The organism is Sphingobacterium sp. UME9 (genome assembly GCF_014170215.1).
GTDB lineage: Bacteria > Bacteroidota > Bacteroidia > Sphingobacteriales > Sphingobacteriaceae > Sphingobacterium > Sphingobacterium paramultivorum.
On record NZ_LZZP01000014.1, the window covers coordinates 1 to 57,671 of the forward strand.

At 39.3% G+C, this 57,671-nt stretch carries 50 protein-coding genes and 2 rRNA genes (1 of these 52 running past the window's edge); 31 read left to right on the forward strand and 21 right to left on the reverse strand.

From position 1 onward, the window contains the following. The 4 genes from A9970_RS26755 to A9970_RS26770 form a co-directional block, all read left to right on the forward strand. Positions 1-1,012 (forward strand): 23S ribosomal RNA (locus A9970_RS26755); the annotation flags it as partial. A 121-nt stretch (positions 1,013-1,133) separates the two neighbouring features. Then, positions 1,134-1,245: ribosomal RNA gene (gene rrf / locus A9970_RS26760) — 5S ribosomal RNA — on the forward strand. Positions 1,246-1,427: 182 nt separating this feature from the next. After that, entirely contained in the window at positions 1,428-2,177 is a 750-nt protein-coding gene (locus A9970_RS26765; protein WP_182984349.1) for a hypothetical protein, read from the forward strand. Positions 2,178-2,193: 16 nt separating this feature from the next. Beyond that, positions 2,194-3,135 carry a TIGR01212 family radical SAM protein gene (locus A9970_RS26770; RefSeq protein WP_120333202.1) on the forward strand — a complete coding sequence of 314 codons (942 nt, stop codon included), beginning with the start codon at positions 2,194-2,196 and terminating at the stop codon, positions 3,133-3,135. 150 nt (positions 3,136-3,285) lie between these two features. Here A9970_RS26770 and A9970_RS26775 read toward each other — a convergent pair whose 3' ends face one another. Both A9970_RS26775 and A9970_RS26780 read right to left on the reverse strand, forming a co-directional pair. After that, positions 3,286-3,753, reverse strand: a complete 468-nt coding sequence (locus tag A9970_RS26775; RefSeq protein ID WP_046671593.1) for a nucleoside triphosphate pyrophosphohydrolase family protein — start codon at positions 3,751-3,753, stop codon at positions 3,286-3,288. Between the two features lie 94 nt (positions 3,754-3,847). Then, on the reverse strand, positions 3,848-5,614 hold the full coding sequence (locus tag A9970_RS26780; protein WP_182984350.1) for a pseudouridine synthase: 1,767 nt from the start codon (positions 5,612-5,614) through the stop codon (positions 3,848-3,850). 242 nt (positions 5,615-5,856) lie between these two features. Between A9970_RS26780 and A9970_RS26785 the strand changes: the two genes are divergently transcribed. Then, positions 5,857-6,669 carry a lytic transglycosylase domain-containing protein gene (locus A9970_RS26785; protein WP_075994195.1) on the forward strand — a complete coding sequence of 271 codons (813 nt, stop codon included), beginning with the start codon at positions 5,857-5,859 and terminating at the stop codon, positions 6,667-6,669. 110 nt (positions 6,670-6,779) lie between these two features. Here the strand turns inward: A9970_RS26785 and A9970_RS26790 are convergent, their stop codons facing one another. Then, positions 6,780-7,433, reverse strand: coding sequence for an outer membrane lipoprotein carrier protein LolA (locus A9970_RS26790; RefSeq protein ID WP_182984351.1), 654 nt, complete (start codon positions 7,431-7,433; stop codon positions 6,780-6,782). A 1-nt stretch (position 7,434) separates the two neighbouring features. Beyond that, positions 7,435-10,170 carry a DNA translocase FtsK gene (locus tag A9970_RS26795; protein WP_153847291.1) on the reverse strand — a complete coding sequence of 912 codons (2,736 nt, stop codon included), beginning with the start codon at positions 10,168-10,170 and terminating at the stop codon, positions 7,435-7,437. A 272-nt stretch (positions 10,171-10,442) separates the two neighbouring features. Between A9970_RS26795 and A9970_RS26800 the strand changes: the two genes are divergently transcribed. Then, positions 10,443-10,952 carry a GNAT family N-acetyltransferase gene (locus tag A9970_RS26800; protein WP_182984352.1) on the forward strand — a complete coding sequence of 170 codons (510 nt, stop codon included), beginning with the start codon at positions 10,443-10,445 and terminating at the stop codon, positions 10,950-10,952. 121 nt (positions 10,953-11,073) lie between these two features. Here the strand turns inward: A9970_RS26800 and tyrS are convergent, their stop codons facing one another. Beyond that, on the reverse strand, positions 11,074-12,357 hold the full coding sequence (tyrS, locus tag A9970_RS26805; protein WP_153847290.1) for a tyrosine--tRNA ligase: 1,284 nt from the start codon (positions 12,355-12,357) through the stop codon (positions 11,074-11,076). 103 nt (positions 12,358-12,460) lie between these two features. On the opposite strand from tyrS, the gene A9970_RS26810 reads away from it, so the two are divergent. After that, on the forward strand, positions 12,461-13,144 hold the full coding sequence (locus A9970_RS26810; RefSeq protein ID WP_153847289.1) for a hypothetical protein: 684 nt from the start codon (positions 12,461-12,463) through the stop codon (positions 13,142-13,144). 80 nt (positions 13,145-13,224) lie between these two features. Then, on the forward strand, positions 13,225-14,919 hold the full coding sequence (locus tag A9970_RS26815; RefSeq protein ID WP_153847288.1) for an amino acid permease: 1,695 nt from the start codon (positions 13,225-13,227) through the stop codon (positions 14,917-14,919). Between the two features lie 88 nt (positions 14,920-15,007). Here A9970_RS26815 and rlmF read toward each other — a convergent pair whose 3' ends face one another. Next, positions 15,008-15,919 (reverse strand): 23S rRNA (adenine(1618)-N(6))-methyltransferase RlmF, encoded by a 912-nt coding sequence (rlmF, locus tag A9970_RS26820; RefSeq protein WP_182984353.1) that lies wholly within the window; start codon positions 15,917-15,919, stop codon positions 15,008-15,010. A 77-nt stretch (positions 15,920-15,996) separates the two neighbouring features. Then, complete coding sequence (locus tag A9970_RS26825; protein WP_153847286.1) at positions 15,997-17,943, reverse strand: KUP/HAK/KT family potassium transporter; 1,947 nt, start codon at positions 17,941-17,943, stop codon at positions 15,997-15,999. A gap of 259 nt (positions 17,944-18,202) precedes the next feature. Between A9970_RS26825 and A9970_RS26830 the strand changes: the two genes are divergently transcribed. Then, positions 18,203-18,637 (forward strand): T9SS type A sorting domain-containing protein, encoded by a 435-nt coding sequence (locus A9970_RS26830; protein WP_182984354.1) that lies wholly within the window; start codon positions 18,203-18,205, stop codon positions 18,635-18,637. Positions 18,638-18,770: 133 nt separating this feature from the next. Here A9970_RS26830 and ispG read toward each other — a convergent pair whose 3' ends face one another. Together ispG and A9970_RS26840 are read right to left on the reverse strand one after the other, a co-directional pair. Then, positions 18,771-20,780: a (E)-4-hydroxy-3-methylbut-2-enyl-diphosphate synthase gene (gene ispG / locus A9970_RS26835; RefSeq protein WP_182984355.1), complete on the reverse strand. Its 2,010-nt coding sequence runs from the start codon at positions 20,778-20,780 to the stop codon at positions 18,771-18,773. 45 nt (positions 20,781-20,825) lie between these two features. Next, positions 20,826-21,773 carry a LiaI-LiaF-like domain-containing protein gene (locus tag A9970_RS26840; RefSeq protein WP_182984356.1) on the reverse strand — a complete coding sequence of 316 codons (948 nt, stop codon included), beginning with the start codon at positions 21,771-21,773 and terminating at the stop codon, positions 20,826-20,828. Positions 21,774-22,019: 246 nt separating this feature from the next. Between A9970_RS26840 and A9970_RS26845 the strand changes: the two genes are divergently transcribed. The 3 genes from A9970_RS26845 to A9970_RS26855 all read left to right on the forward strand — a co-directional run bounded on the left by A9970_RS26845 (position 22,020) and on the right by A9970_RS26855 (position 24,535). After that, positions 22,020-22,754: an ABC transporter permease gene (locus A9970_RS26845; protein WP_046671950.1), complete on the forward strand. Its 735-nt coding sequence runs from the start codon at positions 22,020-22,022 to the stop codon at positions 22,752-22,754. Positions 22,755-22,763: 9 nt separating this feature from the next. Beyond that, entirely contained in the window at positions 22,764-23,522 is a 759-nt protein-coding gene (locus A9970_RS26850) for an ABC transporter ATP-binding protein (RefSeq protein WP_088162946.1), read from the forward strand. A 107-nt stretch (positions 23,523-23,629) separates the two neighbouring features. Continuing rightward, the gene (locus A9970_RS26855) at positions 23,630-24,535 is read left to right on the forward strand and encodes a class I SAM-dependent methyltransferase (RefSeq protein ID WP_182984357.1); all 906 of its coding nucleotides are present in this window, start codon (positions 23,630-23,632) and stop codon (positions 24,533-24,535) included. 79 nt (positions 24,536-24,614) lie between these two features. Here the strand turns inward: A9970_RS26855 and A9970_RS26860 are convergent, their stop codons facing one another. From A9970_RS26860 to A9970_RS26870, 3 genes are all read right to left on the reverse strand, one after another. Next, positions 24,615-26,393 carry a hypothetical protein gene (locus A9970_RS26860; RefSeq protein WP_182984358.1) on the reverse strand — a complete coding sequence of 593 codons (1,779 nt, stop codon included), beginning with the start codon at positions 26,391-26,393 and terminating at the stop codon, positions 24,615-24,617. An 83-nt stretch (positions 26,394-26,476) separates the two neighbouring features. Beyond that, positions 26,477-27,319: a formyltetrahydrofolate deformylase gene (gene purU / locus A9970_RS26865; protein ID WP_153847280.1), complete on the reverse strand. Its 843-nt coding sequence runs from the start codon at positions 27,317-27,319 to the stop codon at positions 26,477-26,479. A 37-nt stretch (positions 27,320-27,356) separates the two neighbouring features. Then, positions 27,357-29,210: a DNA topoisomerase IV subunit B gene (locus A9970_RS26870; RefSeq protein ID WP_120333218.1), complete on the reverse strand. Its 1,854-nt coding sequence runs from the start codon at positions 29,208-29,210 to the stop codon at positions 27,357-27,359. Positions 29,211-29,377: 167 nt separating this feature from the next. Between A9970_RS26870 and A9970_RS26875 the strand changes: the two genes are divergently transcribed. Further along, entirely contained in the window at positions 29,378-30,532 is a 1,155-nt protein-coding gene (locus A9970_RS26875) for an SPFH domain-containing protein (RefSeq protein ID WP_182984359.1), read from the forward strand. Positions 30,533-30,555: 23 nt separating this feature from the next. Further along, positions 30,556-31,665, forward strand: coding sequence for a zinc finger domain-containing protein (locus tag A9970_RS26880; RefSeq protein ID WP_153847278.1), 1,110 nt, complete (start codon positions 30,556-30,558; stop codon positions 31,663-31,665). Between the two features lie 72 nt (positions 31,666-31,737). On the opposite strand, the gene A9970_RS26885 is transcribed toward A9970_RS26880, so the two are convergent. From A9970_RS26885 to A9970_RS26900, 4 genes are all read right to left on the reverse strand, one after another. Continuing rightward, a complete protein-coding gene (locus A9970_RS26885) occupies positions 31,738-32,733 on the reverse strand; it encodes a hypothetical protein (protein ID WP_182984360.1) in 996 nt (331 codons plus the stop codon). Positions 32,734-32,767: 34 nt separating this feature from the next. After that, on the reverse strand, positions 32,768-33,877 hold the full coding sequence (locus A9970_RS26890) for a hypothetical protein (protein ID WP_088162938.1): 1,110 nt from the start codon (positions 33,875-33,877) through the stop codon (positions 32,768-32,770). A 10-nt stretch (positions 33,878-33,887) separates the two neighbouring features. Continuing rightward, positions 33,888-34,634 carry a hypothetical protein gene (locus A9970_RS26895; RefSeq protein ID WP_182984361.1) on the reverse strand — a complete coding sequence of 249 codons (747 nt, stop codon included), beginning with the start codon at positions 34,632-34,634 and terminating at the stop codon, positions 33,888-33,890. 237 nt (positions 34,635-34,871) lie between these two features. Beyond that, entirely contained in the window at positions 34,872-35,369 is a 498-nt protein-coding gene (locus tag A9970_RS26900; RefSeq protein ID WP_046671961.1) for a cupin domain-containing protein, read from the reverse strand. 196 nt (positions 35,370-35,565) lie between these two features. Between A9970_RS26900 and A9970_RS26905 the strand changes: the two genes are divergently transcribed. From A9970_RS26905 to atpG, 8 genes are all read left to right on the forward strand, one after another. Then, entirely contained in the window at positions 35,566-37,791 is a 2,226-nt protein-coding gene (locus A9970_RS26905; RefSeq protein WP_182984362.1) for a helix-turn-helix domain-containing protein, read from the forward strand. 83 nt (positions 37,792-37,874) lie between these two features. After that, a complete protein-coding gene (locus A9970_RS29105; protein ID WP_075994172.1) occupies positions 37,875-38,090 on the forward strand; it encodes an AtpZ/AtpI family protein in 216 nt (71 codons plus the stop codon). A 488-nt stretch (positions 38,091-38,578) separates the two neighbouring features. Beyond that, positions 38,579-39,775, forward strand: a complete 1,197-nt coding sequence (atpB, locus tag A9970_RS28825) for a F0F1 ATP synthase subunit A (RefSeq protein WP_227550270.1) — start codon at positions 38,579-38,581, stop codon at positions 39,773-39,775. A 34-nt stretch (positions 39,776-39,809) separates the two neighbouring features. Further along, positions 39,810-39,998, forward strand: coding sequence for an ATP synthase F0 subunit C (atpE, locus tag A9970_RS26920; RefSeq protein WP_021188666.1), 189 nt, complete (start codon positions 39,810-39,812; stop codon positions 39,996-39,998). A 96-nt stretch (positions 39,999-40,094) separates the two neighbouring features. Then, positions 40,095-40,595: a F0F1 ATP synthase subunit B gene (locus A9970_RS26925; protein ID WP_182984363.1), complete on the forward strand. Its 501-nt coding sequence runs from the start codon at positions 40,095-40,097 to the stop codon at positions 40,593-40,595. A gap of 29 nt (positions 40,596-40,624) precedes the next feature. Further along, positions 40,625-41,167, forward strand: coding sequence for an ATP synthase F1 subunit delta (gene atpH, locus A9970_RS26930; RefSeq protein WP_075994169.1), 543 nt, complete (start codon positions 40,625-40,627; stop codon positions 41,165-41,167). 54 nt (positions 41,168-41,221) lie between these two features. Further along, the gene (gene atpA / locus A9970_RS26935) at positions 41,222-42,796 is read left to right on the forward strand and encodes a F0F1 ATP synthase subunit alpha (protein ID WP_153847274.1); all 1,575 of its coding nucleotides are present in this window, start codon (positions 41,222-41,224) and stop codon (positions 42,794-42,796) included. A 77-nt stretch (positions 42,797-42,873) separates the two neighbouring features. After that, a complete protein-coding gene (gene atpG / locus A9970_RS26940; RefSeq protein ID WP_153847273.1) occupies positions 42,874-43,773 on the forward strand; it encodes an ATP synthase F1 subunit gamma in 900 nt (299 codons plus the stop codon). Between the two features lie 73 nt (positions 43,774-43,846). Here the strand turns inward: atpG and A9970_RS26945 are convergent, their stop codons facing one another. After that, a complete protein-coding gene (locus tag A9970_RS26945) occupies positions 43,847-44,893 on the reverse strand; it encodes a 3-oxoacyl-ACP synthase III family protein (protein WP_182984364.1) in 1,047 nt (348 codons plus the stop codon). A 78-nt stretch (positions 44,894-44,971) separates the two neighbouring features. Here A9970_RS26945 and A9970_RS26950 point away from each other — a divergent pair, with 78 nt between their 5' ends. The 3 genes from A9970_RS26950 (at position 44,972) to A9970_RS26960 (ending at position 48,670) form a co-directional block, all read left to right on the forward strand. After that, the gene (locus A9970_RS26950; protein ID WP_046671971.1) at positions 44,972-45,253 is read left to right on the forward strand and encodes an ATP-dependent Clp protease adaptor ClpS; all 282 of its coding nucleotides are present in this window, start codon (positions 44,972-44,974) and stop codon (positions 45,251-45,253) included. Positions 45,254-45,351: 98 nt separating this feature from the next. After that, entirely contained in the window at positions 45,352-47,793 is a 2,442-nt protein-coding gene (locus A9970_RS26955; protein ID WP_182984365.1) for a TonB-dependent receptor domain-containing protein, read from the forward strand. 67 nt (positions 47,794-47,860) lie between these two features. Beyond that, positions 47,861-48,670, forward strand: a complete 810-nt coding sequence (locus A9970_RS26960) for a DUF1080 domain-containing protein (RefSeq protein ID WP_083663849.1) — start codon at positions 47,861-47,863, stop codon at positions 48,668-48,670. 32 nt (positions 48,671-48,702) lie between these two features. Here the strand turns inward: A9970_RS26960 and A9970_RS26965 are convergent, their stop codons facing one another. Then, entirely contained in the window at positions 48,703-49,407 is a 705-nt protein-coding gene (locus A9970_RS26965; protein WP_153847270.1) for a YjjG family noncanonical pyrimidine nucleotidase, read from the reverse strand. 211 nt (positions 49,408-49,618) lie between these two features. On the opposite strand from A9970_RS26965, the gene A9970_RS26970 reads away from it, so the two are divergent. From A9970_RS26970 to A9970_RS26995, 6 genes are all read left to right on the forward strand, one after another. Next, positions 49,619-50,494, forward strand: a complete 876-nt coding sequence (locus A9970_RS26970; RefSeq protein ID WP_088162930.1) for a sensor histidine kinase KdpD — start codon at positions 49,619-49,621, stop codon at positions 50,492-50,494. Continuing rightward, positions 50,484-51,191 (forward strand): response regulator transcription factor, encoded by a 708-nt coding sequence (locus A9970_RS26975; protein ID WP_070563139.1) that lies wholly within the window; start codon positions 50,484-50,486, stop codon positions 51,189-51,191. Before A9970_RS26970 ends, A9970_RS26975 begins: the two co-directional genes overlap by 11 nt. 10 nt (positions 51,192-51,201) lie before the next feature. Then, a complete protein-coding gene (locus A9970_RS26980; RefSeq protein WP_227550269.1) occupies positions 51,202-51,720 on the forward strand; it encodes a hypothetical protein in 519 nt (172 codons plus the stop codon). Continuing rightward, the gene (hemE, locus tag A9970_RS26985) at positions 51,720-52,757 is read left to right on the forward strand and encodes a uroporphyrinogen decarboxylase (protein ID WP_153847269.1); all 1,038 of its coding nucleotides are present in this window, start codon (positions 51,720-51,722) and stop codon (positions 52,755-52,757) included. Before A9970_RS26980 ends, hemE begins: the two co-directional genes overlap by 1 nt. Positions 52,758-52,928: 171 nt before the next feature. Beyond that, positions 52,929-53,468 carry a CopD family protein gene (locus A9970_RS26990; protein ID WP_153847268.1) on the forward strand — a complete coding sequence of 180 codons (540 nt, stop codon included), beginning with the start codon at positions 52,929-52,931 and terminating at the stop codon, positions 53,466-53,468. Positions 53,469-53,543: 75 nt separating this feature from the next. Further along, positions 53,544-54,431, forward strand: a complete 888-nt coding sequence (locus A9970_RS26995) for a DUF4476 domain-containing protein (RefSeq protein ID WP_182984366.1) — start codon at positions 53,544-53,546, stop codon at positions 54,429-54,431. Between the two features lie 22 nt (positions 54,432-54,453). On the opposite strand, the gene A9970_RS27000 is transcribed toward A9970_RS26995, so the two are convergent. From A9970_RS27000 to A9970_RS27010, 3 genes are all read right to left on the reverse strand, one after another. After that, the gene (locus A9970_RS27000; RefSeq protein ID WP_182984367.1) at positions 54,454-55,887 is read right to left on the reverse strand and encodes an NAD-dependent succinate-semialdehyde dehydrogenase; all 1,434 of its coding nucleotides are present in this window, start codon (positions 55,885-55,887) and stop codon (positions 54,454-54,456) included. A gap of 77 nt (positions 55,888-55,964) precedes the next feature. Further along, the gene (locus A9970_RS29110) at positions 55,965-56,360 is read right to left on the reverse strand and encodes a DCC1-like thiol-disulfide oxidoreductase family protein (protein WP_182984368.1); all 396 of its coding nucleotides are present in this window, start codon (positions 56,358-56,360) and stop codon (positions 55,965-55,967) included. A 141-nt stretch (positions 56,361-56,501) separates the two neighbouring features. Further along, a protein-coding gene (locus tag A9970_RS27010) for a bifunctional 3,4-dihydroxy-2-butanone-4-phosphate synthase/GTP cyclohydrolase II (RefSeq protein WP_075994158.1) crosses the window boundary here: on the reverse strand, positions 56,502-57,671 show its 3' portion. It continues 45 nt past the right edge of the window; only the last 1,170 of its 1,215 coding nucleotides appear in the window; its start codon lies beyond the right edge, outside the window; the stop codon is at positions 56,502-56,504.

The window sequence follows — 57,671 nt, forward strand, 5'->3', positions numbered from 1 at the left end:
CATCGTAAGAGAAGCATTGAATCGAAGCCCCAGTAAACGGCGGCCGTAACTATAACGGTCCTAAGGTAGCGAAATTCCTTGTCGGGTAAGTTCCGACCTGCACGAATGGTGTAACGATCTGGGCGCTGTCTCAGCCATGAGCTCGGTGAAATTGTGGTATCGGTGAAGACGCCGATTACCCGCAACGGGACGGAAAGACCCCATGCACCTTCACTATAGCTTAACATTGAGATTGGGTACAGGATGTGTAGGATAGGCGGGAGATGTTGAAGTGGCTTCGCCAGGAGTCATGGAATCAACCTTGAAATACCGCCCTTTCTGTATTCGGTTTCTAACTCCCTTATGGGGAGGACATTGTTTGGTGGGTAGTTTGACTGGGGTGGTCGCCTCCAAAAAGGTAACGGAGGCTTTCAAAGGTAAGCTCAGTACGCTTGGTAACCGTACGTGGAGTGCAATGGCATAAGCTTGCTTGACTGTGAGACCGACAAGTCGAACAGGGTCGAAAGACGGACATAGTGATCCGGTGGTTCTGTATGGAAGGGCCATCGCTCAAAGGATAAAAGGTACGCTGGGGATAACAGGCTGATCTCCCCCAAGAGCTCATATCGACGGGGAGGTTTGGCACCTCGATGTCGGCTCGTCACATCCTGGGGCTGGAGAAGGTCCCAAGGGTTGGGCTGTTCGCCCATTAAAGTGGCACGCGAGCTGGGTTCAGAACGTCGCGAGACAGTTCGGTCCCTATCTGTTGTGGGCGTTGGAAGTTTGAGTGGATCTGACCTTAGTACGAGAGGACCGGGTTGGACAGACCTCTGGTGAACCTGTTATGCCGCCAGGTGTACGGCAGGGTAGCTACGTCTGGAATAGATAAGCGCTGAAAGCATCTAAGTGCGAAACTAGCCACGAGATGAGACTTCCTTATAGGGTCGTAGAAGATGACTACGTTGATAGGCCATAGGTGTAAAGGTTGAGAGACCAAAGCCAAGTGGTACTAATAGCCCGAAGCTTTCTCAAGCAGACAGACACTGTTGTCTTCCTCTTTAATTTTTGAAACAAACAGAAACGAAGCTCTTTCAATAGCTATGTCAGTTGGCATGAACGTGATATGAATATCATAGATCAACCAATAAAGATTTTTAGGTGCCTATATCGGCGGTGTCTACCTCTTCCCATTCCGAACAGAGCAGTCAAGCCCGCCAGAGCCGATGGTATTGCCGTAACAGGTGGGAGAGTAGGTCGGTGCCTTTTTTTACACGGAAGCCCTTGCTGGAAACAGTCAAGGGCTTCTTTCGTTTAAGTACTTCCCATGTGAAGCAGCATCTCGCCTGTTCTAGAACTCCCGTATCGAGGTTTTTTGTATATTGCTGTAAATATTACTTACTGGCCATATGAGAAATTGTTTGATCATCGTCTGTCTTCTCTTGTTTAATTTGAGATTAGGTATTTGCCAAGACGGACAGGATTACATTTTTGTTTCCTACCAAAACTATCTTCCAACCCCCAAGATAGGTATTGTTGATTTTTATAGGCAGTTAAATGAAAAATGGAAACGTGATAGGAATATGCTTGATGATGAAGCACATGTGGGATTCGAGGTTAGTAAGGATAGCACTGTCAGAGTTGTTTCTAGCAATTTTGGTCATGTAGATAAGACTGAAGAAATGAATCAAAAATTTTCATCCATATCAAAGTGGATACCGGCAAATAAAGATGGTAGATCGACCAATATAGCTCGCCAGTATATCATTAATCTTGGGGAAAGATCTTCTATAGGGGAATTGGGGACATATACAGGGAGTAGGGATACAATGGTCGTCATCGATCCTGGTCATATCCAATTTATTGGCGGTAAATGGTTGAATGCACTGTATTATAAAACACTTGATTATTTTTATACAAATGGCAGACTAAAAAAAATTGAGATATTAGTTTCAAGAAATAGGAATAGGTTTTATAGCTATTTGTCATTTAAAGAATTTGAACAATTTTTCGTATTCTATTACGGTTTACCTACTTATTATGATAATTCCCCCAATTTAGCCATTAAAAGAAGTTACTTCGATTTGGAGAAAACAGTTAAGGATAGTTCGTATAAATTATCTTGGGAAGATTTTCGTGATGGCCGTATCAGTTTAACATTTGATCCTGAGAAAGTAATGGTCACATATGATTTTTATTGAGTAACTTTGCAGCGCAATGGGTACATTATTGGACAACGGAATTAAACCGTATAATCATTACGGGGCTTATTTAAAGCAAAAGTATAACGGACAGAAAGTGTTTAAAGTGATTGTGGATGGTAATTTTACTTGTCCCAATCGTGATGGTAGTAAGGGTTATGGTGGTTGTACTTACTGTAATGTAGATTCTTTTACACCGGATACTGCCCGGAAAATTCCTTCGATACGGGAGCAGGTGGAATCGGGTATTGAAAGAGCACGTAATAGCTATGGCGCCGAGAAGTTTATTATTTATTTCCAACCAAATACAAATACATATGCGCCGACTCATCTACTGAAAATGATGTATGATGAGGCCTTAAGTATTGATCCTGAAAATACTTTGGGTCTTTCTGTTGGCACACGTCCTGATTGTTTGGATTTTGAAAAGATTGCATTGTTGGAGTCTTATACTGATCGTTACGATGTGGATTTGGAAATGGGTATGGAATCTATCTACAACGATACATTGGAGCAGATCAATAGAGGCTGTTCTCACGACGAATTTGTTCAGGCCATGGACATGTTGAAAGATACCCCTTTGGAGCTTTGTGTGCATACAATCTTTGGCTTCCCATGGGAATCTGAAGAAATGATGTTGAAATATGCAGATGAAATCAACCGGTTTCCACAGATTAAATTTGTGAAGTTGCATCACCTACATATTGTAGAGGGGTCTATTATGGGGGTTAAGTTCAAACGTGAGCCCTTTGAACTTTTTTCGATGGAAGGTTACACCGAGTTCTTAGCGAAGTTTATTCCTCGATTGCGTCCTGATCTGATCATTCAGCGTATTTTCGGGATTGCAGATAAAGAATTGTTAATTGCGCCGAATTGGGGCTTACCAAAATCAGGTATTCAAACATACATCGATAAGGGATTGGAAGCACGTCAGGTCGTGCAGGGAAGTCTTTTTTAGTCGCCCCTAATATTTCCTACTCTTTTGAATAGATCATCGTATGCTATCGCGTTTAATGAATATATTTCGCCCTATAAAACAGCAAAGGCTTCTCTAAAGAAGCCTTTGCTGTTTACCTACAAAAAATAGGGTACGATTATCATTTTTTATTTAGCCCTCAACAATCGTTTTTAGATCGGCTGGAGAGTAATTAATGGATTTTAACGTTTTATTGTCGGCTGTTCTGAACACCAGAAATTTGCCATCAACTTCTTTATAATAGGATTCTACACCTTTTAATTTATAGTGCTCCTGTGTAGCGATGGCTTCTGCTTCGTCTTTACATGCCTTGCTCATATTGGAACGTTGAACTTCATCAAAAAGAGCGGAGAATTTATCTTTTAAACCAAATTCTAATACCGCTCCAGCAAGTACATATTGAATGTCACATAGTGCGTCTGCAATCTCCACCAAATCCTTATCCTGGATGGCTTCTTCTAATTCTTTTAATTCCTCAGCGATCAACGATACCCGTAACGCACATCTTTGTTCAGATGGAATAGTAGGGGTGTCTAGGATTGGATGTTGGAATGTTTTATGGAATTCCGCAACGGATGAAAGTGTTTTCGGATCAGTCATATTCTTTGTTGTTTTATTTGAAAGAGCAAATATAAAAAATAAAGGACGGTTAACTGAATGACCGTCCTTTATTTTTATTTATCTTCTTAAGCGATTAAATCAGGTGCTTTAATTGCACGATTTCACGCTCCTCTAAATATCTCCAACGGCCACGTGGAAGATCTTTTTTCGTTAAGTTTGCATAAACCACGCGGTCCAATTTAACGACTTCATATCCTAGTGACTCAAAAATACGACGTACGATACGATTTTTTCCCGAGTGGATTTGGATGCCAACTTCACGTTTTGATCCACCTTGGACATAGCTCAAGTCATCGGGTTTGATTACACCATCTTCTAATTCGATACCAAAGTTGATTTTGTTAAAATCGCCTTGTGTAAGGCTTTTGTTTAACTCGACATTATAGATTTTGCTGATGCTGTTGCGCGGGTGTGAAAGTTTTTCAGCAAGACTACCATCATTTGTCATTAAAAGTAGCCCCGTTGTGTTTCTGTCAAGACGACCAACAGGATAGATTCTTTCTTTTGTCGCTTTAGAAACTAGTTCCATTACGGTATGACGCTCCTGAGGATCATCTGTAGTCGTGATATAATCTTTTGGTTTGTTCAACAAAACATAAACATTTTTTTCACGTTTTAATCGTTCGTTATTGTAACGGATTTCATCTGTTGCAGGATCTACCTTAGTACCCAATTCTGTAACAGGTTCTCCATTTACCCAAATGACACCAGCAGTGATAAGCTCATCAGCTTTACGTCTTGAACAAATACCAGCATTGGCGATGTAACGATTTAAACGAACTAAGCCGTCATCCTCTGCATCCTCTGCTTTTTTCTTTGGACGTTTAATATATTGTTTATCACCAAAGTTTTTGTTGTCATCAAAATTTCTACTTCTTTCGCCATCAAACTTTCTGTTAGAAGGTCTTGAAGAGTCATTTCTGTCTGAACGTTTGAAACTGTCTCTTTTATCAAAAGAACGCTCCGATCTATCAAAAGATCTTGGAGAATCACTTCTGTCTGAACGTTTGAAGCTATCTTTTTTATCGGAAGAACGTTCTGATCTATCAAAAGATCTTGGAGAATCACTTCTGTCTGAACGTTTGAAATTATCTTTTTTATCGAAAGAACGTTCTGAACGGTCAAAAGATCTTGTGGAATCATTTCTGTCTGTACGTTTGAAGTTATCCTTTTTATCGAAAGAACGCTCTGAACGGTCAAAAGATCTTGTGGAATCATTTCTGTCTGTACGTTTGAAGTTATCCTTTTTATCGAAAGAACGCTCTGAACGGTCAAAAGATCTTGAAGAGTCATTTCTATCTGAACGTTTGAAGTTATCTTTTTTGTCAAAAGAACGCTCTGAACGGTCAAAAGATCTTGAAGAGTCATTTCTATCTGAACGTTTGAAACTATCTCTTTTATCAAAAGAACGTTCTGAACGGTCAAAAGATCTTGAAGAGTCATTTCTATCGGAACGTTTGAAGTTATCTTTTTTGTCAAAAGAACGTTCTGATCTATCAAATTTATTGAAGGAATCTTTTTTGTCAAAAGATCTTGAAGAATCATTTTTATCAAATGAACGGCTTCCTCTACCAAAGGATTTTTCTGAATCATCTTTTGAACGAAAGGAATTGTTCTCTCCTCGGAAGGGAGGTTTGTCTGAGAATTTTTTAGATCCGAATGATCTGTTCTCACGATTATCATCTTTTCTGAAAGAGCCTCTTTCAGATTGGTCATTTGACCCATATGATTTTTTTCCGAAACTATTATTATTATCGCCTCTAGATTTGAAGCTATCTGAGTTGCCTCGTGACTTTCTGGAGTTGTCATCACGACTGTTCCTTTTATTGCTGAATGGCATTGTGTTTTGCTAAAATGTGAACCACAAAGTTAGGTATAATTTTGGGTTTTGCGAAAAAATCCTTATCTTTTTGTCTTTTCTTGAATTTACTGCGTTTTTACGCTAAAAAAGCCGCTTTAAATTGTCTGTATTGTAACTATTTGTTTTTTAAATAAATAGTGTTTACCTTTGTACCCTTGAATTTGAACCAAGCTATTTTTTGATCGATTAGAGTCGTGGATAGGATAGCATTAAGGGAGTGAATGATAAGAAAGAAAGTTTTATGTAGTAGTTTGATTTTGTTTGCTTTATTGCTGTCAAAATTATACTCAACCCCACACAACAACGCTTCAAACGGCGATAAGATCGTTGAACCGAAGCTCGTAGTAGTTCCCGCTCATCATGGGGACGAAGAAGAAAAAAAAGAAAAAAGCAATTCGTTTGAATCTTATATGAATTCATTGACATTTGCCGAAGATTCATTACCGATGGATCGTCCGCTTGTGGAAAGTAAATTGCGCAAATTTTTCAATCGATTCTCGTTTAAAAAAACAGGATCATACGATATGCACAAAAAGGCAGAGACCTATTTGCCTATGATCGCAAAGATCCTTAAATCACATGGTATTCCGGAGGATTTTAAGTATATCCCCTTAGTGGAAAGCGGGCTTAGTAAAGCTGTTGTTTCATCTAAGGGAGCTGGTGGTTATTGGCAGTTTATGCCGGCAACAGCGCGATTGTATGGATTGAAAGTCAATGGTACAGTAGATGACCGGAAAGATCTTGTCAAATCTACACATGCTGCTGCCAGATACCTGAAATACCTGTATGCCCAATTTGGAAACTGGACCTTGGTAGCTGCAGCATATAATGTCGGTGATGGTAGTTTAAGAGGTTCTATAAGAAGACAAAAAAAGGACGACTATTTTGCATTGAAATTGAATAATGAAACGGGTTCGTATGTTTACAAACTTGTTTCTATGAAGGAAATTATCGAACATCCGCAAAAGCATGGTTATTCGCGTTATGCAAACAAAGAAAGCGAGACGTTGGATAAAGAACCTAATATGCTATAAAATTGCGTAAAGTACAATAACGATTAAAGTACCATAAAAAAGGCTTTCCGATACTGGAAAGCCTTTTTTATGGTACTGCGTTTAATCAGTGTTATAGCGTCGGTAGATTTTTATCTTAAATCGACGATTTCAAAACCTTTGTAATCATTTTTGTTGAATGTGAATAGATTAGCTGAAAAGCCCTTATTGCCCTCTTGCGAAGCTAATGTATAGGTATAGCGATTACCACTTTTATCAAAAACGGTCGTGTCATAGATCAGATTGCTTGCCTTATTGATACGTAGCTTTATCTTTGAATAGTTTTTTTTGCTATCGAGCGGACTTAATTCAACGACACTTAGCGTAAGTCCCTTTACCTTTTCAGTATTGGTCAAGGTATATTTAAAACCGCTGGTGTAAAAGCTGAATATGTTTGTTGGATTTATCTCGTTGGTCGAATTGCTTGCTTCTGAGATTTCAACTTCCTTTTCTGCTTTCATGATATTCCACTGTGTCTTGGAATCCGATATCAATACTTGATTTTTGGTATTGACCTGGTACTTGTTGTTACTCTTGTCCAGGTATATTGTTCCAGCGTCAGTATGTGAGCCACCATTAGCTTGTTTAATATCTAATGAGAAGTTGGCCTGTATTGTTTTGTATGCACTGTACTTTTGGCTTACTTTCGTCAGTAATGCTTTAGCAGCGGCATCATTTTGTGCATAACTGTTTTGGCTGTATGCAATAATTAGCAAACCTACCATAAACCACAATTGTTTTTTCATCTTAGTTGTCCTTTCTTAACGTCTCCAAAAATTGTTCTAATGAATACTCATCTGGATAAAGTACCTCGCGGGCCTTACTTCCTTCAAATGGACCTACAATTCCAGCAGCTTCCAATTGATCGATGATTCGTCCTGCTCTGTTATAACCCAATTTTAATTTACGTTGGATTAATGAAGTAGAGCCTTGCTGATGCATGACAATCAATCGGGCAGCTTCTTCGAACAACTGATCGCGGTCTTTGGGATCAAAATCCACACTACCAGAACCATCTCCGTTTTCGTCTACGTATTCCGGAAGCATAAATGCCGAAGGGTAGCCTCGTTGTGCACCGATGTAGTCGGAAATTTGTTCAACCTCTGGCGTATCAACAAAAGCACACTGAATACGTATCAAATCACTTCCAGTCGCTAGAAGCATGTCACCTCGACCGATCAACTGATCTGCCCCGCCTGTATCTAGAATGGTCCGCGAATCGACTTTCGATAATACACGGAATGCAAGACGTGCAGGGAAGTTGGCCTTGATTGTACCGGTAATGATATTGACAGAAGGACGTTGGGTTGCAATAACCAAGTGAATCCCTACCGCGCGGGCCAATTGTGCCAATCGTGCAATCGGTGTTTCGACCTCTTTTCCTGCTGTCATCATTAAGTCGGCAAACTCATCAACAATAAGAACGATATATGGTAAGAATCGATGACCCTCCTCAGGGTTTAATCTGCGATTGATAAATTTTGCATTATATTCCTTTAAATTCCGTACCTGCGCATTTTTTAACAAATCATAACGTTGATCCATTTCTATACACAGAGAATTTAAGGTGTTGATTACCTTCTTCGTATCGGTGATAATTGCATCCCCGTCGTCAGGCAATTTTGCGAGGAAGTGGCGCTCTACTTTTTTGAATAGAGAAAGTTCCACCTTCTTAGGGTCAACAAGGACAAATTTTAGTTCGGCCGGATGCTTTTTATACAGTAAGGAGGTCAGAATGGCGTTGATACCTACTGATTTACCTTGTCCGGTAGCCCCTGCAACTAGAAGGTGAGGCATTTTAGCTAAATCGGCAATATAGACTTCATTGGAAATCGTTTTACCTAAAGCAATTGGGAGATCCATGTCTGTTTTCTGAAACTTCTCCGTAGCAAGTACCGATCGCATGGATACCATTTCCGGACTGGAGTTTGGCACCTCAATACCGATCGTTCCCTTTCCGGGCATAGGTGCAATAATACGTATACCCAATGCCGCAAGACTTAAGGCAATGTCATCTTCCAGATTTTTGATTTTTGAAATCCGTACACCTGGTTTTGGTATAATTTCATACAAAGTTACCGTTGGACCTATAGTTGCTTTGATACTTTCGATCTCGATGCTATAGTTTCTTAGTGTATCAACAATCCTGTTTTTGTTCGCTTCGAGTTCCTGTTGATTGATGGTAATTTTACCACCACCATAGTCCTTCAATAAGTCCAATGTCGGATGTTGGTAGCCAGAAAGGTCCAATTTTGGGTCATATTGTCCGAATTGGGCCACAAGGTCACTAGCAGTAATTTCTTTTTCCTCTTTGATATCTTCAACCACCAGACCGGGTACTGCATCGGGTTCAATGGCAGCTTCTAGCTCTTGTTGAGGTTCTGCTTCGATTTTCGGTGCTTGATATTCCCGGATTAGCGGTAAGTCTTCCGCTCCAAATTCTTCATTCGGCTGATCAATTGTAAAACTGATTGAAGGCGTATTATCTGTTCGTTCCAGCGGACTGTCGTCGAATGAGAGCACCACTTTGTCTTTCGGATCAATTTGTACTTCAGGTACGGGGTGATGTGTAAAGGCAGGGCGCTGAAGTTCTTCCTGTAAATCTTTTTCACGAGCAGATTGAAATCGCTCATTGATTGATGTTGGCCGTTGAATAGATTCCCGTACAGATTGGATGGAATCATCTTCAATATGAATTTTGTTTCTTAGATTGTGTGGAGCGTATTCATCCTCATCCTCTTCGTCCAAATCTTCGGAGAATGACTTGGATTTTCTGTTACTGAATAGGACAAATTTAAAATCGAGGTTGTAAAGTAAGATTAATGTTGTCAGGTAGGCAAAAGCCAATATACAGCCTACGCCGACAATGCCAACTTGTGCTTCCAGTAATTTATTGGTCCAAAAACCAAATTTCCCCTCAAGCATATGCGGTGTATCGGCCATAAATCCATGGAGGAAGCCTAATGTTACCGAGATAAAAACGATAGCAACAAAAGAATAGACTACAGTACGGTATAATGGAAGCAATGATTTCTTGAACAACAAGCGATATCCTAAAATGAATAATACCGGGATAAAAAGAAAAGATGCGACGCCAAACCATTCGTACATGAATTGGTTGGCAAGTAATGCGCCAAATTTCCCTAGTTTATTATCGACAACGGGTAGATCAACAGCTTCATCATGAATTTCTTCTGTAGATCTGAATAATGTCGACCATCCGCCATTGGTTTTTGCGATATAACTTTGATCGTCTTCCCAAGTGAATAGGTAGGAGACGAAAGCTGTAGCAAATGCCAATGAAAGCAAGATCAATAAAATCCCTAATATCTTGACAGCCTTCTGCTGTGCATCGGAATAATCTCTTGGTACACTGTTTTTTTGACTTTTTTCTTTTTTAAATGTTGTTGATTCCTTTTGAGGGGCACGTTTGCCGGAAACCGAATTCCCTGTCTGCCTAAATGTATTTCCTTTGTTTGACATTGAAAAGCTCACAATTATACTGCTTACAAACTTAGTTATTTTGATAGTATTTTAAAGATGCTGATGGCCTATTATTTTAAGTTTGTCGTTTTTTATGAATGAATAAATTTAGATGTAGCTAAAAAGCTTGATAGCTATAATGACTAGCAAATACTATGCCCTGCAAATAGGTTTGATCAAAGAATGTGCATATCTATACAGATTGCTGTTTTGGTGTATTCTTTGGAGTTGCTGTAAAATATGTAGTTTTACGAATAAAAATAACAGATAGGATGAACAAGTTTGAAATACGAAAAGCTACATTGGCTGATAAAGGACGGATTTGGGAAATTATACAACAAGCAATTGCCCTCAGGAAAGAAGAAGGGAGCCGACAATGGCAAGATGGTTATCCGAATGAAGATGTTGTGCAGTCGGATATTGATAAGGGCTACGGGCATGTCGTTGAAGTGGAGCATAGGATTGTAGGTTATGTTGCTATTATTTTTGATGTCGAACCTGCTTATAATGATATTGACGGAAAATGGTTAAGTGATGGTCCTTATGTCGGTATACACCGATTGGCTTCGGCGCAGGATCCGCATATGAAAGGTGTGGGAACGGGAATCATGTCTGGGGTGGAGAAGATCGCGGTTGATCATGGGGTTTATAGTATTAAGGTGGATACTAATTTTGACAATGGAGGAATGTTGCATGTGTTCGAAAAGCTGGGGTATCAATATTGTGGGGAGGTACATTTTAGAGGAGCGTCGCGTAAGGCATTTGAAAAACTATTAAAATAACCGGACCGATTTTTTTAGCGGTGCAAGAATAGCTTTGGATTGCATAAAAAAGTCCCTTTTGATTTAATCAAAAGGGACTTTTTTATACTTATGGATTATTAAATCAGGATATTGCTGATCATTAATCTACGATAATCAGGTAGTAATTCTTTTTACCGCGTTGTGCAACAATATATTTATTGTTTACAAGGTGATTTTCCGTAACTGACTCTTCTATATCAGTTGCTTTTTCTCGGTTGATAGAAACTCCGCCGCCCTGAAGCATTTTGCGGGCTTCACCTTTGGAAGGGAATACTTGTGTCTGAACAGCCAGTAAATCAAGAATATTGATGCCTGCTGCAAGATCTGCTTTAGCGACCTGAAACTGAGGGATGCCTTCAAATACCTCTAAAACAGCCTCGTGGTCTAAGTTGTTCAAAAATTCTAAAGAACCATTACCAAAAAGAAATTCAGAAGTTTTGATCGCAGTTTCGTATGCTTCTTCGGAGTGGGTACGAATGGTGATATCTTTTGCCAGTGCTTTTTGAACTAAACGTAAGTGTGGCGCTGCATCATGTTCTGCAATAATAGACTCTATTTCGTTCTGAGGTTTGAGCGTGAAAATTTTGATCCAGTTTTTAGCATCATCATCTGACGTATTCAACCAAAATTGGTAATATTTATACGGAGAGGTTTTCTTTGGATCTAACCATACGGCACCAGATTCGGTTTTTCCAAATTTCTGACCATCGGCTTTTTTGATTAATTGCGTGGTGATTGCATAGGCCGTTCCCTGATCTTGGCGACGAATCATTTCACTTCCTGTTACAATGTTACCCCATTGGTCGGACCCACCCATTTGAACTTTACAGTTATGGTGCTTCCAAAGGTAGTAGAAGTCATATCCTTGAATCAATTGATAGGTAAACTCTGTAAATGAAAGACCATTGTCGCCTTCCAGACGTTTTTTTACCGAATCTTTTGACATCATATAGTTAACGGTAATCATTTTACCGATATCACGAATAAAATCCAAAAATTTAAAATCTTTGAACCAGTCGTAATTATTAACCATTTGGGCGTCATTTTCACCTTCTCCAAATTCAAGAAATTTGCCTAACTGTTTTTTCAGACAAGCTACATTATGCTGTAAGGTAGCTTCGTCCAACAAGTTACGCTCTGCAGATTTGAAAGAAGGGTCTCCGATCATTCCTGTCGCGCCTCCAACCAGGGCAACTGGTTTGTGGCCTGCATTTTGGAAGTGAATCAAAGTCATGATCTGCGTCAAGTGTCCTACGTGTAGAGAGTCGCCTGTGGGATCAAAGCCGATATAACCAGCGACTTTTTCTTTATTCAGTAAGTCTTCAGTGCCTGGCATAATATCTTGCAACATGCCTCTCCAACGTAATTCTTCTACAAAGCTCATTGTTAAATGGATTTAATTTTTTAATTTACAAGATGCAAAGATAGGAGATTAAGCGTATATTGAGCGAATAATTCCATATAAAAGCACACGCTAATAAGCTGGTATGAATTTTTTATCACATTTCTATTTTGAGCGGTTTGCAACCAATCCCGAGCGTATTGTGGGTGGATTGTTACCCGATCTATTAAAAAATGCTGATAAATCCTTTATGCTAAAACCACGTCAGTATGAAGATGAGCTTTTGGACAACCCTTTACTCGAGCAATTGTATATAGGTTGGAACCGTCATATCGAGGTAGATCGACTGTTTCACAATTCACCTTATTTTTTTCGTCATACACATCAACTGAAACTAAAAATACAGTCTAGTTTAGCGGGGCTGCCTATCCGGCCCTCCTTTATGGCCCATATCGCGTTGGAGCTATTGCTGGATCATATCCTAACACAAAATAAAGCGGTCTCCATCGATAAATTCTACGCTGCACTAATGCATGTCAATGAAGACGCTGTTCGGAAGTTTTTGAAAATTAATCAACTGAATGATATTCCTAAGTTTGAAAAGTTCTATCATCAGTTCATTGAGTGGGAGTATATTTATGACTATGCACAGGTGGAAAAAATTGCAGGTGCACTTTTTAATATTTGTAAGCGATTGTGGCAATTTGAAGTTTCAGTGGAGCAAAGACAGCTTCTGACAGAACAGCTGATTTCCTATTTATATACGCAGATGACCGATTATCAGGAAATTTACCAGTATATTCAATATGAGCTGGTGGACTTTAATTAGTCTATCAGAAAATACCAATAGTATAAGACCTTGAAAATATTTATTTTCGCATAATTTTAAGTATCAAAAACTAAATTTACATGTCACATAGACTTTTTCGGAAGAAAAGTGTTGATCAGATTCTGCATGACTCTCAAAAAGAGGGTGGAACGGGCCTTGCAAAGGTATTGGGAGTAACAGATCTGGTTTCGTTGGGTATCGCCGCTATTGTAGGGGCCGGAATCTTTAGCACAATTGGATTGGCGAGTTATGAAGGTGGGCCAGCAGTCTCACTTCTCTTCGTTTTTACGGCTTTTGCCTGTGTTTTTACAGCATTGGCCTATGCTCAATTTGCCAGTACAGTTCCTGTTTCAGGATCGGCGTATACGTATGCTTATGTAGCCTTTGGTGAGTTGTTTGCATGGATTATAGGTTGGGCATTGGTCTTAGAGTATGCTGTTTCCAATACGGTTATTGCCATTTCCTGGTCGCAGTATTTTGTTTCGATGTTGGAGGGCTTTGGTCTGCATATACCGGCTTGGTTATCCATGGCACCAGGCTACGCTTATGATGCTGTAGACAAGATGAACCAACATGGCGCGGCTGCCCTTACCGCAATCGACCAACATGGTCTGGATGCTTTTAATAGTGCTCCACGAATTGGAGGTCTACCTATTATTTTCGATTTACCAGCCGGTGTTATTACATTTTTGGTCACTTGGTTGGTTTACATCGGAATCAAAGAGTCCCAGAAAGCCAGTATGGTCATGGTGATGATTAAGGTAGCTATTATCCTGGCTGTAATTTTTGGAGGTATATTTTTCATTAAACCAGAAAATTGGACCCCTTTTGCACCGAATGGTCTCAAAGGCGTACTCGGAAGTGTGGCCGCAGTTTTCTTCGCGTTTATTGGATTCGATTCAATTTCGACGACTGCTGAGGAATGTAAAAATCCGCAGCGCGATCTGCCTAAGGCAATGATCTATTGTTTGTTGATTTGTACTGTACTATATGTTGCCATTACTTTGGTATTGACAGGTATGGTAAACTATACAGAATTAAATGTAAAAGATCCACTTGCTTTTGTTTTTAAATATGTAGGCTTTGACCATATGGCCGGAATTATATCGGTGACTTCTGTGATTGCCATTACCAGTGCCTTGTTGGTGTATCAATTGGCTCAACCAAGAATTTGGATGACGATGAGTCGGGACGGTTTGTTGTGGAAAAAATTCGCGACGATCCACCCAAAATATAAAACACCTTCTTTTGCGACTATTATAACGGGTTTGGTGGTTGCTATCCCTTCGTTATTTTTTAAAATGGACTTCTTTGTGGATCTAACGAGCGTGGGTACCTTTTTTGCCTTCATCCTTGTTTGTGCAGGTGTATTGTATATGGATTATTCGGGCTTATCTGCAAAATCCAAATTTAAAGTTCCTTACATCAACGGTAAATATTTAGTTGGTGCGGGACTACTGATCGCTATTGTGTTCATTTTTATCTATGGGCAAGAGACGATACAAGAGTGGAAATCGCTTTCCATCCTTGAAATTATAGAACATAAAATGTTGGTCATTATATTTTGGTTAACCTGGCTTGGATTGAGTATTTATAGCTTTAAAATGAACTTTTCGCTATTGCCTGTCGTTGGTATCCTGATCAATCTGTATTTGATGACGGAATTGGGGGCAAGTAACTGGATAATATTTGTGATTTGGCTCGTAATTGGATTGGCTGTATATTTTATGTATGGCTATAAACATTCAAAGTTAAATAAACAGGCGCAAGTATAGTATACGAGAAGCGTCGTACAATAATGGATCAAAGAAAAGGAGCTATCTGATAAAAGATAGCTCCTTTTCTTTGAATATCAGGGACGTATTAGAATCTCCATAAAAGGATTCGGCTTACCTTATTGCCTTGTTCCATGCGGATCACCTCGGTCTCTTTTACATTTATTTTCTTTAGTTTGTGTTGTAGAAAGCGAATGTCTTCGCGGTGGGCAACTAATGTTGTGAACCATTTTACTTGATCTTTGTGAAATTGACTTTCAAAGATCATGCGTGACAAGAAAGCTTTTTCACCACCATCACACCACAACTCGCTTCCTTGTCCAGAAAATGCTTGTGTTACAGGTTTTTCGTCTATTTTAGCTTCTTTAATGCCTGTGGTCTTACGGATGGACTGCTGTAAAGCCTCGGTTTGAGAGCTAAAAAATGGGGGATTACAGATCACCACATCATATTTCTCACCTGGCAGAATAATATCTTTGAATATGGCTTTCGGGTTATTTTGTAGACGGATTTGTATGCTCTTTTTTAAGCTCATATTTGTCCGCGTTATCTCGATTGCATTTTTGTATGCGCTCTTGATAATTTCAGATCCTACAAAGCTCCATCCATACTCCTGATGCCCGATGATGGGGTAGATACAATTTGCACCAACACCGATGTCGAGTATATGGATATTTCCACCTTTTGGAATCTCACCATTATTATCCCCTGCAAGCACGTCTGCGATATAATGAATATAATCTGCTCGGCCCGGAATAGGGGGGCAAAGATTCTCTTTGGGAATATCCCAGTGTTGAATGTGGTAATATTTTTTTAGAAGCGCCTTGTTTAACGTTTTAACGGCATCGGGATTGTTAAAATTGATGGATTTTACTTTATAAGCATTTTCTATAACAAAATCTTTGAGCGAAGGTTCGACTTTGCTCAATTCTTCAAAATTGTAGTTATCGAGATGTCTATTTCTAGGGTGTAATTTCTTTTTTGGATTAGCGTCTGCCATGATGTATTATTTGCAACAAAAGTAATGCAATTCTATTGAATAAAAAAGGTGATGCCTGAGCATCACCTTGAGGAGTATTAATCTTTCCGTATGAGATGGACCTCTGAAGTCTGTGGAAAATTGAGTGGAACCCGCTCAATTGTAACAAAGCTGGAATCTAAACCGAAACCTTTTTCTTCGGACAGACTCATTTTTTTGAGGTAACCATAGATGTCCATAATTACCTTTTCTATCCATGTCATTTGGTTGGTTTTGGAGAGTACTTTTTCCAAAACAACAAACTTAAAGTCACCTGGAATATTGTGTTTACGTAAGGTGTCGTATTGACTGGTAATATCAATTTCACCTTTTTTTACCATTTCCTCAACTACTTTTCTGAACAGCAGGCTGATGCGCTGTTCTTCTCTAAAGCCAAGTTTAAAATCAACCCGTATTAACTTACCCGGAATAAGCTGATCGATCGAATATTCTTTTGTATGTGGATGATCCATTACATCAACGTGGACCAGCCAATATACATCCGCACGCTTTGGTTTTTTATTAATAATTGAATAAATAATTTTAGCCTCTATCTCGGATTTGAAATTTGCACTTGTCAGATATACCAAATGTGATGCATATGGGGGAACCGATTTGTCCTCACTCAATTCGGAGATAATTGGGTAGTATTTATTGATATTGATGAAATTAACGAAACGATTTTTAATTTTTCGCGCCGTATACCAGCAATACATTGTTCCAAATAACGCAGTTGCAAGCATAAGGGTTAACCAACCACCATGGGCTATTTTGACACCATTTCCTATTAAGAAAGTTAGTTCAATGACAAAATAAGCGACCAAAAATACCGCAATAAGTACACGGTTGACTTTTTTCATGGCGAGGAAATATCCCATTAGGATCGTGGTCATCAATACCGTTAAGTTGATCGCAAGACCATAGGCTGCATCCATTCGGCTTGATTCTTCAAAAACCCAGATGACGATCATACAGCCGACCCATAAAATTAAATTGATGGATGGTACATACAACTGTCCTTTATGCTCGCTGGGGTAGCGGATAGCGACTTTAGGCCATATATTCAAACGTACTGCTTCCGAAATTAGGGTATAAGATCCGGATATCATGGCTTGGCTGGCGATGACCGCTGCAATCGTCGCGATAGCGATACCGTAACCGATAAACCAATCGGGCATGATTGAATAGAACGGATTTTCACCCCCTAGGACACGTCCTTCCTGTGTTAATAACCAGGCTCCTTGTCCGAAATAATTTAGTATAAGCGTGATTTTTACGTAGATCCAGCTGATGCGGATATTGTTTTTACCACAGTGTCCCATATCCGAATACAATGCTTCAGCTCCGGTAGTACATAGAAATACAGCTCCGATCAATAATAGTGAATGTGGATAGGTAATTAAAATATGGAAAGCATAGTAGGGGTTGATCGCTTTCATCACTTCCGGTGCGAGGTGTAGATGGGATAAACCAATAATACCGATGATAGAGAACCAGATGGTCATTAATGGACCGAAAACCTTTCCTACTACAGATGTTCCAAATCGTTGAATAATAAACAATAAGGAGATAATCGTAACTACAATAGGTACTGTAGGTAATCCTGGGAATTTGAGATCCAAACCTTCAATAGCCGAGGATATTGTGATGGCAGGGGTGATCATTCCGTCTGCTAGTAAGGTCGCCGCACCAATCATCGCTGGAAAAATTAACCAAGGGGCACGCTTGCGTACCAATGAATAAAGGGATAGGATACCACCTTCACCTTTATTGTCCGCCCGGAGTGTGATCCACACATACTTTACTGTTGTCTGGAGGGTCAGTGTCCAAAAAACACAGGATAGTCCGCCCAAGACTAAGTCTTTTTGAATGGCTCCTTGTCCCATGATTGCTTTGAAAACATACAATGGAGAAGTTCCGATATCTCCAAAAACGATTCCTAAACTGATCAATAATCCGGCGAAACTCACCTTATTGATACTGTTGTGATGACTGTTGTCTGCCATTTATCAATTATTTTATTTCAAAATATACTGCAAAAATATACTTTTTGCCTGTACTTTAAGTAGGTACATTTCCTGCGCCAAATTTTAGCATTTACTTTGACATGCGCAAGAGCTGTTAAAATTTGTTAAAAGAAACTTATAATGAATCTATTTGGTGAAAAACTTTTAAACAAAATACTAACTTTGTTGTTGATAATTCAAATAGTTAGCGTTATATTTGATTAAACCGTAACCAGTATTTGAAGTCTAATTTAACACTATGGGGAGAAATCTACTTAAAGCAGCTTGTTTAACACTTTTATCCGCACTGACATTGTGCAGCGGGATGACTCGGGTGTATGCAAAGTCTCCTTATGACCATACTATTTCGCAACATATTTGGGACGGCAGTGAGGCATTCGGGGAAGACAACAACATCAAGGACACAGAGAAACTTATCAATAATGTGAAGGTTTTCTATAATCCGATTGCGGAACAAATAAATCTTTCTTTCAAATTGGCAAAATCGTCGAGTGTCTCTATTAAAGTAATGGATGCATTGGGCAATGAGATTCTCCAATTAATGAATGGCAACCTAGACTCAGGAATTCAAAATCTTTCCTTTGAGCATGGCGGAAAATTAACGACAGGGTTTTATTTTGTACGAGTAGTCGCTGGTTCAGAAACTGTGGTGAAAAGATTTTCTGTTCGATAAAGAGGTCTGTTCGATAAAGAGGTCTGTTCGATAAGAAGGTAAGATATAATGTAAGTTCATTCGTATACATAAAACAGCAAAGGGAATCATTTGATTCCCTTTGCTGTTTTATGTAAAGCTTCATTTGTTCATTCTAGTCTTGTTGTATTTCTTCGATCCACAGTCCATCATCTTGAATGATCTTGATCAATTCGTCTAAGGCATGTGCGGAACTTACATTTTTCTTAACGATCTGCTGACCTCTATATAGTGTCACCTTATCAGGTCCCGCCCCAACATAACCATAGTCAGCGTCCGCCATTTCTCCAGGGCCATTAACGATACAGCCCATGATACCAATTTTTAAGCCTTTTAAGTGATTGGTGCGGCTTCGGATCATCTGCGTCGTTTCTTGGAGATCAAATAAAGTTCTGCCACAACTTGGGCAGGAAATATATTCTGTCTTGGATATTCTGGATCGTGTTGCTTGTAAGATTCCGAAAGAAAGCGAGGCGATGTTCTCCAATGCTGTTGCCGGAGAGTCAATCCAAATTCCGGAACCCAAACCATCGATTAATAATGCTCCTAGATCAGTAGAGGCGTACAGCTGTATTTTTGAAATAGGTTCTTCGGGATTCATAAAATCACCAATGGGTCCTGAGAAATCTTCTTCCAAATAAGAACGTTTGATAATGACAGGATTATCGATACCGATTTCCTGTAGATTTCGAAAGAACTGTCTTTGATCTGCCATACCGTGCAAATAATCGGTTTCTACTATAAATACGACAGTTTTGTCAAGCTGTAAAGATTCAAACAGTGGGGTTAACAAATCTGAATTACAGATTTTGACCATATTCAGGACTTTATCCTTGTTGTCCGACTTTACGAATTCGTCTAAGGTAAAGAGGGGATGAATATTAGTTTGATCGGTAAGTTTTGACCAGGTGTTATAGTTATATACTTGCTTCAGATTTGCCGGCATCGTAAAGGATGGCAAATTGTCTGCGAGATAGACAAAGTCTACAGACTGCTCACCCATGTGGTATTTATCTAATAGGATATCATAGCGATAGCCAACTTTGGAAAGGATCTGAGCGTCTTTCAGATTTTCCTTAGAAATGTCGACCACAATTCGTGGTACCAAAGAGCCTCCGATAAAGGTATTTACTTCTTGGCTGGCATAAGGAATATGTGGTGTCTCCGGAGAAAGCTGAACAATCTCCTGTTTGGGCTGGCTCGCGATGTTTGCCTTTCTTTTACTATATCTATTGACAAGTGCTATAGCGACTGGAGCTTCCCGTTCAGGCTCTTCGGTTAACGATACACGTACAGTATCACCCAGTCCATCTTCCAAAAGTGTTCCGATACCAACGGCAGATTTTACACGACCATCTTCACCGTCTCCAGCTTCGGTTACACCGAGATGTAGGGGATAGTTCATGTTTTCGGAAACCATTTTTTCGACCAGCAATCGGTAGGCTTTGACCATGACCTGTGGGTTGGATGATTTCATTGAGATACAGAGATTGTAGAAACTCAGATCTTCACACATCCGGATAAACTCCATGGCAGATTCGACCATCCCTTCGGGGGTGTCGCCGTAATGACTCATGATCCTGTCCGACAGTGAGCCGTGGTTGGTACCAATACGCATGGCGGTACCATTTTCTTTGCAGATATTTACGAGCGGAGTGAATTTTTGATAGATGCGCTCTAACTCACGCTTGTATTCAGCATCGGTATAAGATAGCTGATCAAACTTTTTCTTGTCTGCATAGTTACCAGGATTGACTCTTACTTTCTCGACGATACGAGCGGCAACCTCGGCAGCATTTGGTGTAAAATGAATATCAGCAACTAAAGGGACCTTATAGCCTCTTTTGCGAAGTTCACTTTTTATGTTAGCTAAATTTTGTGCTTCTTTAATACTAGGAGCGGTAATACGAACGTATTCGCAGCCCGCCTCAACCATTCGAATGGTCTGCTCAACCGAGCCCATCGTATCCATTGTATCTACTGTAGTCATACTTTGAATACGAATGGGATTATCGCCACCCATGGGAATATCACCGATCTGAATTTCCCTCGTTTTCCATCTCGAATAATCTACCTTGGAATTGCAATAGATTCCAGGTAATGTCAACATATTACTTGTGTCCATATCTAACACAAAGTTAGCTTTTCTTGGCTAAAAATTGGCTGTCAATTAATATCTTCTAATTTTTATTGACGCGATGCCACCGTTGATGTCGAAATCGAATTTTTGAGCGGCCGAATCGTAATTCGTCGATTTTACCTCGCCTTCGCTTTTTAGAAAATCGCCCTCATAATCTGTTGAGGATAATGCATTGTCGCTTGTAATGCGGCAGGCGGCATTTTTTGGGATGGAGATCTCAATAGAGGAGGCTCCGGCATCCATCGAAATTTTAGTTGTTGCTAGGGGCTGTCCTAATTTTAGCTTTAGGCTAGTCGCTCCAGCATCAATATCCAATGTTTCTATCTTGTAGGGTGAAAGATCCAACTTGGCATCAATTGCACCTACATCAAAATTCAGATTCCATAGGATGTTGGGGTTTAAAGCGATGAACGTATTGTTGTTTTTGCTGTTAAAATCCTTGTTTTTGAATTTTCCCTTTAAGTTGATATCTAATTTGTCTGCGGACTCTCCATGTAAAGTTACGCCCAGTAAATATTCTTTTGATGTGTTAAATGCCGAGAAGATTTCTGTCGTAGTGCTACTATCATTTCTCAATGAAGTGGCCCCCAAATCGAGGTTTAAGGTAGCGCTATGGATTTTATCGTCCAACGGTACATTGAGTTTTTCTGTTGTATAATTTGTTTTGTCGTTAGGGTCGTCGATATTGATGTTGACACCTTTGCTTTTCAATAATTGTGTTAAAATCGGCTCTTTTGGTGTCGACAGCCCTATGTAAGTCAAAAAACCTAAAATCACTACGGTAGAACCAATGGCGACAAACTGTCCAATCTGTTGGTCTTTGGGTACCAGCATACGAATTCCAGCAAGGACAATAAACAGCGGCCAGTATCTAAAAATACCTACCCAGTTGAAAGAAATCGTGTTGAGCTGTGATAATAATAAGACAACTCCTATAAAGAGAATGGTAATACCAGTTGTTATTCTTCGTGTATTCATAACTAATTCCGTTTGTTAATATGTCTCAAAAGTAAGTCGCTTTGAGAGATACCGTATGAATGTTTAGGCTATTATACATAAAAAATCGGTAAATGTGACTAATTGATCGGTAAGTAATTTCGTTTTTCGTATACTTTTTGGGTTTTTGCTTGTTTATATATTTGCTGGAATTAATTACCTTTAATGGATTGCTTGGTTTAGTATAACCATAAAATTGGCGTAATACATTGAAATTAAATAGATAATATGATCTTTCATCACATTGGTGCATATCTCATACTCCTGAAATCAGTTTTTAAAAGACCGGAGAAAGGTCGAATTTATTGGAAGGAAACCGTATTGGCAATGACCGATATTGGTATAGGATCTTTGGGGCTTATCGTCATTATTTCCACCTTCATTGGAGCTGTTATGACCATGCAAATTGCCTTTCAGATGGTTTCCGACTTGATCCCAAATTCTATTATAGGTTCGATCAACCGGGATTCAAATATTTTGGAATTGGGACCAACGATCTCGGGACTAGTCTTAATGGGAAAAATTGGGTCTTCTATATCTTCACAAATCGGATCCATGCGTGTTACAGAGCAAATTGATGCCTTGGAAATTATGGGGATCAATGCCCCTGGTTATTTGATATTACCCAAAATATTGGCGGGTATTACCATGATTCCGATGTTGGTTATTATTTCCATCGTATGCGCCTTAGTGGGCGGTCTGTTGGGCGGGTCACTTTCGGGTGCTGTGACACAGGCGGATTATATTTTAGGAATTCAAGATGGCTTCAACGGTTTCACGGTGACAGTTGCCCTTGTTAAAGCTGTTGTGTTTGGGTTTATTATTACCTCGATATCAGCTTATAAAGGGTATAATGTAAAGGGAGGAGCTTTGGAAGTTGGTCAAGCTAGCACAGAAGCAGTTGTAGTTGGCTGTATAACTATTCTTGCAGCGGATTATGTGATAACCGCATTAATGCTTTAAAAAGATTTTATGATTCAAATCGAAGATATTAACAAGTCATTTGGAGACAATCACGTTCTGAAGGGTATCAGTGCAAATTTCGAACCTGGAAGAGTGAGTTTGATTATCGGAGGGTCGGGTTCCGGAAAGAGTACTTTATTGAAATGTATTGTGGGCCTGCATCAACCGGAAAAAGGAAAAGTGATTTTTGATGGCAAGGATTTTACTCGGATGAATTTTGAAGAGCGCGTTCCTATTCGAAAAGAAATAGGCATGCTTTTTCAAAATTCAGCGCTGTTTGATTCGATGACGGTCGAACAAAATATCATGTTTTCGTTGGACATGTTTACGGATATGTCGAAAGCGGAGAAATTGGATCGGGCAAATCATTGTCTGGAACAGGTTAATCTGGAGGGAAGAAATAAATTGTTCCCTGCGGAGCTTTCGGGGGGGATGAAGAAGCGGGTTGGAATTGCACGCGCAATTAGTATGAACCCCAAATACCTTTTTTGTGATGAACCCAATTCGGGATTAGATCCGGAGACTTCGATTGTTATTGATGAATTGGTGCTAAAAATTACACAAGAATTGAAATGTACAACAGTCGTTGTTACACATGATATGAATTCTGTGATGGGAATCGGTGAGTATATTTTGTTTCTCTATAAGGGACAAAAATTCTGGGAAGGTTCCAATAAGGATATGATGCGATCGGATGTGGAAGAATTGAATAATTTTGTTTTTGCAAGCCCATTAATGAAAAGTGCTAAGGCTTCTATGGGGCAATAACACGTGAGAAGAAGGCTTTATTGCGCTTAATTTTATGTGTTTGATCGGCGTTAGCATCGTGCAGATTTCTTTTATATTGAAATTTAGCTTAGTTTTGTCGGAAAATTTTGATTTTGGCAGCAACAAATATACAACTATTGACCCCACAGCATTGGAAGGACTATGAACTCATTGATTGTGGTGATTTTGAAAAACTGGAACGTTTTGGTGATTTAGTTTTAATCAGACCAGAACCTCAGGCTGTATGGCCTAAGGCATTGGGTGATGCAGAGTGGAACAAACGTTATCATATCAAATTCAAAGGTCGTTCGGCTACTTCTGGAGAATGGTTGAAGAAAAATCCAAAGGTCCAAGACCGTTGGCACATCGAATATAAAAATGAGGATGTGGCCATCAAATTTAGATTGGGCTTGACATCTTTTAAACACGTCGGGATTTTTCCGGAACAGGCTGTAAATTGGGACTATATTTCGGAATCTGTTCGCTCATTTAAGACGGAGAAACCGAAGGTTCTAAATCTTTTTGCATACACTGGTGGAGCATCTTTAATAGCAAAGGCTGCAGGTGCGGATACAACTCACGTCGATTCGATTAAACAGGTTGTTACCTGGGCTAATGAAAATATGGAAATTTCCAATTTGGATAACATTCGTTGGGTGGTTGAAGATGCTTTGAAGTTTGTAAAGCGTGAGCTGAAAAGAGGCAATACGTATAATGGGATTATTTTGGACCCACCGGCATACGGACATGGGCCGAAGGGAGAGAAATGGAAATTGGAAGATCACATTATGGAAATGATGACTGAGGTCGTTCAACTATTGGATCCTAAAGAACATTTCTTGATTTTGAATACGTATTCATTAGGGTTTTCTTCTGTTATTGTTGAAAATTTAATTAAGACGGCTTTTCCAAAAGTGGAAAACTTGGAAATAGGCGAGTTGTTTTTACAAGCAACTGCAGGACCAAAACTTCCACTTGGCGTATTTGGTAAATTCCGCAAAATAACGAAGTAAGACTTGTCAAAAGATTCCTGATAATAACACGGGGCGCTTGTTTAAGCGCCCCGTGTTTGTTTAAAGTTATATTAGGGAGTTACATATGGATGTCTTTTAAACGTAGTGAGGCCATTTCAAGCTGTCTAGGTATCGCTGTGCTGATGTTGTGTGGAATAAGTGATAAGTGCTGGGTAAGTTCGTTGTAATAAGCTATTCCAGCTTGTAATTGTGCTTTGAATTTGGCTACATATTTTATTTTTTTATCGTTCATGATATTTTTATTGTCTGTGACATATTTTTGAATATGATCGATATAAAGGTTGAGTTCGTTGATCATAACAAAAGGTCTGTTTTCATTTTCAAAAACTGATATACGGCCATAGATGTGATCGATCATTTCCCGCAAGGAATATTGTTTTTTGAACCAGACAAGATTTGGACCTGGGCAGATGGATACAGCGGTCTGTTCTTTGCTCTTCTGGATATTGTACTTGAGATAGGCGGGTGCTGCGAGCCCTTCACAAAGACAGGTTTTCTCTGTAATGGCGTCAAAGGCTTTATCGTATTCCGCAACGGACAGGTTTTGTTTTTGTAGTTCCTGGATCTTTTGATGTTGATATACGCGTGATGCGGTGCAGATCGGTTTATCACTAAACTCTGTGTTCGAAATAAGGTATTCTTTTTTACAAGGGCTACCGGGGCGCCCTTTTTTTATACGTTCCAATCGTAGGTGCTCCGCGCCACTTTGTCTGAAATTGTTAAAGGGAATTCCCAAGGGAGATGCTCCGCTACAGTAGAAGTCTTCTTGCTTGGCAGTTTCCAATGCTTTTAAGGTTTCTTGATCTACCGTGGTTGCTTCGGGAACCATCAGGAATGGGGAGCCCCATCCTACGGCATCGAATCCATAGTAGTCTAACAAGAACTGATGTTCTGAAGCAGTTCCCACACCTCCTTGAACTGTATATTTGATGATGGGGGGAGTTGTTAATGAGCGCTCTTGAGAAGTCCAATATTCGTGGTATATCTCGAAAAGTTCGGTTTTCAAACTTTCTTTTTTCTCTTTAAACTCTTGAAGGATTGGCCCTAGAAGAAAACCATCGGTTGCGAAAGCATGACCACCACAGTTCAAACCGGATTCTATTCTGAATTCAGACACCCATACACCGCGCTTAGCGAGATATTTTGCCTGGATGAGCGCCGATCGAAAGTCACTTACTTTCAAAACGATCTTTTTGTCAAATAGGCCTTCACTATTGGGGAAGAAACCCGGTAATTCAGCGAGGTAAGCATATAGGTGTGGATTCATCCCTGCGGAAAGAATAAGAGAGGAATGCAGTGTTGAATTTGCAAAACCACGTAAGGCTGCTGAAGCATCAGAATAACGCTGATCCAATAGGTTACTATCCTGGTAATTCATTTTATCTACTTTAGACATAATGTTAACATCGATGTCTCCCGCTTTGAGGTAATTGATCAATAGATCTTGCAGCTCGGTTTTAATCGCGCGATTGCTTTCAATTTCCATCGCATGATAAATTGGTTTTGAAGGGTGTGAATCGGGTAGAAGCTGAAAATATTTGGTAAGTTCGGAATTTTCGGTAAAGGGTTGACGCTTTAAGGCCTCGATTTGTCTATTGACCACAAACTGTACAAGATTGAGATAGGCCGTAATTCTTTTTGCTCGGTAATCGTCTTCTGTTTTAGCGATCGGATGATAGGAGATTTGATACTGTCCGCAGTAATAGCGGCGCATGCGCTCGATTAGTTCATCGTCAACAATAGACATTACGGAGGAGATGCCGTATTGTGCGACCTTAAGTGCGGAGTCGATGGAGAAAGCTAAGCCTAATACGGGGATATGAAAAGTATGCGTCATTCTTAAATATTTCTTTTACGAAATAATGGAGAATAACGCTGAAAAAAAGTAATGATTGTTTTATCGGGAAATGATTGTAATCACTATTCGAATACAATTGTCTTGTAATCGTTGCGCATCACACGATCTTCGCTAAGCAGACGAATTGCTCGGCTCAAAACAGCCTTTTCTATTTCTTTTCCGGCAGTTACCATATCTTTTACAGTATAGGTGTGGTTGACATGTCGTATATCCTGTACGATGATGGGACCTTCATCGAGCTGGTCGGTCACGAAATGCGCTGTGGCGCCTATGATCTTAACGCCTCTTGCATGGGCCTGCTTGTACGGATTGGCACCAATAAAAGCGGGGAGAAATGAATGGTGTATGTTGACCAGTTTATTTTCAAAGGTACTGACAAACTGAGAAGACAAGATCCGCATGAACTTCGCCAAAATAATATAATCGAAATTATAGTTTTGGATTTGTGCGATCAGTTGTTTTTCGAATGTTTCCTTTGTCAGGTTTTCATGTGAGATACAATGAAATGGAATATCAAACTTTTCCGTAAAGGAGCGTAGTGATTCATAATTACCAATTACGGCCTGCACTTCTGCTCCCCATGTTTCGAAGTGTTGTCGTACCAGGATATCGGCAAGGCAATGATGCTCTTTGGTCACGAGGACGACGATTTTTTTACGATTATTGGGGTTTATCTGTATTTGAGCGGATGGAGGAAGTACTTCGGCAAGGGAATCGGAAAGCTGTTTCTGCTCAGGCACGAGGCCATTACACACCACACGCACGAAAAATTTGTTGGCTTCTTCATCCACATATTCACGCATGGTGACAATATTGAGTTGAAATTTTGCTAGCGTATTTGAAATGTTGGCGACCAATCCAACGGCATCTTGACATTGGATCAGAATTAAGGTTTGGTTGTGCATGAAAGGTGGTTGTAGGTTGCTAAAAAAGCGGGTTATTTTAACCCGCTTTTTTTGTTAGTTCTTCTTCAAGGTCAACTTCAACACGTAGATTTTCGACAATATGCTTTTGTCGGTCTGGTGTGTTTTTGCCCATGTAATATTCTAATAACTGTTGAATTTTATTGTCTTTGGACAAGATAACCGGGTCAAGACGGATATCTTTTCCGATAAATAATCCAAATTCGGAAGGTGATATTTCACCTAAACCTTTGAATCGAGTAATTTCAGGTTTAGCGCCTAATTTTGCGATTGCTTTTTGTCGTTCTTCATCGGAATAGCAATAGATCGTTTCCTTTTTGTTGCGGACACGGAAAAGTGGTGTCTGTAAGATGGAAACGTGGCCAGCTTTGACAAGGTCTGGGAAAAACTGCAAGAAAAATGTCAATAACAACAGACGGATGTGCATTCCATCGACGTCGGCATCGGTAGCGATTACGATATTGTTGTAGCGTAATCCATCGAGACCGTCTTCAATATTAAGTGCATGTTGTAAGAGGTTAAATTCTTCGTTTTCATAAACAATCTTTTTGGACATACCGTAGGAGTTTAACGGCTTTCCTTTTAAACTGAAAACTGCCTGAGTCTGCACATCCCGCGATTTAGTAATTGAACCAGACGCAGAATCCCCTTCAGTGATAAACAAAGTTGTTTCTTGGTTACGTTCATTTTTATCGCTGAAGTGCACTTTACAGTCACGTAGTTTACGATTGTGCAAAGAGGCTTTCTTCGCTCTTTCGTTGGCGAGTTTTTTGATTCCGGCGATATCCTTACGTTCACGTTCAGATTGTAGAATACGTTTTTGAAGAGCATCTGCCGTAGCCGGATTTTTATGCAGGTAATCATCCAATGCTTTTTTGATAAAGTCACTAATGAACCCTCTTACTGTAGGACCTTCTGGACCGACACTCTGCGAGCCTAATTTAGTCTTGGTTTGAGACTCAAAAACAGGTTCTTGTACTTTGATAGCGATAGCACCAATGATCGAGGAACGAATATCCGATGCGTCAAATTCTTTTTTGTAGAACTCGCGAATTGTTTTGACAAGTGCTTCACGGAAGGCTGCCTGGTGTGTTCCACCTTGCGTGGTATGCTGACCGTTGACAAAAGAATAGTATTCTTCTCCGTACTGTTGACCATGTGTCATGGCAATTTCAATATCTTCACCACGGAGGTGAATGATCGGGTAGCGCATGGACTCGGCATCGATATTCCGTTCCAATAGATCTTTTAGACCATGCTCGGAAATAAATTTCTGATTATTGAAATTAATGGTAAGACCAGAATTTAAGAAGACATAATTCCAGATCATGTTTTCTACAAATTCAAGTCTATATTTATAATTTCGGAAAATCGAATCGTCCGGATAAAATGTCACTGCTGTCCCATTTCGTTGCGTGGTATCTTTTTGTTCATCGTTGATTAATTCTCCGTTAGAGAATTGGGCGATGCGCGTTATATTTTGACGATATGACTGTACGGTAAACTGACTGGACAAAGCATTTACGGCTTTTGTACCGACACCATTTAAACCAACTGACTTTTGGAAAGCCTTACTATCATATTTACCACCTGTATTGATTTTAGAAACAACATCAACCACAGAACCAATTGGAATACCACGTCCATAATCGCGTACGGAAACTTTATTTTCGTTTACCGTGATATCAATAATTTTACCAGCGCCCATAACAAACTCATCAATCGAGTTGTCAACGACCTCTTTCAATAAAACATAGATACCATCATCATAGGCCGAACCGTCCCCCAATTTTCCAATGTACATTCCCGGACGAAGGCGAATATGCTCTTTCCAATCCAGGGACCTAATGCTGTCTTCGTTATATGTACTCATAAATTAATGTTGAACTTAGCTAACAAAAGTAAAAAAAATAAACTACGATAAGTAGTTTAAAAGGCTAAATTTTTTAGATATCGATAGTTTGCGTGCTGCTGGAGAAAATTGCTGGTTTGCTGGGAAATGTTTACATTTAGTGTAAGTAATTGTAACGAGAATAATTTATGGGATTATTTGATAAAATCAGGAATGAGTTTGTCGACATTATCGAATGGGTCGATAATAGCACAGATACGATTGTGTGGAAGTTTCCACGGTATCAGAATGAAATAAAAATGGGTGCGCAGTTGACTGTGCGGGAAGGACAGGCTGCGGTATTTTTGAATGAAGGTGTGGTTGCGGATGTCTTTCAGCCCGGTCGCTATGAATTGACAACACAGAATATGCCGATCATGACAACCATCAGAGGCTGGAAATACGGGTTCAATAGTCCATTCAAAGCCGATGTCTATTTTGTCAACCTTCGACAATTTGTCAATCAGAAATGGGGAACCAAAAATCCGATTATGCTGCGGGATCCTGAATTTGGACCAATTCGACTTCGGGCTTTCGGTAATTTCTCTTTTCAGGTGAAGGACGTTACTGTTTTTATGAAACAGCTGGTTGCGACGACGCCTGTATTTACAGTTGAAGATATCACAGAGCAGCTTCGAAATATTGCAGTATCGCGTGGGATGGATGCTATTGCTGAGTCGAAGATACCAGCCTTGGATCTTGCATCTAACTATGATGAAGTTTCGGCCTTGATACAACAAAAAATTGGGGTTGATTTTGATGAGTTGGGTTTGAGCTTAACGAAATTCTTAATCGAAAATATTTCATTCCCAGAAGAGGTGGAAAAAGCCCTTGATAAGCGAAGCAGTATGGGGGTCGTTGGTAATCTAGGGGCATATGCCCAATTTCAAGCAGCTAATTCCATGGAGAAAGCTGCTGAGAATCCCAATAGTGGGGGGATCGTAGGTGCTGGATTTGGCGCCGGACTGGGGGCGGGAATGGTTGGTCAAATGGGTAATGTATTTCAGCAAAACAGCTTTGATGGGAATAATCCTACTGGTACGGGATCTGCTGCTGTGGCTTCGTCTGCCGGGGCAGTTGGACCGCCTCCATTGCCAAAAACGGCAGCTTATTACCTGGCCATTAAAGGTAAGCAGGAAGGGCCATTTGATCCGGAACAGCTACGCGGTCTAGTAAAAGAGGGGACGATGACACTTGCCACCTTGGTTTGGAAAGAGGGACTTGAAAACTGGATTGAGGCTGAAAAGGTAGGCGAATTAAAGGATCTGTTTTCGCAGAACCCGCCACCGATACCAGGAGTTTAGGATAAAGCGCACGACCGAGTTTTATGAGTTTTGAAGAAAAAACCTCCGAAATAGAGCAGGGGTTAAAATGCCAGGGCTGTGGTGCTATCTTGACTTATCAGCCTGGTACTTCCTATTTAGAATGTTCTTATTGTGGAACTAGAAATGAAATAGCGGACCCGATAGCGGAAAATGGCCATATTGAATCAACAGATTATAAAGTCTTTGGACAAGCAATGGAAGGAGTCGCCGATGAGCGCTATAGCTATTTGGCTGAAGTTGTGCATTGCAGTAACTGTGGTGCAAACTCGCGCTTGAATCCTCATGTTACAGCAGATTTATGTGCTTTTTGTGCTTCACCTTTGGTAATTGACCATCAGCAAAAGCGTATTGTGAAGCCACATGGTCTTGTTCCCTTTTCCGTTGATTACAAAAATGCTTTTGGGCTATTGACACAATGGGCCGGTAAGATATGGTTCGCTCCGAATGACTTTAAGCGAATTTTTAATTCAAGAAATGATCGTTTAAAAGGCGTGTATATACCATTTTGGTCCTATGATGCAGATGTACATTCTGATTACGTCGGGTCACGTGGAGAGTATTATTATGTGACGCGTACAAGACGCAATTCGGATGGTGAGACGGAAGAATACGAAGAAAGACGAACAAATTGGTATCCAGCTTCAGGTAGTATCTATAGTCAATTTAAGGATATTGTCATTTCGGGATCAACATCTCTTCCCGAAAAGTTCTCTGATAAAATCGGACCTTGGAATTTGGGCTATCTAAAACCTTTCAATGAGCAATATTTAAGTGGCTTTATCGCTGAAACTTTTAGTGTGGATCATGTAAAAGCGGCGGAAACTGCCCGGACTGTTATGGATCGGGAAATCGAACGTCAGGTTGAGAATGACATCGGTGGTGATACGCAGGATATTGATTCCATTGATAGCGATTTTAAATCCATTAAATTGAAGTATATTCTTTTGCCTGTGTGGTTATCTGCTTATCAGTACAAAGGAAAGAGTTATCAGATCATGGTCAATGCATTTAACGGTAAAGTTTATGGACAAAGACCTTATAGCTTTTGGAAAATAGCTTTTTTGGTGTTGGCAATCATTATTATTTTGTATCTATTGAGTTTTATGGGATAACAAAAAAGGTTATAAAAAAAGCGCTGTTCTCAATAAAAGAGAACAGCGCTTTTTTTATGTTAATCGTCTTGACTATTTGTTTAATGAAAGTAGGAATCCGATCGTGAAATTGGCATCCCAATCAAATACGAAGGTGTCGCAATTGGTTGCATCTTTAATTGCTTTATAGATGTTGACACCGCTCTTTGTTTTTACTTTATCTGTTTTGTAAGATGCTGGATCGTTCAAAACCGTAAAACGCTCTTCACCTTGGCGTGTCTGCGATGCTAATTCAAAAGGAACCCCGCCTATAATAAAACAAACTTCTCTTTTATTTGCTGGAATTTTTTCGCCTAATTTTTTTACTTCTGTATAGACCGCATCATCTTTGAGGTCTTTTTCATAATATTTCGCACCAGGTGCTTCTACCGATTTTGTGTCACCGTCGATCCAGGAGATTTTGGTGTTACCGGAGCCAATATCAACAACAAATGAATTGTCTTCGTAAGCTTTCGGAAGAACCGATTTTAACGCTAATTTTCCTTCCTGCTCTGCTGTAACCAGGTTGACCACAAAGCCCATTTTTCTAAGTTCAGCACTGATAACTGAAGTTTTAGGTTCTTTTTGAGCTCCGGAGCTAATAACGAAATGTATGTTTTTGGATTTGACTCCTTTGTCGAGCATCATGCCTATATAATCTTTTAATCCTTTACGGATGTCTTCCGTATTTGCCAATCCTTCATATGCAAATGACTTTCCAAAGTCTTTGGAAATGATCTCCCAGCGATTTTCTTTGTCCATATTGACGACAAAGGAATTGAAACCCGAAGCGCCCACTTCAACGACACCCTTGTATTCGCCGTCGACTGGTTTTTCGGGTTGATAGTTGAATGAACGAGTCGTTTCTGAGCCTGATGAAGGTGCGACCGCATGACCATTATTGCTTGTTGAATCTGTTGTTTGGACTGTCGAATTAGCATCAAATTTGCCCGATTGAATGGCCCAATAACCGATTGCGAGAATAGGTAAGGCGATGATAATTGCTTTGATTGGCCATCTTAATCTTGCCCATGTTGATTTTTCTTCCATAATGTTCGTATAATAAGTTTGATTTTAGTTAATATTAATCGAGTAATGTAAATCCTTTATCTACTTTTTCTTCGGGTTTGAGTTCATAGCTAGCATCTGCCATTTGCGTTACGTTTAATACATTTAGATTACGTTCGTCAACTTTGCGGATAAACTCTTCCAGTTCACCTTGAGTAGGCGTGCCACCCACGGTGATGTTGTTGTTTTGATCCAAGAAATCAAGATTCGATCGGATAGAGGCAATATTTTGACTGATGGCACCTGTTGCTGCATTCATGGCCTCTTGAAATGCCCAGCCATCTTTAATATTGAACACATCGGCTAGGCCATCGGTGGCATTTTTCATCTTTTGAGTGGCTTCTAGCTTCTTGGAAATAATGGAAATGCTGCTATCCAAGGTGCTGACATAGATACGCGCTGCGCTTTCATTATCTTTTAGGACTTCCAATACTTTTGCAAATTGATTGGCATATTGGACATAACTGCGCGCATTTTGCTCTTCAGATTCACCTTCTTTTCCCAATAGAAATGCTTTGGTACGTGTTTCTTTGGCATCTCTTGCATAAGCATTTGCCTTCTCTGCATTATTTTTGCTCGTTTCCTCCTTTGATTTCTCGTCGAGATTAGCCGCTTCAGCGGTGAAACGTTTCGCATAGGTGTACTTCTCTTCGGCTGTTTTTTGAGCAGTTTCACCGCTTTGAATCATGTCGATGCGGACACCGTCTACATTGCTGATTTTTTCCTTCACACGTTTCAGGGTGTCTTTTGCATCTCTTGATAACAGTTGTAAGGTTTCGATAGGGTTATTTCTAATGATGGATTTTTCACCTTTAAAAAGTAGGACGGTTCCCAATCGGTGCAATAGCGCAATGATCTTTGGAGCTAGTAATAATAAGGTAATCAGGATTATACTGAATATCACAAAAAGTATACTTTTTCCGGCATATTCCAACATAATCGGTAAGTACTTGAAAAAAGCAAAGGCTCCACCAAGTAAAAGTGCCCAAAAGAAGATCGACGAAGCTGTCTTCTTCGCTTCTGGTGATTTTAATTGTGCAGGCAAATGATCGCCCAGTACTTGAAATATCGGAAGTTGCGTCTTTATCTCAGCGGGAATATTAACATACTGATCTTTTCTTTCCATTGATTTATTTTTATGTTATTGATTGATTAATCATCCGCAATGCAATATTGATTTCGGTTACCACTTCATCAACGGCGGCGTTGCCGATGTTTATTTTTTGTTCGATATCTTTAATTCTTGGTTCGTACTTTTCATTAATTTGTTCCAAAGCGACTTGTTTTTTCTGTAGATCATCTTGCAATTTGGCGATATTCTCCGTTATTGTTTTGATTTCGGTGTTCAGATTTGCAATCTCCATGGTTCGGTCCTGTTCAGTCTTTTTCTTTTCAGCCTGTTTTTGTTCCGATTCTTTGGCAATGGTTTCTTTCAATTTATTAGCATAATTTGTGCCAGTTGCTACCAGTTTATCCTTCGTTAACGAACTGTCTACAAATTTCAGTGAAGTATAGGCTGCTTTTAATGTGTTTTCCTCTACTTTTCCCATTGCAGCAGCAGCGTTCCACACTTCGAAAAAATCTACACCTTGCTCGTTGAGTTTTTCAAGAATGGCATAGACCTTTAATTTCATTTCTTTGAGATCGGTTGTTCCATCATTGGCTGTTATAGGGATTGGGGGCGGTGTCTTTCCAGTTGGAGCCTGAGCCGTGGGCGATGAATATGCCGGTGGTACATGGGGTCTTTCAGGAGCAGCATTAGTGCTCGGAGTCGGGGGGGCTTGTACCGGTGGAGTTTGCTGCGGCTGATCGTCCTCAAAAATTAATTTCTTTAGACTGTTTAATATACTGGATCCTCTTTTAGTATCGTCGTTGCTCATCATGTCATAGTTGATTATATCTCTACTAAAATAATAAAAATTAATATTCTCTTCTAATGAATTGCACTATGGAATACCCGAAATGGACATGGGGGTGATAGGAGCTTGAATAAAAGCGATGAAATGCAAAGTAGGGGGAGTGAATTGGCCTCTATGGCACTTTATGTTTAGGGTAAAAACAAAGATTCCCAATTGTTGATTGGGAATCTTTGTTTTGGCGGTAACGGTCCTGTGGGACTATTATCTGCCAAAATCATCTTGTACGCGAACAATATCGTCTTCATCAGAAGGGTTGTTGGCATCTGTGTGCTGCCAGATCTCGGCTAGAATACCGAAGCCATCCAATCCAATTAAACGGTGACGTTGTCCTTGGCGCAATCTAATCGTTTCGCCTTCTTTCAATGTTGAAACAACCGATTCTTCATCTGTGTCAGAAACCATAACGCCTACGTTACCTTGGATAACACGCCAGATTTCGGCACGACGGTGGTGATATTGCCATGAAAGTCTTTTCTCTGGTGCAACAATTAAAATTTTTGGACTTAATTTCCCTGAGATTCTTAACTCTTGTACATCCATTCCGCCGAAGTATTCATCGGCAAATTCTTGTGCTTGGGATTCGTCAATAACGAAAAATCCTCCCCAAGGGCGTGCAGCATCTGATTTATCAATACGAAAACCTTTGGATGTCAGCATTTCCTGTACTTTCTCAAACAATGCGATTTTATCTATAGCCATATTAAAAATTCTAAAAATTTGTTATTCGTTAATTCAGTTGCTAAATATAAAAAAAATCCATTAATATTTTAAGTTAACCGTTTTAGCTTTATCTAAATACGTTATAATGGAGCGATTTTAGGTGTCTTAAGCTATAATGTGTCGCGTGAAGTTAAAAATGAAATTGCTAATTTTGTGATCAATCTAATTTCAGGATATGTCAAACTTTCAAGTCGATCGAGAAAATACTGCATTTATGCAGGCTGTTGCTTTTGTTAACCAAACGAACCAGAACGTATTTATTACGGGAAAGGCGGGTACAGGAAAAACGACGTTCTTGAAGTATATCCGTGAGCATAGCTACAAGAAGATGGCTATTACGGCTCCTACGGGCGTCGCGGCGATGAATGCGGGCGGGACCACTTTACATTCTTTATTTTGGCTTCCTTTTGGAACCTTTATAGAAGATTATGAATTACGTTGGGACGAGCAGGATAGTCATATTTACAATAAATCACGTTTATTCAGTACGATTAAATTGACCAAGCAGCGCAGGGCTATCTTGCAGGAACTTGAGCTATTGGTGATTGATGAGGTTTCAATGGTCCGTGCAGATACATTGGATGCGATTAATGTGATTCTGCAATCTGTTCGTCGCGATATGCGGCCTTTTGGTGGGTTGCAGGTTCTGTTTATCGGGGATTTGTATCAGTTGCCACCAGTTGTGAAAGACGCCGAATGGAATGTTTTACGGGATCATTATTCTTCTGTTTTCTTCTTTAACGCTAAAATTTTAAGAGATAATCCCTTGGTGATGTTAGAGCTTAATAAAATCTATCGCCAGCAAGATGAGGGTTTTATTTCCATTTTGAATGCCATACGAAACAATCAGTGTACAAGTGACATGCTCACGACCTTAAATGGTTACTATGAAAAAGACTTCGTTCCAAGCGAAGCTGAGCAGTATATTACATTGACCTCCCATAATCGAAATGCTGATGAAATAAACGGAGCCAAGTTGGCGTCATTATCGGGTAAAATGTTAAATCTTAAGGCAGTTGTAAAGGACGATTTCGCGCAGGGTTCCTATCCTGCTGAAGAAACGTTGTCTTTAAAAATAGGGGCACAGGTGATGTTTATTCGAAACGATTCGGGAGATGAACGTAAATATTACAACGGAAAGATCGGTACGGTAAAGGACATCGATACTGTGCAGGGCACAGTAACGGTTACATTTCCTGATGGGTCGGAATCTGTAACGGTAAAAAGGGAGACCTGGGAAAATATTCGGTATAATTACGATAAGGGGCAAGATCAGATTAAGGAGGAGATATTGGGTACATTTTCGCAATTTCCACTTCGACTGGCTTGGGCTATCACCATTCATAAAAGCCAGGGCTTAACTTTCCAAAAAGCAATCATCGACGCGGGGACCTCTTTTGCCGCGGGACAGGTATACGTTGCATTGAGCCGTTTAACGAGTTTGGATGGACTTGTATTAAAATCGATCATCCCTTCTTATGCCATCCGTACAGATTACCAAGTTGTTGAATTTGCGCAGCGTACTCAGGGTCAGGATGATATCAATGAAATTCTAGAGCAATGCCAACGGAATTATCTTGGCCAGATTTTAATGCACGGTTTCCGTTGGGACGGTCTATTGGCCGAGACTTCTGAGTTACTGAAATCACTTGAGGAGCGTAATATTGATGGAAAGGAACAAGCATTACTATTTTTTCAACATTTGGTCAAGCACCTTCAGACCCAAGAGAAAGTTGCACATAAGTTTATTGTTGTACTGTATGATTTGTTGCGGGATAAAAACGCGATCGATTATGACGTAATCTGTGAGCGTTCTACTGCTGCGGTCAATTGGTTTTTACCGAAAATGGATGTAGATCTGATTGAGGCTTTAACCAAACATATCGAAGAGTACCAGATACGAAAACGTACGAAGAAATATATTGACGAGTTAAAAGCACTATTGCTTGATTACAAGCGAAAACGCGAGCAGTTGCAACATTGTCTGCTTATTGCTGAAACGCTTTCAAAACGGGAAGATTTTCAAACAGCGATGCTCGATGTTGCTGCCAGTGTGAAGACCAAAGAAAAAGATGAATTGGCTGCGCAAAGTGCAGATGAAGAAGGACCTAAGAAGTTGGATACAAAGGAGATTTCCTTAGAAATGTTTAAGGATGGGATGAGTATTCCTGATATAGCGGTTAAGCGTGGGATGGTTGCGGGTACGATATATGGGCATTTAATTAATTTTGTTGGTACGGAAGTGGAAGCAATAGAGTTGATCGAACAGGAGAAGTTGGATCGTATTCTTGGTGTTATTCGTGCAAATCCGGATAAGTCTTCTTCGGAACTTAAAATGCTTTTGGGGGCAGATATTGATTATCCGGATATTAAAATTGGACAAAAAGTTTTGGGATTGTAGGCAATAAAAATTTATAGCGTATATTTGTAACAAATTGTGTGATATAGTTTGTTGAAAGCTCATTGATAACCTTAAGATTGCTTATGGAAAACAAGAAAGATCCTAACAAGTGGCTTGTGCTGACGACTATTTCAACCCAGATGGTTTTTACCATTTACGCATTTTATTTATTGGGGGATTGGCTGGACGGTAAGTTTCATGCTGAGAACCAATTATGGATGAAGATCTGTACCCTTGGAGGGATTGGAATCTCTCTATATCAAGTCATTAGACAAGTGAATCGATTAAACGATAGATGATAGTATATATAAAGCAGGCCCTTATTTTATTTTTTGTTGCGGTATTAATTTTTGCCGTTCATTTCTTTTTGTTAAAGTCTTTTGATGGTATACATTCCCTGGGAGATCTACATTTTCCATTGTATGAAATTTATATTTTTCAACTGATATTATCCGTGATCATCATGGTGGGGATAAGTTACTGTTCGCAGAAATTTCCGCAATATGTTGGTTTTGTTTTCTTGGGATTATTGACTTTAAAGTTTGTCCTAAATTATGTATATATCCATAATGGGTTGGCAAAACCGCAAGCTGATATTTTAAAATATAACTATTTGATCGTTGTCGTTTTATTCCTTTTTTACGATGTTATATTTGCTTACAAGGCTTTAAACAAATCCTAAGGGAGAAAACGATAGTTTTTTCAAAAAAATGTAATATTAAAGTAGCTTTTGTGCTTTATATATAGTATTTTCGCAAAAAATTTTAAATAACATAATAGTAGTATCGTGAGTCTTAAAAGAACACTTCAATTTTTAGCAGTTATTCTGTTTGCAGTTGCGCCATTTTTAACAAAGGCGAATGAGGATGCACACGGAGAAAAATCGCAGGCTGAGGAAATCAATAGCCATATTGAGCATCACTTACAAGATGATTATTATTTTAGCTTCTTTTCGGATGAAGAGACAGGTAAACATTATGGTTTTTCATTGCCGGTAATTTTGATCGATAATGGCTTGAAAGTTTTTATGGCTTCGGCATTCGATCACGGTAATAAAGTTGCTGAGGTTGATGGCCAATATTATGCATTGTATCACGGGAAAATTTATAAGACTGATGCTACTGGTAATTTGACTGGTCATGAGTATCGTAAAAATGCTGATGGTAGTTATGTTATGACTATAAATGAAGATGGAAAAGAAGAGAAAAAGGAATTTGAAACTTCTTATGTGATTGGTTCTCATGAAATTCATGATGCTGTTGATTTTCATCCATCTGTAGCGATGCCTTTAGATTTTTCGATCACTAAAAGTGTTGTTGGTTTGTTTTTGGCTGCATTTTTAATGTTTTGGGCATTTATTAGTTTGGCTAAAACATATAAAAAAGGTGCTAACAATTTACCTAAAGGTGTTGGACGTGTATTGGAGCCTTTGGTTATCTATGTACGTGATGAGATGGCTATTCCAAACATTGGTCATCGTTACAAGGAATTCATGCCTTATTTATTGTCTGTATTCTTTTTGATCTGGATTTTAAACTTGGTTGGTTTGACACCACTAGGGTTTAACGTTACAGGAAACATTACAGTAACTTTATGTTTGGCTCTTTTTACGTTCTTAATTGTGAATATCAAAGCAAACGCAAACTACTGGAAGCATATTTTTTGGATGCCAGGAGTTCCGGTTCCATTTAAATTTGTTTTAGCGCCAATTGAGGTATTGGGATTGTTTACAAAACCATTCTCTTTGATGGTACGTTTGTTTGCAAATATTACAGCTGGTCACACGGTCGTAATGGGACTGATTGCAATTGTTTATTTATTGCAACACCAATTGACAGTAGTGGGTAGTATCGGTGTTTCCATGTTCTTGACAATCTTCTTGATGGTTATCGAATTATTGGTAGCATTCTTACAAGCATTTATTTTTACGATGTTGTCATCCTTATTTATCGGTATGGCTGTTGAAGAACATCACGATCATTAATTAGTAAATTTTTTAATTATTCAAATCATACATTATGTACAATTTAATTGGAGCCGGTTTAATCGTTATCGGTGCAGGTTTAGGTTTAGGTAAAATTGGTGGTTCTGCAATGGAAGCTATCGCTCGTCAACCAGAAGCAGCATCTAAAATCCAAACTGCAATGATTATCATTGGTGCCTTACTTGAAGGTTTAGCATTCGGTGCTTTATTATTAGGTAAATAGTCACAACGGTTTTATGGTATAACCTGCAACGGTTGGTTGCAGGTTATATTATTCCTGAATCTTAAAAAATAAGAATTATCATTATATAGTATAACAATGGATAAATTAATACATTCGTTTTCGTACGGTTTGTTTTTTTGGATGGTCATCGTCCTTGTGGTTATTATCTTTTTATTAGGTAAATTCGCATGGAAACCAATTGTTGATGCCCTAGACGAACGTGAAAAAGGTATTGCAAGTGCTTTGGAGGCTGCTGAAAAAGCTAAATTAGAAATGGCTCGTTTAACAAATGAGAACGAACAATTACTAAAAGAAGCTCGCGCAGAACGCGATGTTATCCTTAAGGAAGCAAAAGAACTTAAAGATAAGATTGTAGTTGAGGCAAAAACTCAGGCACAGGCTGAAGGTGCAAAATTGATTGCACAAGCAAAAATCGAGATCAACGAACAAAAGAATAAAGCTTTGGCTGAGGTTAAGTCTCAGGTCTCTTCTTTGTCTTTGGATATTGCTCGTAAAGTGTTAAACAAAGAATTTGAGGACCAAGGAAAGCAAGAAGCTTTAGTAGCAGATTTGCTTAATGACGTTAAATTGAACTAATCCGGTCACTCAAATTACGAAATAGAATTATGTCAGTATTTAAAGTAGCATCAAGATACGCTAAGTCATTAATCGACTTGGCTAGCGAGCAAGGCTCACTGGAAACAATCAAGGCGGATATGGATTCATTCATTGCTGTTTTGAAATCCAGTACAGAATTGCAAGCGGTTTTTGCCAATCCTATTGTTCCTTTGGACAAGAAGAAAAACATATTGGATGCGCTATTTAAAGATAAGATCAATCCAAATATCTTGGCATTCTTTAAGATCATGATCAATAAAGGTCGTGGCGAGATTGTTTATGCCACTGCTCAAGAATTTATTCGTGAGTACAACGAGGTAAAAGGAATTGTGAAAGCTACAGTTACATCTGCAGCGCCGCTTTCTGAAGCTAATTTGGCAGCGATGAAAGATGTACTTGCGAAAGAAACCAACGCTCAAGTGATATTGATCAATAAAGTTGATCATAGTTTGATCGGTGGATTTGTAGTCAATATCGGCGATCGCCAAATTGATGCAAGTATTGCTGGTAAGTTGAATAAATTGGAAAGATATTTGAATCAGAATAATTAATTTGTTCTGATACTTGAAGTAAAATAAATCAAAAAACCCCTTATAATAATTAAAATGATAGAGGTAAGACCAGATGAAGTTTCGGCAATTCTAAGAGAGCAATTGTCGGGCTTTAAATCAGAAGCCGAACTAGAGGAAGTGGGTACCGTACTTGCTGTAGGTGACGGTATTGCTCGTATTTACGGCTTAACTAAAGTTCAGTCCGGTGAGTTGGTTGAATTTGATAACGGATTACAAGGTATTGTATTAAACTTAGAAGAAGACAACGTTGGTGTTGTACTTTTAGGTCCTTCTGATGAAATCAAAGAAGGAGATACTATTAAACGTACCAACCGTATTGCATCCATCAAAGTTGGTGAAGGCTTGTTGGGACGTGTTGTAAATACTTTAGGTCAACCAATCGATGGTAAAGGACCTATTCAAGGTGATTTGTATGAAATGCCTATCGAGCGTAAAGCTCCTGGTGTTATCTACCGTCAACCGGTAACTGAGCCATTACAAACAGGTATCAAAGCGATCGATGCGATGATTCCAGTTGGTCGTGGTCAACGTGAGTTGGTTATTGGTGACCGTCAAACAGGTAAAACAGCTGTTTGTATCGATACAATCTTGAACCAAAAAGAATTCTATGATGCAGGAGAACCTGTATTTTGTATCTACGTTGCCGTAGGTCAAAAGAATTCTACAGTTGCGAATATCGTGCGTACATTGGAGGAAAGAGGTGCTATGGCTTATACAGTAGTTGTTGCTGCATCTGCTGCTGATCCAGCTCCACTTCAGTTCTATGCGCCAATGTCGGGTGCTGCTATCGGCGAGTTTTTCCGTGATACAGGCCGTCCAGCATTGATCGTTTATGATGATTTGTCTAAACAAGCGGTAGCTTACCGTGAGGTTTCTTTATTGTTACGTCGTCCACCGGGCCGCGAAGCATACCCAGGTGACGTATTTTATCTACACAGCCGTTTGTTGGAGCGTGCAGCGAAAATCAACTCTTCAGATGATATCGCACGCAACATGAATGATCTACCTGAGTCGATCAAACACTTGGTGAAAGGTGGTGGTTCATTAACTGCACTTCCGATCATCGAAACTCAAGCTGGTGACGTTTCTGCGTATATCCCAACCAACGTAATTTCAATTACAGATGGTCAGATCTTCTTGGAATCTAACTTGTTCAACGCAGGTATTCGTCCAGCGATCAACGTAGGTATCTCTGTATCTCGTGTAGGTGGTAACGCACAGATCAAGCCGATGAAAAAGGTATCTGGTACATTAAAGTTAGATCAAGCTCAGTACCGTGAATTGGAAGCTTTTGCGAAATTCGGTTCTGATCTAGATGCTGCTACTAAATCTGTCTTAGATAAAGGTGTTCGTAACGTTGAGATCTTGAAACAAGGTCAATACTCTCCAGTTTCTGTAGAGAAACAAGTTGCGATTATTTATATCGGAACAAAAGGTTTATTGCGTAATGTTCCCGTAAACAAGGTGAGAGAATTTGAAGAAGAATTCTTAACGCATTTGGAGCAACGTCATCCAGAAGTCTTGTCAGCTTTTAAAGCTAATAAGTTCTCCGATGAATTAACTGCAGTATTAGAAACAGTAGCTAAGGATTTAGCATCAAAATATTAATAGTAATGAGTATTTGGTATTGAGTCTATTGACAAGGCTCGATACTCAATACTAGATACTTAATACTTAAAACAAATATGGCAAATTTAAAAGAAGTAAGAAACCGGATTACCTCGGTATCATCAACACAGCAGATCACGAAAGCTATGAAAATGGTTTCGGCTGCTAAATTGAAGCGCGCTACTAACGCTATCTTACAATTGCGCCCATATGCGAATAAACTAAGAGATATTTTGGCGGATGTTTCTGCGAGTGTTGAAGGAAGTAACTCTCCTTTTACAGTAGACCGCGAGCCAAATAAGGTGTTGATCGTTGTTGTTTCTTCTAACAGAGGTTTGGCTGGAGCATTCAACGCAAATGTTATCAAAGCGACTAATAACTTGATCTTTAACAAATATGCCGAGCAACATGCAAAGGGTAATTTGAGTATCATTGGTATTGGTAAAAAGGGTTATGACTTCTACTCGAAACGTAACTTCAATGTGGTAGCTAATCACTCTGATTTGTTTTCTGATTTAAATTTTGGTTCTGTATCTGTGGTGACTGAATTTATCATGGAACAATTCAAAGAAGGTAATTTTGATCGTGTTGAAGTGGTTTATAACCAGTTCAAAAATGCAGCAGTTCAAGAGTTGACTGCAGAGCAGATTTTACCATTATTACCTGCGGAGGAAAACAAACAACATACGCATAAAGCAAAAATAGAAGCTGAGGTGGATTATATCATCGAGCCTTCCAAAGAGAAGATTATCGAGGAGTTGATTCCTAAAGCAATCAAGATTCAATTATACAAAGCTGTTTTAGATTCGAATGCTTCTGAGCATGGAGCACGTATGACGGCAATGGATAAAGCTACAGAGAATGCTGGTGACTTAATCAAATCACTTAAGCTATCTTACAACCAGGCACGTCAAGCTGCAATTACAACAGAATTGACGGAGATCGTATCTGGTGCAGCAGCATTATCAAACGGGTAATTTTTTTATTCGGGAATATATAGAAAAAGGGCTAATCATACATGATTAGCCCTTTTTCTATATACGCTATTATCTACCATCGAATTAAGGCTGAACCCCACGTAAATCCTGCTCCGAAAGCAGCCAAACATACGAGATCACCTTCTTTAATCTTTCCTTCTTCCCAAGCCTCGCATAGTGCTATCGGTACAGAGGCAGCAGTGGTATTACCATATTTCTGAATATTGTTGAATACCTGATCTTCCCTTAATCCAAGAGTTTTCTGTACAAATTGCGAGATGCGAAGATTGGCCTGATGTGGAATCAATAAATCGATATCACTGGTTTTTAAATTATTTTTTGCTAGTGCTTCATGAATGACCTCAGGAAATTTGACAACAGCTTTTTTGAAGACGGCCTGGCCATCCATATTTGGAAATGCAGTTCCATCTTCGAGCATCTCTTTGGTCATCAATAATCCGCCCAATTCCTGATCCGGCCAATTGGGCATTTTATCCAGCCAAATCCCACTGGAAGCTCCGGGGTAATACATCGCTAGCTTTTCAGCATCGGCTCCGTCTGAATGTAAGTGCGTGCTCAGGATTCCTTTGCCATTTTCGGTTGTGGGTTGCACAACCACTGCTCCAGCACCATCGCCGAAAATCACGGAAACGGCTCGTCCTCTCGTAGAAAAGTCAAGTGCAAAAGAGTGTTTTTCGGAACCAACCACTAACACATTTTTGTACATCCCTGTTTTGACAAATTGATCGGCAATGGAAAGCGCATATATAAAACCTGAACATTGGTTTCTAATATCCAGTGCCCCGACCTCCTTCATTTCCATTTCCCGTTGCAGTAGTACGGCGCAGCCCGGGAAATAATAATCTGGTGATAAGGTGGCAAAGATGATGAAGTCGACATCTTCAGGTGTAATATGGGCTCGTTCGATGGCAATTTTAGCTGCTTCGACACCCATAGTGGTGGTGGTTTCGCCTATTCGGTCTGCATATCTACGTTCTTTAATGCCAGTTCGTTCTTGAATCCATTCGTCACTGGTATCCATAAAGCGTGTTAGGTCATTATTGGTATATACGTTTTTTGGAACGTAGTAGCCAATTCCTGCAATTTTTGACTGTAACATAATAAATTCCTCTAATTGATTGTATTCTTCCCTTTTATATTATCGTTAATTTAGAAAAAAATATTCTATTTTTGCAGAATGGGTACCCAAACTGCTGAAGAAACCTTTACGTTAGAAGAGATATTAGCCTCTGTGAAAGAGTCTAATCGACTCATTTTGTGGAATGATGAAACCAATACGTTTGAACATGTGATTCATTGTCTCATCTATCATTTACAATATACCGAGAAGCAAGCTGAGAAGATTGCCTGGAAAGTGCATACTGAAGGGAAATGTGCTGTATTGGAGGGTACTTATACGGAGATGGAGATCTATCGTAAAATTCTGAAAGCCGAGGGATTGACTGTTTCTGTGGAGTAATTTGCTATTCTTTTGTTACCGTAATAATATGGTTACGCTTCAATTTTGTCTGTAAGTTTTAGTTTTCTTTGCACTATAACTATAAACTAAGCTGAAGCATGTTTTTTTACGCTAAATCGTTTAAATCTTTCTTATTCGTATTCTTTTTACCTGTTGTCCTTTTTGCTCAAACAGGTCAAATCAAAGCTATTTTAGTCGATAGCGAAACTTCTAAACCTATTTCATCGGCTAGTGTCGCGCTCTTGGACGTCAATAGTAACGTCTTTGTTAAGGGCGGACAGTCTGTATCCCAAGGATTCCTTTTGTTGTCTGATATTAAACCTGGTAAATATAATGTCCGTATCACTTATGTTGGCTACGAGACACATACTATTGATAGTATAGAGGTATTAGGGGATAAAAGTAAGGACTTAGGTCGAATCGCTTTGAAATCTACAGGTAATATGTTGAACGAAGTTGTTATTGAAGGAAGAGCTCCAGCTATGCAAATTGGTATAGACCGTAAAACCTTCAATGTAGGTGAGAGTTTGGTCAGCGCGGGCGGAACAGCGACCGATGTGCTTGCGAATGTTCCCACTTTGCAAGTTGATCAGGATGGATCGGTCAGTTTGCGTGGATCAAGTAGTGTGAAAATTTTAATCGATGGCCGAGAGTCTGCTTTAGCAGGAAACGATGTAACTTCTTTGCTTCAGAGTCTACCTGCCAATTCAATTGAAAAAGTTGAAGTTATCACGAACCCTTCCTCGAAATATGATGCGGAGGGGCAAACAGGAATTATCAATATCGTTTTAAAGAAGAATATTAGGACGGGATTAAATGGATCTGTAAATACTTCTGCAGGATCCTATGATAACTATATGGCGGGATTGACCTTGAATTATCGTGATCGGAAATTCAATTACTTCGGATCCTATAACTTCAATAAACGAAACATGGTGGGAAGTGGGAAAACGGACAACACGTTTTTTGGTGATAGCACGCGTAATTATAGCGAATCCGAATCGTCAAGAAAGGGCAATAGCCATACGGTAAAAGCTGGGTTTGATTATAATATGTCAGACCGTACTTCATTGAGTTTTTCGGGTAATTTAAGTATACGTGATAACAAGCGAATAGAAGACTTGAATTATGAGTTCTTTAAACAGTCACAGATGACAGGAACGAGCGTTCGAAATTCAACACAATTTGAAGACGATCTTGGTTATGAATTAAACGCCGATTTTAGGCATCAATTTAAGCGAGAAGGAGAGGAGTTGACGGGGAATGCGAGTTATGGGAGAGATAAGGAAGATGGTACAAATGATTTTTCTCAAAATTACACCGATGGGCGGAAGGCCACCTCACGGAAGAATGTTACGTCTGAGGATGGCAAGAATATCAACCTTCAATTGGATTATGTTTTACCTTTCTCCGAGGTAAGCAAATTCGAGGCGGGCTACAGGTCTCAAATCAGAAAATCATTTGATACCCAGTTTTCCAGATCACTCGATTCTATAGGTACCTATGTGCCGGACTATAGAATCAGCAACGATTTTGATTTCACGAGTACTGTCCATGCGATCTATGCGAATTATCAAAATAAATTAACAGATAAAATTGGTTATCAAATCGGACTCCGGGGAGAGCAATTTGAACTCAAGTCCACCTATTTCTCCAAGGATCCAGCTGCTGTGGAAAAGGAATCCAATGCTAAACAGAAATTTTTCAGGTTATATCCAACACTGTTTTTAACCTACGATGTTGGTGAAAATGGGGATAAAGTTCAATTTAGCTACTCGCGCCGTGTCCAACGGGCTCGTGGTTGGCAAGTTAACCCATTTTTAAATGTATCCGATGATTTGAATTATCGTCAGGGAAATCCGAATCTGAAACCGGAAGATGTGCACAGCTTGGAAATGAGCTTTGCCAAAACCTTTAGTAAAGTAAACCTGATATCTTCGGCTTATTTCAATCACGCTAGTGAGGTTATTCAACCATTTGTTTACAAGATAGAGGATGGAAGGACATACAGTAGATGGGAGAATATGACCAGTCGTAATCTTTCGGGTTTTGAGTTTATTTCAAAAGTCAACGCAACGAAGGATTTTGACTTTACATTTAATCTCAATTTGATCCACATTCAGTATAATGCAAACCCGGACTACGATATTACAGAACGAAAGGATTTCGCTTATAATGCTAATCTGACCGCTAATTATCGTTTTACATCAACGTTTTCTGCTCAAATGAGAGGCGAGTATAATTCTTCGCGTGTAATGGCTCAGGGACAGATGAATGCAATGAAAGGTATGGATCTAGCCTTGAAAAAAGATGTGTTTAAGAAGAAAGCTTCTATTATGTTGAATGTGAGAGATGTATTTAATTCGCGAAAAATGAATGGTGTGACAGAGACAGCTCAACTTATATCAAATTTTGAGCACCGTTGGATGAAGAGGATGGTAACCTTATCACTTTCCTATCGGTTTGGTAGCCAAGATTTAAACAAATCAAAGAAAAAAGTGCCGAATACAAATGAAATGGGGGGCGGAGAGGAATATTAAAAAATATTCCTCTTTATACACTCAAATGCTTAAATTTAATTTTAAAACAAACCTAAAACTAAAAAGAATGAAGTTATTAAAAACAGTTCTTGCGGTATCGGTGATTGCTTTTTCAGCACATCTTAATACTGCCGTAGCGCAAGCAAAAAAAGAGGTTCCTGCTTACAAAATCTTAGATTTACCCCGTGTAGATATCAAGAAATTTAAAAAGAATAAAGCTGGAGCCTATGTTATTTTTGATGGTACTTCGATGGAAGGCTGGAGAGGATATGATAAGACGGTAGTCCCAAAAAGATGGGTTATTAACGAAGGGGCGATCAAATTTGATAGTCAGGCCAATGTTGGTAAAGAAGAAGGTGGTGACTTGGTCTTTGCCCATGATTTCAAGAATTTCGAATTGGAGATGGAATGGAAAGTTGCTAAAGGAGCAAATTCAGGTATCTTCTTTTTAGCGAAGGAAGTGGAAGGACAACCGATTTATATCTCGTCTCCAGAATGTCAGGTTTTGGACAATGAGAACCATCCTGATGCTAAAATGGGTGTAGATGGAAATCGTAAATCGACATCATTGTACGATATGATCCCTGCTAAGCCTCAGAATGGTAAACCGTATGGCGAGTGGAATAAAGTTAAGATCAGAGTAAACAATGGCAAGGTAGAGCATTTTCAAAATGGTGTAAAGGTTGTTGAATATACATTATGGGATAAGTCCTGGATTGATTTATTGCAAAAAAGTAAATTCAGTGAAGAAAAATGGCCTTTGGCTTTTGAATTGTTGAGCCATGTTGGTGGCGATAGCAAATCGGGGCTTATCGGTCTTCAGGATCATGGAAATGATGTATGGTTTAAGAATATTACCGTTAAGGTTCTAAAATAGAAAAAGCAGCTTTAAGCTGCTTTTTCTATTTTCTATAGTATCGATTGTAGTTCTTTTAAGTCGATAATCATATGTGATACATCGTCTGGTTTTTCAATAACATTTGGGTTAAAGAAAATGGCGTCCATGCCTACATTTACGGCTCCACGGATGTCGGCATCAAGATTATCTCCGATCATCAGTGATTGCTGGGCCTGCGCTTGAGCAGTCGTCATAGCAAACTCAAATATTCGGGGATCCGGTTTATTCACACCGATGACTTCGGAAATAAAAATGTGTTTGAAATATTTGTTTAGGTTGCTCTTTTCCAGTTTGGTCTCACAGGCCTCTTTAAAACCATTAGATATCAAGTGAAGATTGTATCTGTCACCCAAATAAGCCAAGGTTTCATGTGCATGGGGAAACAGATTTGTTTTTTTGGGACAGATAGTGAGATACTCCAGTTCGAATTCTTCAGGAAACAACTCTGGATCCACACCGAGCTCAGTAAAGGTATCTGCAAAGCGAGCTTTCCTGAGTTCTGGTTTTGAAATCTTTCCGTGATGATAGAGTCCCCAAAGTCGATGATTGTTAACCGTATAAGTTTCTATAAAACGAGTGGATGACTCTTGATTAAACAAGTGATCAAACTTGTATTTAAAATATAGCTCGTGCAGACTTTCTTCGGCATTTTTATCAAAATCCCATATGGTATGATCTAGGTCGAAGAAAATGTCTTTTTTCTTGTGATTAAACATATGCAAAATTAAAACAAATTAACCTGAAATTCCAAGTCAGTTGGGTTATCTAGTGATGAAATTAAAGGTCACTTTTATCGATATGGGGTCTCCGATGGTTTATATGACTGTTTGGTGATTTTAGTCTTATTGCGAATCGGTTAATTTTCTTCTTTGTGTCATAATCCTTCTGATATTTCCGAATACATGGGTGAATACCTATTTTTGTCACATGAAGAAAGCGCTGTTACTCTTTTATTTTCTATTGTTCTATGCGGTTATGCAACTGATATGGTGGGGGGTGATGTTTATCCGTTTTGATCCGAGTAAAAAGAACATGATTATAGGAGAGGGAATATTCTTCTTGATTATTTTCTTGTGGGGTGCATGGCGGTTGAAGCGGCTGGTTGAAAGGGAGCAGAAACTGCTTCAACAACAGCAGAACTTTCTCTTGGCTATTACGCATGAACTTAAATCGCCATTGGCTTCCGTCAAATTGTATATTCAAACTATTTTGAGACGTGATCTTGACAAAGAGCAACAACAAACGTTCTTGAGAAACTCGCTGAAGGATATCGAGCGTTTGGATGATCTGGTGGAAAATGTATTGATGACAACTAAGTTGGACAGCCGAAATTACAGTATGCCTAAAGAGGATTTTAATTTTACTGCTTTGGTAGAACAGGTTGTAGATAGGCTTCAGAAGAATTCCTGTAGTTCACAAGTTTTGAAACCTTATTTGGAAGCGGATATCATTATTCATGCGGATAAGTTTGCGATTAGTAATGTGGTTACTAATCTGATAGAAAATGCAATTAAGTATTCGCCGGCATGTGCTATGGTGGATGTGAAATTATATACGGAGAATAATAAAATAATTTTTTCTGTTGCTGACCATGGTATCGGTATCAGTGATGAAGAGAAAAAACTTATCTTTAATAAGTTTTATCGCGTGGGAAGTGAGGCAACACGAAAAACCAAAGGCACAGGTTTGGGGTTATATATCGTGAAAACCGTATTGCAGAAGCACGACGCGACCATAAAAGTTAAAGATAACACTCCTAAAGGGAGTATTTTTGAAGTAACATTTGAAAGAAATGCAAAGTAAACAAAGAATATTACTTGTCGAAGATGAAGAACACTTGTTAGAAGCTATCAAGTTGAATCTCGAAATGGAAGGTTACCGTGTTACTACGGCTACCGATGGAAAAAAAGCACTAAAAGTCTTCAAGGAGGAACGTTTCAACTTGGTGGTTTTGGATGTGATGATTCCAGAAATTGATGGATTCCAAGTGGCTGAAACTATTCGACTGCAAAACACTGAGGTTCCTATCATGTTTTTAACTGCGAAAAATAGCAGTGAGGATCGAATTACGGGTCTTAAGAAAGGGGCGGATGATTATCTGGTAAAACCTTTCAACTTAGAAGAATTGATCCTTCGTGTTGGAAATTTGGTGCGTCGTGGCATGAAACCGGATGATTTGAAAGAACTAAATTCTTATCAAATAGGTGATAAAACGATCTATTTTAATTCGTATGAGCTACATCATGCGGATGGCACGATCACTTCGTTGACAAAGAAGGAAACCATGCTGTTGAAACTGTTGATTGAGCGACGTAATGAGGCTGTATCCAGGGAACAAATATTAGAGACCGTATGGAATTACGATGTTTACCCATCTACACGTACCATCGACAATTTTATCTTAACCTTCCGAAAATATTTCGAACCAGATCAAAAGCATCCGATTTATTTCCATTCTATCAGAGGTGTTGGTTATAAGTTTACCGACAATAACGCATAGGTAGAAAGAGATGATGACAATCAGGGCTAGAATAGCCGTTATTTTTATTGCTGCATTATTTTTGGGCTATGGCTTATATGAAGGGCATTATCAGACGGCTGTTCTGATAGCTGGTGGGATAGGCTATTTGATTTGGAGCCATTTTAGAGAAGGCTCCGTTTTTTTGGCAACGCAGGCTTTTCATAGGCAAGATTATGAAAAGACAAAAAATTTGCTCAATGAGATCAAGAACCCTGATGCCCTTCGCAAGGGTAGACGTAATTTCTATGAATTTATGATGGGAAATATTGCGCTTAAAGAAGAACGTGTCGATGAGGCCGAATATCATTTTCAGCTAGCTTCACGTCTGCCTTGGAAAAAAGATAATGAAAAGGGCATGGTTATGATTAATCTGGCAAATATAGCGCTGCGAAAGTTGGATTATGAAAGAGCGAGAGCGTATACAGATGTTGCCAATAAGTTACATCTGACCGCTAGACAGAACAGCATTATTACAAAAATAGAAAACGAAATTTCAAAACATTTATAGTGAGTACTACTTTACAAAACGACTTATTGATTAAAGCTGCATTCTCGCAGCAAACGGAAAGACCCCCTGTGTGGATGATGCGTCAAGCTGGACGCTTTATGAAGGAATATTGGGATATCAAGAATAAATATTCCTTTTTGGAAATGTGTAAAACGCCAGAAATCGCTGCGGATGTCACTATGCTTCCGGTAGATTTGCTAGGTATTGATGCAGCTATTTTATTTTCTGATATTTTAGTTACAGCTGAAGCTATGGGAGGGGATCTGTCCTTTGAACAAGGTGTAGGCCCTCGTTTTTCTAATCCTGTTCGTTCTGTAAAGGATGCAGAAGCTTTGTCTACCAATTGTTTGGATAAATTGCAGTATGTTGCTGATGCAATCAAGGTCATTCAACAACGTCTTGACAGCCGTATCCCTTTGATTGGCTTTGCGGGAGCACCATTTACAATCTTAAGTTATCTGGTTGAAGGTGGATCTTCAAAAGATTTTAAGTTAACGAAATTGATGTTGAATAATCAGCCCGAGTTGGCACATATGATCCTTCAAAAGATTGCAGATGTAACTGTTGAATATTTGAATATGCAGATCGCAGCTGGCGTAAATGCGATTCAATTATTTGATAGCTGGGCCCTGGCTTTATCATGGAATGATTACCGTGATTTTTCGCATTATTATAATAAGCAGATTATCGCTAAGCTGAACCGTAAGGATATTCCAGTCATTTCCTTTTGTAAAGGATCTTCTGTTTTTGCACCAATGATGGTCGAAGCGCAACCTGATGTTGTTTCTATCGATTGGAACGCAGATTTAAAAAATATTAAACAATCTCTGCCACAGGGTATTGCTGTTCAAGGAAATTTGGATCCATTTGTTTTGTATGCAGATAAACCTGTTATCAAAAAGAAGATTATCGAACTATTTGAGCGCATGAGAGGTGAAAATGGTTTTATCTTTAACTTGGGACATGGTATCATGCCAGATATTCCTTTTGATAATGTAAAATATGCCATTGAGGTTGTAAAGGAATTTAGCTATTAGTTTGCTATCCGCTTCAAGAACAAAAACGACTTGCCTTTGGCAAGTCGTTTTTGTTTTAACAAGATCTAATCTATTTCGGTTGATATAGCACTTTTGTATATTGGATGTAAGATTTGCGCAATTGATGTTTGGACGTATTGAATGCTATTAACTTTTCTTATTTTTGTAACTATGGTCTATTTATATGCAAAAGCAGTTCATATTATCTTTGTGATTTGTTGGATGTCAGGTCTGTTTTATATGCCTCGACTCTTTATATATCATACAGAAGCTAAGGACAAGAGTCAAGAAGCGTTTGATGTTTTGCATAAAGAATTCAGTAAGATGGAAAAATTACTGTGGTGGGTTATTACTACTCCTGCGATGTACATCACAGTCTTTTCTGCACTAGTTATGTTATGCTATTCCCCTGGTTTATTATCCATGGGGTGGATGCATGTAAAACTGACATTCGTTCTGGGGATGATTATCTATCATTTTAGCTGCCAGAAGATTATGTTCAAATTGAGTCGTCAAGAATCCAAATTAACTTCAACAAATCTCCGTTTGTTTAATGAAGTCGCAACAGTTTTATTATTCGCGATTGTTTTTACTGTTGTCTTAAAATCGGCACTGAACTGGATATTTGGCGTTTTGGGGCTCTTAATTTTATCCATCGCTTTAATGATGGCCGTAAAACTTTATAAGAAGTACCGGAACAAGAAAGCATAACAAAATGTTAAATTCTTTGGTTTCTTAATCCTTTTTTATTCTGTGTAGTCGAAGGATTATAAATTGAATCGGATTATGTACAGGAAAATTTTGGTTATGGTCTCGTTGCTTATTGTCGCAACGGCTGGGTTTGCGCAGCGATACAGACCTTTTGGAGGGGCATTAAATATCTATTCTACAGATGTTCCATTTTTTCTTTATATCAACAACGTTTTGTATAATAATAGGGCTTCGACGGATATTAGGGTATCCAATTTGACGAGTCGTCGTTATGATTTGCGTATTGTATTTGCTGACAGACAGCAACGTACATTGAATGGCAGTGGCGTGCAACTTGTCAATAGAAATGGGCAATATATGAACGTTGTATTTTCTGTCAGTAGCAGAGGCGGAAATAGGGGGATTATCTTGGAATCCATGAATCCTGTTGATCGGTATAACAATGGGAATTATCGTGAGGATTTACCCTATGATAACCTGGATAGATATAATAATGAACAAGGTAATGAGCGATATAGACAATCAGAAGATCGTGACGATTTACCGAATAATAATCGAGATGGATATAATACTGGTTGGGGTAATGATCGCAATAGACAGACAGGGGACTCTCAGATTTATCGCAACGGTGTAGAGGATCATCGTGGATATAATGAAAATAGTGGTCAGTCTGATAAAGGAGGAATGAATAAAACGAATTCCAATCGATTGAACGATCTATTAAATCAGAAGGAAAACGATCAGGATAGACTTGCTGTAGCTGCTCAGGAATTAAAAAGCATGGGCCTAAGTGTTACTGAAATTGTTGATTTAATGGAACTTTTTATACGAGATGACAATAAACTGGCCTTTGCCAAGTATGCTTATCCAACCTGTATGGATAAACAGAATTATGAGAAAGTAGGGGACGCCTTATCGTTCAGTTCAACAAGGGAAAAGCTAGTGGATTTTTTAAAAAAATAAAAGGAGCATTTTGCTCCTTTTTTTATTCACCGCCAAAGCAGATATATTTTAATTCCATATATTCATCCAAACCGTGTTTAGATCCTTCACGACCTACACCAGATTGTTTTACTCCACCAAAAGGAGCAGCTGCATTTGAAATAAGGCCTGTATTGACACCTACCATGCCAGCTTCTAGCTGTTCAGCGACACGAAAACAGCGATTTATATTTGTACTATAAAAATAGGAGGCTAGTCCAAATTCAGTCGTATTGGCCATTGCTATTCCATCTTCTTCTGTTTTGAAACTGAAAAGGGCGCAAATCGGACCAAAAGTCTCCTCGCGGAATATAAGCGCTTCTTTCGGAACGTTGGTCAGCACAGTTGGCTGGAAAAATAGATCTTTGATGACCTTTCCTCCAGTAGCCAATTCGGCACCATGATTTAATGCGTCTTGTACATGATGCTGTACTTTTTCTAGCCCTTTCGCATTGATTAAGGGACCTACCTGGACGCCTTTGTCAAGTCCGTTGCCAACCTTCAATTTACTGACAGCATGGCTAAGTTTCATCGAAAATTCATCATAGACATCTTCTTGGATTAGAAACCTATTGATGGAAACGCAAGTTTGCCCTGAGTTTCTAAATTTTCCGGCAATGGCTCCTTCGACAGCAGCATCAATATCCGCATCGTTAAAAACCAAAAAGGGAGCATTACCACCGAGCTCCATAGATACTTTTTTAATGTTAGAGGCGGATTGTTCTATGAGTGTTTTTCCGACTTCGGTTGAGCCTGTGAAGGATAGTTTTCTTATCAGGTCGTTCGTAGCTAGTTCTTTGCCTATACCAACACTATCTTTTCCTGTAATGACATTAAAAACACCCTTCGGAATCCCCGCATCTTCAGCCAGTTTAGCCAATGCTATAGCAGAAAATGGGGTTTGGGAGGCCGGTTTTAGCACAACGGTACAACCAGCTACCAATGCTGGAGCAACCTTTCGGGTGATCATCGCTAATGGAAAATTCCAGGGCGTAATTGCTGCTACGACCCCTACACCTTGCTTAATTGTAAGCATTCTAGTGCCTTTTTTATGAGAGGGTATTGTTTCACCATAGGCCCTTTTTCCTTCTTCTGAAAACCATTCTACGAAAGAACTACCGTAGTCAACCTCTACCCTCGATTCGCTTAGCGGTTTGCCGCTTTCTAGGGTCATGATTTCCGCAAGATCGTCTTTATAGTGTTGAATAAGATCGTGCCATTTGCGGACGATGTTGCAACGTTCCCGTACAGTTGTGTTTTTCCAGCTTTTCCATGCCTTGTCAGCATCAATTATGGCTTTGGTACAGTCAACTACTTTTAGATCTGGCAACGAAGCAATAACTTTTCCTGTTGCAGGGTTTACCACATCAAAGGTGTGTTTTGACTTGATAAATTTCCCATTGATATAGGCACTGTCAATTAAAAGTGTATTTTTCATCGATGTAAATTTAATTGTCACAAGTATAATTAGAAGATTTCTGAGCTGAACTTCACTTCAATATGATTGTTGTTTGTTCAAATGAATCTTTCTCGTTCAGATTTTGAAGGTATCGTACAAAACTCATTTTTTCCAAACCATCGATAGCGGTTTTTAGCAAAATAATCATAAAGTGCATCTCTCCACTTGAGTGGTAAAATCTTCAGTAAATAACAAGTAATATAGGGGAAGCCCAACTGCATACAAATCTTTAAAATAGCTTCACTTTTGAGATAGGTACCGGCTGGAGATAGGAAAACGATGGAATCAGTATTTTTGGGAATATTTGTTAGCGCGGCCCGGGCAAATTCAGACTGCAAGGAACTAAATAAGAATTTCTTTCTGCGATCTATCCTTAATAATAGTTGAACAAAGCGATTACAGATCAAGCAATCACCATCGAAAAAGATGATATATCTCCCTTGTTGTTCCATATTATAAAGTTACTTCTATTTATTGAAAGTACTGCCATAACAAGATCATAAATGGGAGTGATTTTATCATCATCGGAGTTTAATTCTCTATGTTAAAAAGGCGGTGTTTCCAATAGAAACACCGCCTTTTTTAATTCCTTTTTATAGATTTTTCATGATTGTATGTCCCATACGATCCCTTTTAGTTTTTAAGTACTCTTCATTAAAGGGATTTGCCGTTATTTCAATAGGTACATTTTCTATGATTTCAAGACCATAACCTACTAGGCCAGCACGTTTTGTCGGATTATTTGACATAAGACGCATTTTTGTGACACCAAGATTTCTAAGAATCTGGGCTCCTACACCGTAGTCTCTTAAATCTGCCTTGAACCCTAACTGCACATTGGCGTCTACCGTATCCAAACCATTTTCTTGTAATTTGTAAGCATGTAGCTTATTGATCAGTCCAATACCACGACCTTCTTGATTCATATAGACAATAACACCTTTACCTTCTTGCTGGATCATTTCCATTGCTTTGTGCAATTGAGGGCCACAGTCACAACGGCAAGAACCAAAAATATCACCGGTAACACAAGAGCTGTGCACTCGTACTAAAATAGGTTCATCTTCATTCCACTCACCTTTGTAAAGCGCTAAATGTTGTTCGCCAGTGTCCTTTTGTGTAAAGGCTTTCATTTTAAAATCACCATATTGCGTAGGCATATTAACAGTGACTTCTTCATTGATTAAAGAGTCGTGCTTAAGACGGTATTCAATCAGATCTTCAATACTAACGATCTTTAAATCAAATTTTTTAGCAACTTCCATTAGTTCCGGAAGTCTGGCCATTTCACCATCTTCTTTTAGAATCTCAACCAATACACCCGCTGGTTCAAATCCTGCTAATCGAGCAAGGTCAACTGTAGCTTCAGTGTGTCCTGTGCGACGTAATACACCACCATCTTTCGCTATGAGCGGGAAAATATGTCCTGGTCTACCTAATTCTTCATAATGAATATTAGGATCGATCATTGCTTTAATTGTTTTCGAGCGGTCCGATGCAGAAATTCCGGTTGTACAACCATATCCCTGTAAGTCAATGGAAACTGTAAAGTTCGTTTCATATACCGCTGTATTCTGTCCCACCATTAAGTCAAGATGTAATGCATCTGCTCTTTCTTTTGTAATTGGGGCACACACTAGTCCACGACCGTGAGTCGCCATAAAGTTGATGATTTCGGGGGTTGCATTGCGGGCCGCAGTGACAAAGTCTCCTTCATTTTCGCGATCTTCGTCATCCACAACGATTACTACTTTTCCTGCTTG

Bases quoted from the DNA above. Each gene is read 5' to 3' on its own strand.
- A9970_RS29105 (WP_075994172.1), top strand. From the start codon at position 37,875: ATGGAAAACAAGAAAGATCCTAACAAGTGGCTTGTGCTGACGACTATT.
- A9970_RS26890 (WP_088162938.1), bottom strand. From the start codon at position 33,877: ATGGAAAGAAAAGATCAGTATGTTAATATTCCCGCTGAGATAAAGACG.
- A9970_RS26945 (WP_182984364.1), bottom strand. From the start codon at position 44,893: ATGTTACAGTCAAAAATTGCAGGAATTGGCTACTACGTTCCAAAAAAC.
- A9970_RS26875 (WP_182984359.1), top strand. From the start codon at position 29,378: ATGGGATTATTTGATAAAATCAGGAATGAGTTTGTCGACATTATCGAA.
- A9970_RS26885 (WP_182984360.1), bottom strand. From the start codon at position 32,733: ATGGAAGAAAAATCAACATGGGCAAGATTAAGATGGCCAATCAAAGCA.
- A9970_RS26895 (WP_182984361.1), bottom strand. From the start codon at position 34,634: ATGATGAGCAACGACGATACTAAAAGAGGATCCAGTATATTAAACAGT.
- A9970_RS27000 (WP_182984367.1), bottom strand. From the start codon at position 55,887: ATGAAAAATACACTTTTAATTGACAGTGCCTATATCAATGGGAAATTT.
- A9970_RS26825 (WP_153847286.1), bottom strand. From the start codon at position 17,943: ATGGCAGACAACAGTCATCACAACAGTATCAATAAGGTGAGTTTCGCC.
- A9970_RS26830 (WP_182984354.1), top strand. From the start codon at position 18,203: ATGGGGAGAAATCTACTTAAAGCAGCTTGTTTAACACTTTTATCCGCA.
- A9970_RS26840 (WP_182984356.1), bottom strand. From the start codon at position 21,773: ATGAATACACGAAGAATAACAACTGGTATTACCATTCTCTTTATAGGA.
- tyrS (WP_153847290.1), bottom strand. From the start codon at position 12,357: ATGAGCTTTGTAGAAGAATTACGTTGGAGAGGCATGTTGCAAGATATT.
- A9970_RS26795 (WP_153847291.1), bottom strand. From the start codon at position 10,170: ATGTCAAACAAAGGAAATACATTTAGGCAGACAGGGAATTCGGTTTCC.
- A9970_RS26880 (WP_153847278.1), top strand. From the start codon at position 30,556: ATGAGTTTTGAAGAAAAAACCTCCGAAATAGAGCAGGGGTTAAAATGC.
- A9970_RS26800 (WP_182984352.1), top strand. From the start codon at position 10,443: ATGAACAAGTTTGAAATACGAAAAGCTACATTGGCTGATAAAGGACGG.
- A9970_RS26860 (WP_182984358.1), bottom strand. From the start codon at position 26,393: ATGACGCATACTTTTCATATCCCCGTATTAGGCTTAGCTTTCTCCATC.
- atpG (WP_153847273.1), top strand. From the start codon at position 42,874: ATGGCAAATTTAAAAGAAGTAAGAAACCGGATTACCTCGGTATCATCA.
- A9970_RS26815 (WP_153847288.1), top strand. From the start codon at position 13,225: ATGTCACATAGACTTTTTCGGAAGAAAAGTGTTGATCAGATTCTGCAT.
- A9970_RS26905 (WP_182984362.1), top strand. From the start codon at position 35,566: ATGTCAAACTTTCAAGTCGATCGAGAAAATACTGCATTTATGCAGGCT.
- atpA (WP_153847274.1), top strand. From the start codon at position 41,222: ATGATAGAGGTAAGACCAGATGAAGTTTCGGCAATTCTAAGAGAGCAA.
- A9970_RS26965 (WP_153847270.1), bottom strand. From the start codon at position 49,407: ATGTTTAATCACAAGAAAAAAGACATTTTCTTCGACCTAGATCATACC.
- A9970_RS26970 (WP_088162930.1), top strand. From the start codon at position 49,619: ATGAAGAAAGCGCTGTTACTCTTTTATTTTCTATTGTTCTATGCGGTT.
- A9970_RS26870 (WP_120333218.1), bottom strand. From the start codon at position 29,210: ATGAGTACATATAACGAAGACAGCATTAGGTCCCTGGATTGGAAAGAG.
- A9970_RS26900 (WP_046671961.1), bottom strand. From the start codon at position 35,369: ATGGCTATAGATAAAATCGCATTGTTTGAGAAAGTACAGGAAATGCTG.
- ispG (WP_182984355.1), bottom strand. From the start codon at position 20,780: ATGGACACAAGTAATATGTTGACATTACCTGGAATCTATTGCAATTCC.
- A9970_RS26950 (WP_046671971.1), top strand. From the start codon at position 44,972: ATGGGTACCCAAACTGCTGAAGAAACCTTTACGTTAGAAGAGATATTA.
- A9970_RS26790 (WP_182984351.1), bottom strand. From the start codon at position 7,433: ATGAAAAAACAATTGTGGTTTATGGTAGGTTTGCTAATTATTGCATAC.
- A9970_RS26990 (WP_153847268.1), top strand. From the start codon at position 52,929: ATGGTCTATTTATATGCAAAAGCAGTTCATATTATCTTTGTGATTTGT.
- A9970_RS26785 (WP_075994195.1), top strand. From the start codon at position 5,857: ATGATAAGAAAGAAAGTTTTATGTAGTAGTTTGATTTTGTTTGCTTTA.
- A9970_RS26995 (WP_182984366.1), top strand. From the start codon at position 53,544: ATGTACAGGAAAATTTTGGTTATGGTCTCGTTGCTTATTGTCGCAACG.
- A9970_RS26975 (WP_070563139.1), top strand. From the start codon at position 50,484: ATGCAAAGTAAACAAAGAATATTACTTGTCGAAGATGAAGAACACTTG.
- A9970_RS26810 (WP_153847289.1), top strand. From the start codon at position 12,461: ATGAATTTTTTATCACATTTCTATTTTGAGCGGTTTGCAACCAATCCC.
- A9970_RS26850 (WP_088162946.1), top strand. From the start codon at position 22,764: ATGATTCAAATCGAAGATATTAACAAGTCATTTGGAGACAATCACGTT.
- purU (WP_153847280.1), bottom strand. From the start codon at position 27,319: ATGCACAACCAAACCTTAATTCTGATCCAATGTCAAGATGCCGTTGGA.
- A9970_RS26845 (WP_046671950.1), top strand. From the start codon at position 22,020: ATGATCTTTCATCACATTGGTGCATATCTCATACTCCTGAAATCAGTT.
- atpH (WP_075994169.1), top strand. From the start codon at position 40,625: ATGTCAGTATTTAAAGTAGCATCAAGATACGCTAAGTCATTAATCGAC.
- atpE (WP_021188666.1), top strand. From the start codon at position 39,810: ATGTACAATTTAATTGGAGCCGGTTTAATCGTTATCGGTGCAGGTTTA.
- A9970_RS26775 (WP_046671593.1), bottom strand. From the start codon at position 3,753: ATGACTGATCCGAAAACACTTTCATCCGTTGCGGAATTCCATAAAACA.
- A9970_RS26925 (WP_182984363.1), top strand. From the start codon at position 40,095: ATGGATAAATTAATACATTCGTTTTCGTACGGTTTGTTTTTTTGGATG.
- A9970_RS26780 (WP_182984350.1), bottom strand. From the start codon at position 5,614: ATGCCATTCAGCAATAAAAGGAACAGTCGTGATGACAACTCCAGAAAG.
- A9970_RS26960 (WP_083663849.1), top strand. From the start codon at position 47,861: ATGAAGTTATTAAAAACAGTTCTTGCGGTATCGGTGATTGCTTTTTCA.
- A9970_RS29110 (WP_182984368.1), bottom strand. From the start codon at position 56,360: ATGGAACAACAAGGGAGATATATCATCTTTTTCGATGGTGATTGCTTG.
- A9970_RS26955 (WP_182984365.1), top strand. From the start codon at position 45,352: ATGTTTTTTTACGCTAAATCGTTTAAATCTTTCTTATTCGTATTCTTT.
- A9970_RS26770 (WP_120333202.1), top strand. From the start codon at position 2,194: ATGGGTACATTATTGGACAACGGAATTAAACCGTATAATCATTACGGG.
- rlmF (WP_182984353.1), bottom strand. From the start codon at position 15,919: ATGGCAGACGCTAATCCAAAAAAGAAATTACACCCTAGAAATAGACAT.
- A9970_RS26980 (WP_227550269.1), top strand. From the start codon at position 51,202: ATGATGACAATCAGGGCTAGAATAGCCGTTATTTTTATTGCTGCATTA.